Annotated in this window: 54 protein-coding genes; 14 read left to right on the top strand and 40 right to left on the bottom strand. The window is 40.3% G+C overall.

The window, feature by feature from the left end; translation table 11 throughout:
• Positions 1–219 precede the first annotated feature (219 nt).
• The 4 genes from NFS43_RS17870 to NFS43_RS17855 form a co-directional block, all read right to left on the bottom strand.
• The gene (locus tag NFS43_RS17870; protein WP_251554125.1) at positions 220–1671 is read right to left on the bottom strand and encodes a DUF4153 domain-containing protein; all 1452 of its coding nucleotides are present in this window, start codon (positions 1669–1671) and stop codon (positions 220–222) included.
• Positions 1672–1741: 70 nt separating this feature from the next.
• Positions 1742–2380: an HAAS signaling domain-containing protein gene (locus tag NFS43_RS17865; RefSeq protein WP_251554124.1), complete on the bottom strand. Its 639-nt coding sequence runs from the start codon at positions 2378–2380 to the stop codon at positions 1742–1744.
• A complete protein-coding gene (locus NFS43_RS17860; RefSeq protein ID WP_251554123.1) occupies positions 2361–2708 on the bottom strand; it encodes a PadR family transcriptional regulator in 348 nt (115 codons plus the stop codon). Before NFS43_RS17860 ends, NFS43_RS17865 begins: the two co-directional genes overlap by 20 nt.
• Positions 2709–2834: 126 nt before the next feature.
• Positions 2835–3011, bottom strand: coding sequence for a hypothetical protein (locus tag NFS43_RS17855; RefSeq protein ID WP_251554122.1), 177 nt, complete (start codon positions 3009–3011; stop codon positions 2835–2837).
• Positions 3012–3312: 301 nt separating this feature from the next.
• Between NFS43_RS17855 and NFS43_RS17850 the strand changes: the two genes are divergently transcribed.
• From NFS43_RS17850 to NFS43_RS17835, 4 genes are all read left to right on the top strand, one after another.
• Positions 3313–3543, top strand: coding sequence for a methionine aminopeptidase (locus NFS43_RS17850; RefSeq protein WP_251554121.1), 231 nt, complete (start codon positions 3313–3315; stop codon positions 3541–3543).
• Positions 3544–3719: 176 nt separating this feature from the next.
• The gene (locus tag NFS43_RS17845) at positions 3720–4061 is read left to right on the top strand and encodes a hypothetical protein (protein WP_251554120.1); all 342 of its coding nucleotides are present in this window, start codon (positions 3720–3722) and stop codon (positions 4059–4061) included.
• A gap of 365 nt (positions 4062–4426) precedes the next feature.
• Positions 4427–6856 carry a cytochrome P450 gene (locus NFS43_RS17840; RefSeq protein ID WP_251554119.1) on the top strand — a complete coding sequence of 810 codons (2430 nt, stop codon included), beginning with the start codon at positions 4427–4429 and terminating at the stop codon, positions 6854–6856.
• A gap of 115 nt (positions 6857–6971) precedes the next feature.
• Positions 6972–7427 carry a CBS domain-containing protein gene (locus NFS43_RS17835; protein ID WP_251554118.1) on the top strand — a complete coding sequence of 152 codons (456 nt, stop codon included), beginning with the start codon at positions 6972–6974 and terminating at the stop codon, positions 7425–7427.
• A 56-nt stretch (positions 7428–7483) separates the two neighbouring features.
• Here the strand turns inward: NFS43_RS17835 and NFS43_RS17830 are convergent, their stop codons facing one another.
• The 8 genes from NFS43_RS17830 to NFS43_RS17795 form a co-directional block, all read right to left on the bottom strand.
• The gene (locus NFS43_RS17830; protein WP_251554117.1) at positions 7484–8374 is read right to left on the bottom strand and encodes a YitT family protein; all 891 of its coding nucleotides are present in this window, start codon (positions 8372–8374) and stop codon (positions 7484–7486) included.
• Positions 8375–8562: 188 nt separating this feature from the next.
• The gene (locus NFS43_RS17825) at positions 8563–9405 is read right to left on the bottom strand and encodes an aldo/keto reductase (RefSeq protein WP_251554116.1); all 843 of its coding nucleotides are present in this window, start codon (positions 9403–9405) and stop codon (positions 8563–8565) included.
• A gap of 132 nt (positions 9406–9537) precedes the next feature.
• Complete coding sequence (locus tag NFS43_RS17820) at positions 9538–10275, bottom strand: sirohydrochlorin chelatase (RefSeq protein WP_251554115.1); 738 nt, start codon at positions 10273–10275, stop codon at positions 9538–9540.
• 30 nt (positions 10276–10305) lie between these two features.
• Positions 10306–10905 carry an adenylyl-sulfate kinase gene (gene cysC, locus NFS43_RS17815; protein ID WP_251554114.1) on the bottom strand — a complete coding sequence of 200 codons (600 nt, stop codon included), beginning with the start codon at positions 10903–10905 and terminating at the stop codon, positions 10306–10308.
• 11 nt (positions 10906–10916) lie between these two features.
• Positions 10917–12065 (bottom strand): sulfate adenylyltransferase, encoded by a 1149-nt coding sequence (gene sat / locus NFS43_RS17810; protein WP_251554113.1) that lies wholly within the window; start codon positions 12063–12065, stop codon positions 10917–10919.
• Between the two features lie 23 nt (positions 12066–12088).
• Positions 12089–13135: an inorganic phosphate transporter gene (locus NFS43_RS17805; RefSeq protein ID WP_251554112.1), complete on the bottom strand. Its 1047-nt coding sequence runs from the start codon at positions 13133–13135 to the stop codon at positions 12089–12091.
• Between the two features lie 42 nt (positions 13136–13177).
• Positions 13178–13894 (bottom strand): phosphoadenylyl-sulfate reductase, encoded by a 717-nt coding sequence (locus NFS43_RS17800; protein WP_251554111.1) that lies wholly within the window; start codon positions 13892–13894, stop codon positions 13178–13180.
• A gap of 82 nt (positions 13895–13976) precedes the next feature.
• Positions 13977–14132 (bottom strand): YezD family protein, encoded by a 156-nt coding sequence (locus tag NFS43_RS17795; protein ID WP_251554128.1) that lies wholly within the window; start codon positions 14130–14132, stop codon positions 13977–13979.
• Between the two features lie 440 nt (positions 14133–14572).
• Between NFS43_RS17795 and NFS43_RS17790 the strand changes: the two genes are divergently transcribed.
• Complete coding sequence (locus tag NFS43_RS17790) at positions 14573–15442, top strand: cation diffusion facilitator family transporter (RefSeq protein WP_251554110.1); 870 nt, start codon at positions 14573–14575, stop codon at positions 15440–15442.
• Between the two features lie 106 nt (positions 15443–15548).
• Complete coding sequence (locus NFS43_RS17785) at positions 15549–16406, top strand: MBL fold metallo-hydrolase (protein ID WP_251554109.1); 858 nt, start codon at positions 15549–15551, stop codon at positions 16404–16406.
• Between the two features lie 134 nt (positions 16407–16540).
• Here the strand turns inward: NFS43_RS17785 and htpG are convergent, their stop codons facing one another.
• Both htpG and NFS43_RS17775 read right to left on the bottom strand, forming a co-directional pair.
• Positions 16541–18421 (bottom strand): molecular chaperone HtpG, encoded by a 1881-nt coding sequence (gene htpG, locus NFS43_RS17780; protein WP_251554108.1) that lies wholly within the window; start codon positions 18419–18421, stop codon positions 16541–16543.
• Positions 18422–18616: 195 nt separating this feature from the next.
• Positions 18617–20086 (bottom strand): PAS domain S-box protein, encoded by a 1470-nt coding sequence (locus NFS43_RS17775; protein WP_251554107.1) that lies wholly within the window; start codon positions 20084–20086, stop codon positions 18617–18619.
• 343 nt (positions 20087–20429) lie between these two features.
• Between NFS43_RS17775 and NFS43_RS17770 the strand changes: the two genes are divergently transcribed.
• Positions 20430–21047, top strand: a complete 618-nt coding sequence (locus NFS43_RS17770; protein WP_251554106.1) for a YitT family protein — start codon at positions 20430–20432, stop codon at positions 21045–21047.
• Positions 21048–21053: 6 nt separating this feature from the next.
• Here the strand turns inward: NFS43_RS17770 and cysC (NFS43_RS17765) are convergent, their stop codons facing one another.
• The 5 genes from cysC (NFS43_RS17765) to NFS43_RS17745 all read right to left on the bottom strand — a co-directional run bounded on the left by cysC (NFS43_RS17765) (position 21054) and on the right by NFS43_RS17745 (position 24907).
• Positions 21054–21656 (bottom strand): adenylyl-sulfate kinase, encoded by a 603-nt coding sequence (gene cysC / locus NFS43_RS17765; protein ID WP_251554105.1) that lies wholly within the window; start codon positions 21654–21656, stop codon positions 21054–21056.
• 28 nt (positions 21657–21684) lie between these two features.
• Complete coding sequence (gene sat, locus NFS43_RS17760; protein WP_251554104.1) at positions 21685–22842, bottom strand: sulfate adenylyltransferase; 1158 nt, start codon at positions 22840–22842, stop codon at positions 21685–21687.
• 43 nt (positions 22843–22885) lie between these two features.
• The gene (locus tag NFS43_RS17755) at positions 22886–23545 is read right to left on the bottom strand and encodes a phosphoadenylyl-sulfate reductase (protein ID WP_251554127.1); all 660 of its coding nucleotides are present in this window, start codon (positions 23543–23545) and stop codon (positions 22886–22888) included.
• Between the two features lie 64 nt (positions 23546–23609).
• Complete coding sequence (locus NFS43_RS17750; RefSeq protein ID WP_251554103.1) at positions 23610–24155, bottom strand: histidine phosphatase family protein; 546 nt, start codon at positions 24153–24155, stop codon at positions 23610–23612.
• On the bottom strand, positions 24140–24907 hold the full coding sequence (locus NFS43_RS17745) for a phosphosulfolactate synthase (protein WP_251554102.1): 768 nt from the start codon (positions 24905–24907) through the stop codon (positions 24140–24142). Before NFS43_RS17745 ends, NFS43_RS17750 begins: the two co-directional genes overlap by 16 nt.
• 218 nt (positions 24908–25125) lie before the next feature.
• Here NFS43_RS17745 and NFS43_RS17740 point away from each other — a divergent pair, with 218 nt between their 5' ends.
• The 3 genes from NFS43_RS17740 (at position 25126) to NFS43_RS17730 (ending at position 27617) form a co-directional block, all read left to right on the top strand.
• Positions 25126–26319 (top strand): MFS transporter, encoded by a 1194-nt coding sequence (locus tag NFS43_RS17740; protein ID WP_420910342.1) that lies wholly within the window; start codon positions 25126–25128, stop codon positions 26317–26319.
• 90 nt (positions 26320–26409) lie between these two features.
• A complete protein-coding gene (locus NFS43_RS17735) occupies positions 26410–26694 on the top strand; it encodes a hypothetical protein (protein WP_251554100.1) in 285 nt (94 codons plus the stop codon).
• 158 nt (positions 26695–26852) lie between these two features.
• Positions 26853–27617 carry a sulfite exporter TauE/SafE family protein gene (locus NFS43_RS17730; RefSeq protein WP_251554099.1) on the top strand — a complete coding sequence of 255 codons (765 nt, stop codon included), beginning with the start codon at positions 26853–26855 and terminating at the stop codon, positions 27615–27617.
• Positions 27618–27689: 72 nt separating this feature from the next.
• Here the strand turns inward: NFS43_RS17730 and NFS43_RS17725 are convergent, their stop codons facing one another.
• From NFS43_RS17725 to NFS43_RS17710, 4 genes are read right to left on the bottom strand one after another with little or no spacing between them, the layout of a single operon-like run.
• The gene (locus NFS43_RS17725) at positions 27690–28793 is read right to left on the bottom strand and encodes a GerAB/ArcD/ProY family transporter (protein ID WP_251554098.1); all 1104 of its coding nucleotides are present in this window, start codon (positions 28791–28793) and stop codon (positions 27690–27692) included.
• A complete protein-coding gene (locus NFS43_RS17720; protein ID WP_251554097.1) occupies positions 28790–29014 on the bottom strand; it encodes a hypothetical protein in 225 nt (74 codons plus the stop codon). Before NFS43_RS17720 ends, NFS43_RS17725 begins: the two co-directional genes overlap by 4 nt.
• 4 nt (positions 29015–29018) lie before the next feature.
• Complete coding sequence (locus tag NFS43_RS17715; RefSeq protein WP_251554096.1) at positions 29019–30173, bottom strand: Ger(x)C family spore germination protein; 1155 nt, start codon at positions 30171–30173, stop codon at positions 29019–29021.
• The gene (locus NFS43_RS17710; protein ID WP_251554095.1) at positions 30170–31723 is read right to left on the bottom strand and encodes a spore germination protein; all 1554 of its coding nucleotides are present in this window, start codon (positions 31721–31723) and stop codon (positions 30170–30172) included. The genes NFS43_RS17715 and NFS43_RS17710 overlap by 4 nt, the downstream gene beginning before the upstream one ends.
• 202 nt (positions 31724–31925) lie before the next feature.
• Here NFS43_RS17710 and NFS43_RS17705 point away from each other — a divergent pair, with 202 nt between their 5' ends.
• Positions 31926–32201 carry a YqhV family protein gene (locus tag NFS43_RS17705; protein ID WP_251554094.1) on the top strand — a complete coding sequence of 92 codons (276 nt, stop codon included), beginning with the start codon at positions 31926–31928 and terminating at the stop codon, positions 32199–32201.
• A gap of 44 nt (positions 32202–32245) precedes the next feature.
• Here NFS43_RS17705 and ltaS read toward each other — a convergent pair whose 3' ends face one another.
• Complete coding sequence (gene ltaS, locus NFS43_RS17700; RefSeq protein WP_251554093.1) at positions 32246–34195, bottom strand: lipoteichoic acid synthase; 1950 nt, start codon at positions 34193–34195, stop codon at positions 32246–32248.
• A 124-nt stretch (positions 34196–34319) separates the two neighbouring features.
• Positions 34320–35528, bottom strand: coding sequence for an MFS transporter (locus NFS43_RS17695; RefSeq protein ID WP_251554092.1), 1209 nt, complete (start codon positions 35526–35528; stop codon positions 34320–34322).
• Positions 35529–35735: 207 nt separating this feature from the next.
• Between NFS43_RS17695 and NFS43_RS17690 the strand changes: the two genes are divergently transcribed.
• Entirely contained in the window at positions 35736–36692 is a 957-nt protein-coding gene (locus tag NFS43_RS17690) for a D-2-hydroxyacid dehydrogenase (RefSeq protein ID WP_251554091.1), read from the top strand.
• A gap of 47 nt (positions 36693–36739) precedes the next feature.
• On the opposite strand, the gene NFS43_RS17685 is transcribed toward NFS43_RS17690, so the two are convergent.
• Complete coding sequence (locus NFS43_RS17685) at positions 36740–37225, bottom strand: hypothetical protein (protein WP_251554090.1); 486 nt, start codon at positions 37223–37225, stop codon at positions 36740–36742.
• A 154-nt stretch (positions 37226–37379) separates the two neighbouring features.
• On the opposite strand from NFS43_RS17685, the gene NFS43_RS17680 reads away from it, so the two are divergent.
• Positions 37380–38138 (top strand): acyl-[acyl-carrier-protein] thioesterase, encoded by a 759-nt coding sequence (locus NFS43_RS17680; protein ID WP_251554089.1) that lies wholly within the window; start codon positions 37380–37382, stop codon positions 38136–38138.
• 290 nt (positions 38139–38428) lie between these two features.
• On the opposite strand, the gene NFS43_RS17675 is transcribed toward NFS43_RS17680, so the two are convergent.
• The 3 genes from NFS43_RS17675 to NFS43_RS17665 are packed head-to-tail and all read right to left on the bottom strand — an operon-like array spanning position 38429 to position 41482.
• Positions 38429–39457 (bottom strand): tripartite tricarboxylate transporter substrate binding protein, encoded by a 1029-nt coding sequence (locus tag NFS43_RS17675; protein WP_251554088.1) that lies wholly within the window; start codon positions 39455–39457, stop codon positions 38429–38431.
• 24 nt (positions 39458–39481) lie between these two features.
• On the bottom strand, positions 39482–40999 hold the full coding sequence (locus NFS43_RS17670; RefSeq protein WP_251554087.1) for a tripartite tricarboxylate transporter permease: 1518 nt from the start codon (positions 40997–40999) through the stop codon (positions 39482–39484).
• Between the two features lie 15 nt (positions 41000–41014).
• Complete coding sequence (locus NFS43_RS17665) at positions 41015–41482, bottom strand: tripartite tricarboxylate transporter TctB family protein (RefSeq protein WP_251554086.1); 468 nt, start codon at positions 41480–41482, stop codon at positions 41015–41017.
• A gap of 352 nt (positions 41483–41834) precedes the next feature.
• On the opposite strand from NFS43_RS17665, the gene NFS43_RS17660 reads away from it, so the two are divergent.
• On the top strand, positions 41835–42302 hold the full coding sequence (locus NFS43_RS17660) for a low molecular weight protein-tyrosine-phosphatase (RefSeq protein WP_251554085.1): 468 nt from the start codon (positions 41835–41837) through the stop codon (positions 42300–42302).
• A gap of 140 nt (positions 42303–42442) precedes the next feature.
• Here NFS43_RS17660 and NFS43_RS17655 read toward each other — a convergent pair whose 3' ends face one another.
• The 11 genes from NFS43_RS17655 to NFS43_RS17605 form a co-directional block, all read right to left on the bottom strand.
• Positions 42443–43438: a Gfo/Idh/MocA family protein gene (locus NFS43_RS17655; protein ID WP_251554084.1), complete on the bottom strand. Its 996-nt coding sequence runs from the start codon at positions 43436–43438 to the stop codon at positions 42443–42445.
• Positions 43439–43589: 151 nt separating this feature from the next.
• On the bottom strand, positions 43590–44825 hold the full coding sequence (locus tag NFS43_RS17650; RefSeq protein ID WP_251554083.1) for a hypothetical protein: 1236 nt from the start codon (positions 44823–44825) through the stop codon (positions 43590–43592).
• 13 nt (positions 44826–44838) lie between these two features.
• Positions 44839–45072: a hypothetical protein gene (locus NFS43_RS17645; protein WP_251554082.1), complete on the bottom strand. Its 234-nt coding sequence runs from the start codon at positions 45070–45072 to the stop codon at positions 44839–44841.
• Between the two features lie 12 nt (positions 45073–45084).
• Positions 45085–45831, bottom strand: coding sequence for a hypothetical protein (locus tag NFS43_RS17640; protein ID WP_251554081.1), 747 nt, complete (start codon positions 45829–45831; stop codon positions 45085–45087).
• Positions 45832–45851: 20 nt separating this feature from the next.
• On the bottom strand, positions 45852–46937 hold the full coding sequence (locus NFS43_RS17635) for an ABC transporter substrate-binding protein (protein ID WP_251554080.1): 1086 nt from the start codon (positions 46935–46937) through the stop codon (positions 45852–45854).
• Positions 46938–46941: 4 nt separating this feature from the next.
• Positions 46942–47754: an ABC transporter ATP-binding protein gene (locus NFS43_RS17630; protein WP_251554079.1), complete on the bottom strand. Its 813-nt coding sequence runs from the start codon at positions 47752–47754 to the stop codon at positions 46942–46944.
• Position 47755: 1 nt separating this feature from the next.
• The gene (locus tag NFS43_RS17625; RefSeq protein ID WP_251554078.1) at positions 47756–48769 is read right to left on the bottom strand and encodes a FecCD family ABC transporter permease; all 1014 of its coding nucleotides are present in this window, start codon (positions 48767–48769) and stop codon (positions 47756–47758) included.
• A 22-nt stretch (positions 48770–48791) separates the two neighbouring features.
• The gene (locus tag NFS43_RS17620) at positions 48792–49694 is read right to left on the bottom strand and encodes an Ig-like domain-containing protein (RefSeq protein ID WP_251554077.1); all 903 of its coding nucleotides are present in this window, start codon (positions 49692–49694) and stop codon (positions 48792–48794) included.
• A gap of 354 nt (positions 49695–50048) precedes the next feature.
• Complete coding sequence (locus NFS43_RS17615) at positions 50049–51836, bottom strand: alpha/beta hydrolase family protein (protein WP_251554075.1); 1788 nt, start codon at positions 51834–51836, stop codon at positions 50049–50051.
• Between the two features lie 28 nt (positions 51837–51864).
• Entirely contained in the window at positions 51865–53133 is a 1269-nt protein-coding gene (locus NFS43_RS17610) for a M20/M25/M40 family metallo-hydrolase (protein WP_338150621.1), read from the bottom strand.
• 142 nt (positions 53134–53275) lie between these two features.
• Positions 53276–53527: a hypothetical protein gene (locus NFS43_RS17605; RefSeq protein WP_251554073.1), complete on the bottom strand. Its 252-nt coding sequence runs from the start codon at positions 53525–53527 to the stop codon at positions 53276–53278.
• Positions 53528–53725: the final 198 nt, after the last annotated feature.

Here is a 53725-nt window from a genome sequence, read left to right as displayed (position 1 = left end):
GCTGGGGAGATCCCGCAGGCGCTTCAGCGCCGAGGAAGCTCCCCGGCACGCCCGCGGAAAGCGAAGCGCCTGGAGCGCAAATCAACCGACAATTCGCATAGACAACTATTAATAATATTATATCATATTAACGCGGTGAATTAATAAAGAATAAAGATAAAATAAAAGCTGTCGAAGGTTTTTCGACAGCCTGGGGATCATCCACCGATCCCGTTTTTTTTATTTTTTTAAGCTTAACCCTTTCAGTTCTTTATTCGCTTGTTCCCTTTTTAAGTTATAAGATTGCCAAGGATAGCTGTTTGTTGACGCTTCATTTTTTCGTTCTTGTAAAATGTCTTTTACTTCAGGAATCGCTGGATGTTTCTTATAGAGGTCGATGAGACCGAGAACACCTGTATATGACAAGCTATTCAAATAATGAACATCAATTTTTCCATGTGTTTCATAACGCTGGATGTTTTCCTTTACTACGAATCTATCCAAATCCATCACGGCAATGGCTGTATAGTATAATAACGAGGAGATGAAGTAAAAATGCAGCAATGAAAGTTTTACCACCCAGATTTTTACAAGTGTATAGGCGAAAATCAACACTAAAAAGATCATGAACGAATGCACCAGCACCCTGGTAAAGGTAAATCCATAGGCTTCCTCATACATGCTTAAACGCAAAAATGCGGAACAAAGAATGACGGAGCTGGCAATAATTAAAATCGTTAACAACACTTGTATGAACCGTTTTAAACCACGACCCAAGGCCAGTACTGTAACAGTGATAGATAAATTAATTAGGGTGACCAACAAAAGCTCAATAAATCCTTTTCTTGCGTATTCTGCATACGTATAGTCAGCTTGAAGTGAGCCTCCAAAGAAATATTTAAATTGGACAGCTATAAATAAAGCATAGACAGCATTAATCAAAACAAGAACCGTCATGGTAATAATGGCATCCAACTGATAGGAATTCTTATTCTCGCCATTCTTGAATACTTTTATCGGTTTCTGCAGGAGAACCTGCATGAATCCGTAGAAGCATAAAGTAGTAAAAACAACGACGAAAAACCGAATGGTCCCCTCTTCATCAATGACCTTGAACCAGTTAGGTACACTTCCAACCAACCGCTCGAATTGAGCATCTGCAGATATAAGCAAGGTTAGGACTACAAATAAGACGGGAATAGCAACCAAGATGCCGATAAGTATTTTTTTCCAAATGATCAATTGTTCTTCCTTTGCTCCCTGCTTTAGCCCATTGCCAACATTAGCCGCAAAATGAAAATTGTATTTAAATGCTTCTAAAATTCTTGTCAAAATAAATGTGATAAATGCAGGCTGATTCCAGTTTATTTGTTTCGGGCTTGTTACCAACACTAAATGAAAAATCACCAAACCAGGAATAACCAACACATTTAAAAGGTGAAACAGTACATTGCCAGTTAAAAAATAACTGGCTGCCAATAACCATATACAGCAAAGAACTAAATAGCCAAACCGCTGATGAGACAGAGGAATCCGCCGATAGCGCCAAAAAAACACCGAATAAAAAGCCATGATAAAAACAATATAGGAGATGCCTACTTCTCCACGAAAAAATGATTCTTCTGCTAATATTCCAAGCAGAAGGCATAAACTGAAAAAGATACCATCTGTCTTTCTCCATTTCTGATCCATCCTGAATCCCTCTCCTTATAAAGATATTCTATATGCATAGTTTACCTAGGTATATATGTAAAAAAAATGCTTATATCGACGCTTTCCTGCCCCACCGGTAACCAAGCCAGCTGACCGGGTATAGAACAACCGTAAAGAGGATACAAGCAATAATAAAAGTTCTCGTTAATAATGGAGCAAACCACCCATGTGGAATAATCTCGAAAACGGTCAGAACCATTAAGACCAAATTTGGGATAAGCGAAAGCAAAAAGGTAGTTCGAAGGAGCCTTCTCCCTCCATGCCCAAACCCTCTGCCAATTTCATACCCCAGCAATGCCCAAAAAAACAGATAGAGAAAAGCAATTAATGTCGGGATTGCCGTTACATAATTCCAAAGCTTTGTCAGCCACTCCCATTTATATAAATTGTGCACCAAGGTGAACAAACTGCCGCCACAAAAGAAGATAATATTTAGCAGAATGAAAAGCCATTTCATGTTGCTGGGAGTAACAGATAGTTCTTCTTTCCACATCTGGGCGATTTCATCCGGGCTGCCAAGTCTTGATAATATCCGTTCCATCAACTCCTCTTCATTGGTGCAATCTTGAGACTCCATAAATATCTCATCAATATGTATCTCATATTCTCTGAGAATACTGTCTTTTTCCTGATGGTTTCCTAATCCTTTAGCTAATTCTTTTAGAAACTTACTCTTCGGCCGTTCCATGACTTGATCTCCCAATCACTTTGTTCATAACCTGAACAAAATCCTGCCATTCACGTGTTTTCTCAAGTAATAATTTTCTGCCGGCATCGGTAATCCGATAATATTTTCTTGCGGGACCTTTTTCTTGCTCCTGCCAGTAGCATTCAATGTATTCCTGCTTTTCAAGCTTATGAAGGGCTGGGTACAGTGTCCCTTCTTTAACACTTAAGCCATTATCACTTCGCTGTTCAAGCTCTTTCACTAATTCATAGCCGTACATGTCCCGCTCATTCAGCAGCTGAAGCAAAATGAGTGAGGTACTTCCTTTTACCAGCTCACGGTTAAACATACTGTCACCTACCTAGTTTTATTAGGTACATAGAAATTCTACAATTATCCATAGGATTTGTAAAGGAAATTTCTAAAAACCCTCAAAAAAAGTGACGATGGGATATCGCCACTTTTTAATTGCGTTTTATTTCATTTTAAGGTTCTTTCTTTGGCGTTCAATATATTGGTCACGTTCACCGCCATCTGATAGCTCTTCCGAAAATTCATAATCGTCTTTTTGATTCTTTAAGAATTTCCCCGTTCTAAGTGTTTTAGGAAGTAAATTATTATTAGGTGCTGACTGTTCATTCCAATCTTTCATGCACATCACCTCTATTGGTAGTATGAATCAATTGCAAGCAAATATCCCTTTTACAAACATGAATCTATTGATGGGCATAGAAAAAATTTCACCAATAATAGGCACGGAAACGAGTAAACTTACATAAAATTATTATAACACGAAAGCATTTTCATCCTATTTTTGATAAAAACACAACTAAAAGGCACGGGTGCTTTTTTTAGAATGCAAGCATAAATATTCCAAATTGGTCCCATACTATAAGAAAAGCTCAAACCCCCGATACTGAGAATGAATTTTAACTGTTTTTTTAAATGATTATTTGAAAGATAATGAGGTGAAATATATGGGACTGCTCAACTCATTTAATCAATGGAGGGAATCTAAATACCAAACTCATCTCTCCAATATGAAGGACCAAGGCAAATGTCCTGATTGCTATGGCCGAGGCTATACGGTTTATCCTTATAATGAATTTGCCTATTTTAACTCATTTGAATGTCCCGGGTGCCAGGGAAGCGGCCATTATGCCGATTGGGAAGAGCTAAGATAACTTCGAAAAAATAAAATCCCTTTCAGGTCCTATTAAGGTCTTGGAAGGGATTTTATGTATAGCGTCCTTTCCAAAAAACTTTTTTCAATAATTTTAATATCTTCATTTCATGGAATAAGCTATAAAAACAAATTCATACTAACAATAGGTTTGTTTACTTTTTGGGGGTGTTTTCTATGTCAGTTCTGGTTTATCAAACGTTTGTCATTCGACAGGAGAAATTTAAGGAGGGGATTGATAACCTTAGAGAAATAAAAAAATTTAGAATGGAAAATTACCATCATTCTGTTGAGATTTTAACACCTGTATCAGGGGAAGACCATACTTATGCCCTTCTTGCTACATATGAAGGCTTAGCCGAAATGGAATTGCAAAACAAAAAGATGTTTGATGATGATCAATATTTAGAGTTGATTGGCCCTTTCTTCTTGGAGCATGTTGCAGAGGGCAGTATGTATACCCAAATATATCGGACATTAAGCGATAAGAAAAAGGTGTCAGATAAGGAAAATAAATAAGGCAGCTTTCAGCTAGTTCCATACATCAAAAGGCCGCGAATAAAGCGGCCTTAACATTTTTCATAACTTCTGTTAAGCCCCTCGTTTTATTAAAATAATGAACAACTATAAGCGATTGGATAGACTTTCAGTATGCCCCGAGACAAATTTCATCCTTTATGCAAACGTTTCCATTTGAATGCCCCACTTTTCTCAATGATTCTTGTACCGAAACGAGGAAATATGTCGGTTTATGTCATATTTTTTCGATCTTTACCTACTTATTTGAAAATGGATTCCATGGTATAATCGATTAAAATATTATTTTAATATTATAAATATTCTAAAACATTTTATAAAGGCAGGTGTACGTGAAAAGCATGATGATGACAGAGTTTGCTGAGATTCCTCAGCCTAAAACATATGGACCGCTGGGAAACCTCCCTCAACTAGACCTGAATAAACCCTCCCAATCAATTATGAAGCTGGGTCTTCAATACGGTCCTATCTTTAAACTGAAATTCCCAACTGGGACTGGCATTTTTGTAACCTCTGGGGATTTAGTGAAAGATGTCTGTGATGAATCCCGATTTGATAAACTGGTGAATGCGCCGCTAAAAAAGGTCCGTTCCTTCTCAGGGGATGGATTATTTACGAGCTGGACGAAGGAGGAAAATTGGCGGAAGGCGCACAATATCCTGCTCCCAGCCTTCAGCCAAAGCGCAATGAAGGGATATCATTTAATGATGGTAGATATCGCTTCACAGCTGATACAAAAATGGGCCCGCCTGAATTCAGATGAGAGCATCGATGTCCCTGAAGATATGACACGTTTGACCTTGGACACCATTGGTTTGTGCGGTTTCAATTACAGGTTTAACAGCTTTTATCGGGAAAGGCCGCACCGGTTTATTCAAAGCATGTCCCGTGCTTTGGACGAAGCGATGCATCAAAGCAACCGTCTTGAAATCCAAGATAAGCTGATGGTAAAGAATCGGCAGCAATTTAATCGGGATATTGAATACATGTTCTCCCTTGTGGACCGGATTATTCAAGAAAGAAAATCAAGCGAAGATCAAGATGATGCCGACGACCTCCTTTCCAGGATGCTCAACTGTGAAGATCCAGAATCAGGTGAGAAATTGACAGATGAAAATATTCGCTACCAAATTATCACCTTCTTGATTGCCGGCCATGAAACAACCAGCGGCTTATTGTCGTTTGCCTTATTTTTTCTGATGAAACATCCAGATAAGCTGGCAAGAGCTTATGAAGAAGTGGACCGGGTATTAACTGGATCTGCACCAACCTATCAACAGGTGAGAAATTTAAAGTACATTCGGATGATTCTTAATGAAGCTTTGAGATTATGGCCAACGGCTCCAATGTTTTCACTTTATGCCAAGGAAGATACTATGCTGGCAGGAAAATATTCGATTAAGAAAAGGGATGTTGTGAACATCCTAAACCTTAATTTGCATAGGGACAAAGAGGCTTGGGGAGAAGATGTTGAAGAGTTTAGGCCGGAACGATTCGAAGACCCGAAAAAGGTTCCCCACTTTGCTTTTAAACCATTTGGGAATGGGCAGAGGGCTTGCATTGGACAACAGTTTGCCATGCATGAAGCTGCCCTTTTGATTGGAATGATTTTAAAGAGCTTTTATTTGATTGATCACACGAATTATCAATTAAAGATTAAGGAAACATTGACCTTAAAGCCGGATGGGCTGACAATGAAGGTTCGCGCTCGTGAACAGCAAGACGCTTATAATTTTATCGGCACGGAAACTGTTCCGATGGTCCAGGCACAGTCAAAACCCCCGTTTAACTTGCGGGTGCCAGCTGTTCCTGCACATCGTACACCTCTGCTCGTTCTATATGGTTCTAACCTTGGAACGGCGGAAGGAATTGCCAGAAACCTGGTTGAAACAGGAAATTTGAAAGGGTTTCAAACTACAATCGCTCCTCTAGATGAGTATGTCGGAAAGCTCCCTAAAGAAGGAGTTATATACATTGTTACCGCATCCTATAATGGAAAGCCGCCAAAAAATGCACGAAAGTTTATTAAATGGCTGCAGGACAATGACGATCTAGATTTGAGCGGTATCCGATATACAGTTTTTGGTTGTGGTGATACCAACTGGGCAAGCACCTATCAACACATTCCTAATTTCATAGATGAAAAATTGGCAGAAAAAGGGGCTTTACGTGTTGCTCCTAAAGGTCAGGGAGATGCGAGCAGCGACTTTGACCGGCAAGTGGAAGATTGGGACCGGCAATTATGGCCAACTGTTGCCGATGCATTTGGCTTAAGTCTTGAATCTCATTCATCCCTGAATGAAGATTTGTTAACGGTACAATTTTTTGATGATAATCTAGAATCATTAAGCCAAAGCCAATATAAAGAGGAAAAGAAAGCAATCTTACCTCCTGCTAACCATCCCGTTTTGGCAGAACGAGTTATTCATCGATTTGGGTTAGAGAAAAATACCCGAATGGTTTTGAATGGAAACGAGCTGGAATATTGGCATTTACCGTTGCATTTTCCTATCCGCGCATGGGATTTATTTAGCTATTGTGTGGATCTACAGGAAACAGCCACACTTGAACAAATCAAAGAGCTGGCAGCCTTTACTGTTTGTCCGCCTCATAAACGAGAATTGGAAGCGCTGCTAGAGGAGAAGCAATACGAAAGCCAAGTGGCAGATAAAGGACTCACGATGCTTGATTTCTTAGAAAAATATCCTGCCTGTGAGCTTCCAATTAAAAGGTTTATCCAGCTCCTATCCCCGTTTAAAACATTAAGCCTGGAATAGGCTGCAAATAGAAAAGAAATGCCGTAATGCAAAGATAGTCATTTTGAAGAAACTGCAAAGAGAGGTATAATACAATCATTATGATAACTACCTGTATTTAAGAAGGAGAAGTCGGATGTTAGCAAAAGAAATTATGATTACGAATGTTCATAAAGTAAAGGAAGATGAAACTGTAAGGTCAGTAATTGAAAAATTCATTAAGTACAGGATCAGCGGGCTTCCAGTTGTTAATGACAGAAACGAAGTTGTCGCTTATATAAGTGATGGAGATATTTTAAGATATATCGGCAAGCACGAGGACCGTATCGTGGACAATGTTTACTATACTTTTGTTATCAAGGGTGACCAAGAGGAATTTGAGGAACGTGAAAAACGGCTATTAGATTTAAATGTCATGGAAATCGCCAAGAAAAAAGTGATAAAAGCTGATTGGAACGATGAGATTGAAGTGATTGCGGCATTATTAGGAAAACGGCAAATTAAAAAGGTCCCTGTAGAACGAAATGGTGTATTGGCAGGCATTATCAGCCGCGGAGATGTGATCCGCAACGCCTTTAAAGCGCTGCTATAATTGAAAGAGGATGGTTCATTTGGATTCGAATGAACTATCCTCTTTTTAAAGATATTTCAATGGATATTTTTCTTTTTAAAATTTCCTCCCCTGACTTCGGCAATATCGGCAATGGCAAGAAACGCAGAGGGGTCAATTTCTTCTACAATGGTTGTTAATTTGGACTCTTCCAGCCTGCTGATAATACTAAATACAACTTTCCTATTTTCCCCAGTGAAGGCGCCTTCCCCTTTTAAATAGGTAACGCCTCTGCCTAAACGGTCATTAACGGCGGTGCCTATTTCATCAGCATTGTCACTGATGATCCACACAGATTTTGTTTCTTCAAGCCCTTGAACTACCGTATCGATGGCTTTTGATGCAATCACATAGGCTAAAACAGAATACATTGCGCGGTCCCAAGTAAAGACAAAACCAGCTGTTCCTAAAATAAAAAAGTTCATAAACATAATTATCTGGCCAACGGAGAACGGAATTTTTTTGTTAATTACAATGGCAAGGATTTCAGTACCGTCTAATGCTCCGCCGTTGCGAATGACTAGTCCTACACCTATCCCTAAAATCATTCCTCCGAAAACAGTAGCTAATAGGATATCTTCAGTAAAAGCGGGTATGGGGTGAAAAAATGAGGTGAATATGGATAAAACGATAATTCCATATATAGTAGAAAAGGCAAATGTCTTTCCCATTTGTTTATATCCCATATAGACAAATGGAAGGTTAAGGATAAATAGAAATAGACCCAGTTTCCAACCGGTAATATGAGAGATCATAATCGAGATACCTGTGATCCCTCCATCAATGACATTATTTGGAACGAGAAAGATTTCCAATCCTGTCGCCATTAAAATGGCTCCAATCGTTATTGCAATAATCCGAAAAATTATTTTGGATAATGGCAGTTTGCGGTGCTGTTGGTGAATAAGCGCTTTTTCAAGTTCTGTCATTCAATCACTCCTCATGATTTTCATTTAGATGCTCCACTATTCCTATAATCCTAACAGATTATGAAAATATACTCCTATTTTACCATATTCCAAGCAGATTATGAACTATTGTTCATATTTTGTCCAATTAAATTCCCTAACCCCAAACCAGCGGCAGAGTCACTGTCCGCTGGTTTGGAATTCTATCATTACTCTTCAAAACCTGCCCTCATTGTGTCAGGATCTGAACCGACGCGCTCATTTTTATTTAAGGCATCAATCTTGTTCATATCATCCTCAGACAACTCGAAATCAAAAATATTTGCATTTTCAATGATTCGATGCTCTTTTATGGATTTTGGAATTGTTACAACCTTGGTTTGCAAATCCCACCTTAAAATGACTTGTGCAGGTGTTTTTCCATACTTGGCTGCAATCTCTTTTATGGTTGAATCGTCTAAAAGTTGGCCTTGCTTTAATGGCGACCATGCCTCTAGTTGAATCCCATGATTTTGGCAATAGGCCAATAGATCTTTCTGGGTTAAGTGCGGGTGGTATTCCACTTGATTGACCATCGGCTGAATTTCTGCATCTTTCAATAATTCATCTAAATGATGGATTTTAAAGTTGCTTACGCCTATTGCCCGGACCCGGCCATCCTTATAAAGCTTTTCAAGTGCCTTCCAAGTTTCCTTAAATTTCGTTTTGCCTGGCCAATGAATTAAGTATAAATCTAAATAATCCAGCCCTAATTTTTGCAAGCTTGTATCAAATGCTTTTAGGGCAGACTCATAGCCTTGATCGCTATTCCATACTTTGGAAGTGACAAATAATTCCTCTCTTGGAACCCCTGATTCCCGAATGCCTTGGCCAACTCCCTCTTCATTTTGATAAATAGCTGCAGTATCAATGCTTCGATAGCCGTTTTTAATGGCTGCCTTAACCGATTCAACGACCTCTGAACCTTCTTTTACTTTAAACACGCCAAGTCCAAACCATGGCATTTCTACTCCGTTATGTAATTTAGTTGTGTCGGTTAAACTTGTTGGCATTCCTTAAATCCCCCTTCAGTATGTATTCAAACAGGACTAAGATATTATGTCCTATTTCTTATTTTACCTATACATGAATAAAATGGCATTAAAAAAGCACTTCTATCGAAGCACTATTTCTTTCTTTCTACATCAATCACCCATTGTTCCCATAGCCCGCTCCATAACAATATCCTCAAAGATTTGGTGGCTGCTTAACGTACCAGTATGAATTATTTTGACCCCTTGTTTTTGCCGTTTACGTACCTCTAAATCGACTTCAGCCAATAAAAGTCCAGAAAATAATAAATACGGAATGACAATGATCCGCCCGCCGGCAGTTGTCTCTGACATAGATTCAAGTCCTTCCAGAAACCGGGGCTCTGCTGCAGCCAAATAACCAACAGATATATGTTTTATGCCAAGCCGCCGCTGTATCCCCTTGGCAATTTTGGAAAAAGCGTCGTGAATGCCCGGATCGCTGCTTCCTCTTCCCACTATCAAAATGGCATCTTGAGGCGTCAAGTCGATGACCATATCTCTTACAAGGTCAGCTATGCCATCCAATATTCTGGTTTCAACTCCAAATGGATTTCTGATGGCTACTGTTACATCTGGGTATTGTTCTTTCAATGTGGACAACACGGATGGTATATCCTGCTTAATATGCCCAGCCGCTAATAGAAAAAGCGGAACAACGGTGATGTCCGTTGCTCCACGCTGTACGCAGCGCCTAAAGCCTTCTTCTATGAGCGGTTCGGTAAGTTCAAGAAAACTAATTTCTTGGATTGAAACCGGAATTCTATCAATTACACGATGGATAAAAGCCTTTGCTTCTTCAGCCCCTTTTTTCGAACGGGTACCATGGCCAATATATAGGATTGCTTTCATCGCAGTGTACCCCCTTCAAATTTAGAAGCGTTATATGATATTTTTTCCCTTTAAATAATTTAATATTTGTTCAACCGCCCCGTCAACTGTAACCTTGGATGAATCAATGATTATTTCAGCTTTTTCCGGAGCTTCGTATGGAGAATCAATTCCAGTAAAATCTTTGATTTCTCCCCGGCGTGCTTTGGCATAAAGCTGCTTTGGGTCGCGCCGTTCACATTCGTCAATCGGGCAATTAATAAAAATCTCGATAAATTCTCCTTCTTCAAACAGTGCGCGCACCTGGTCACGGTCCGATCGGAAAGGGGAAATAAATGCGGTGGTCACGATATTGCCGCTATCTACAAACAGTTTCGCCACTTCCCCTATCCTGCGGATGTTCTCCGTGCGGTCATGCTCTGAAAAACCAAGATCCTTGTTGAGACCGTGGCGAATATTATCCCCATCAAGCACATATTCATGAATCCCTAACCTGAACAATTCATTAGATACTGCGTTAGCGATCGTCGATTTCCCCGAACCTGACAGTCCGGTAAACCAAAGTGTGCAGCTGCCGTGGCCATTTTGTGCACGTCTGTCCTGTTTCGTGATTGTTGTTTCATGCCATGTAATATTTGTTGACTTAGACATCATTTTTCTCCTTACACCGTGGTTTTTTCCCGCATGCCTTCGATCAGTACCTCTACAACCTCTTTGCGGCTGAATGCAGCTGGGGGCAAGACACCAGACCTGAGCATTTCTCTCACCTTCGTGCCGGATAGATTCACCCGATCTTCCTTGCCATGCGGACAGGTTTTGTCAGAAGCCATTCCTTCGCATTTTATGCAATAAAAGCTGTGTTCAAAAAATAGCGGTTTGATGCCCAATTCTTCTTCAGTAAATTCGCTAAAAATATGTTGGGCATCATAGGTCCCATAATAATTGCCAACGCCTGCATGGTCGCGGCCGACTATGAAGTGTGTGCAGCCAAAGTTTTTTCGGGCGATCGCATGGAAAATCGCTTCCCTCGGCCCTGCATAACGCATGGCCGCAGGATATACCCCCAGTTGTACACGCTCTTTTGGATAATAGTTATCTAACAGCACTCGATAGCTTTTTAAACGAACCTCAGCAGGGATATCATCTGATTTGGTTTCTCCTACCAGTGGATTGACAAACAGGCCATCTACCGTCTCCAAAGCGGCTTTTTGAATATATTCGTGCGCACGATGAATGGGATTTCTAGTTTGGAACCCAACTATCGTTTTCCAGCCCTTTTCCTCAAACAACGCTCTTGTTTCTTTTGGCTCAAACCATACATCACCAAAGATGCCCTTTTCAGATTTTTTGATTAGAACCACTTCCCCGGCAACGTAAACAGGTCCTCTTTCAAATAGCCGTTTCACGCCAGGATGAGCTAATTCAGTTGTTTTATAAACATTCAAAGCTTCCTTCTCTAAATCCGGTTCATACCACTCTGAAACCCTAATGGTTCCATATGCCTCACCCTCAAAAGTGAGCTTATATTCCCCGCCTACCGACAATTGTTCAGCTGTTTCATAAGATACCGGAAGTGTAACTGGAATGGACCAAACCGTATTGTCAGCTAATCTCATACTCTCGACAACCGATTCATAATCCTCCTTCCCTAAGAAACCAGTAAGCGGACTGAATAGCCCTATGCCAATAAGTTCTAAATCGCTCAATGCAATCGCATCAAGTTTAATTTCCTGCGTAATATTTGTTAGGTTATAGTCAGGATGAAAAGCATCAACTAACTTTCCTCCATGTGGTTTTGGTAAAAATGACATGTCAATCAACCTTTCTTTTTGAATTATTGTTCTTTTGCAACATTCGATTTTGTGACAGCAGCTCCCATTGAGGGTGTTTTCTTCATTAAAGATATCACCCCAAAAACGGAGATGAGCATACCAACCATAACAACGATGGGATAAATATTCTGTTCAATCACTAATTGGATGATCGTATAGGAAAGAACCATGGATAACACTGGCGAAACAGCCCAAACTGTCAGGAGCTGAACCACGATATCCTTTTTTAACACCTCACTCCCCTGCTTAGCAAACCCGATCCCGATAATCGAGGAGGTAGTGATCTGCGTAAGGGGAATCGGGATTCCAAAAATAGAAGCTGTTGTGACAATGCCTGCCCCCGTTCCTGAAATAATGCAGCCCTCTTCCAACTTAAGTGCAGTAATTTTTTTTCCGTTTGTTTCAATCACTCGGTGTCCAAAAAAACAAGCACCGGCAGCCACTGCAAGCCCGCCCCATAAAACCGCATCCCTTTTCCCCATTAAAGATGCCGCCACTAAAGGGCCTACAGCGTTGGCCACATTATTCATCCCGGCGGAAAAGGCTTCAAACAATCCCATAAAAACAACCAATATGGCCAATATGAGACCAGCCTGTGGTTTAGCTGTCCAGGTTTGAAAAACTTTCAACTTTAACAAATTGGCGGCAGCTACAGCAATAAGAAAGGCGGCCAAAGGAGAAAGCAGCCAGAAAAGAGCAATCCAAATCAAATGGCTGATATAGACGGATTGGTAAACAATCCCTGCACCAACCACTGCCCCTACAGCCACTTCACTGGTAGACAGCGGGATTCCAAAAAAATTGGCTAGGAATAGCGATAAAGCCGCTGAAGCTAACACGATTAAAGCAATCGCATTGGTAAAGGTACTGCTGGGAACAATACCGCTGCCAATCGTTTTTACAACCTCTCCTCCGCCAAGATAGGCACCCAAAAAAACAGCTATGGAGCATAGAAATAAGGCTAATTGCCTTTTAACAACCCCTGCACCATAAGAAATTCCCATTGAGGCAGCTGCACCGCTTGCACCAATATTGGCGGCAAAAAACATTCCAATTGTAACAGCAATGATGGTTACCGTAGGAATCCCTCCTTATGTCGTGTGCAGGCCGCACTCTGTCTTACTGCTTCCGGTCCACCGTCCGGCACGGGAATCTCCGCCCGCCTCAACCGCTTGTGTACATGGGAAGCAGCCAATACTTGGATAATTTCGATCATGCAATTCATTATATGGAAGATCATTTTCCTTGATATAATCCCAGACTTCGTCCCATGTCCAATGGATTAACGGGCAAACTTTGATATTCTTAAATTTCTCGTCCTTGTTAAGGAATTGGGTGTCCTTTCTTGTTGGGGACTGGTCCCTGCGCAGCCCGGAAATCCAAGCTTTCTTGGCTGTCAGCGTCTCCCTTAGCGGAAGGACTTTTCGAATGTGGCAGCATTGGTTGGGATCCCGCTTCCAAAGTGCTGTGCCATACTTTGCCGCCTGTTCGTCCAATGTCAGGGAGGGCTGTTTTCTTTCAATGTTTAAGGTTGGGAATCGTGCTTCAATCCGGTCAATGACTTCATACGTTTCAAGAAAATGCAAACCTGTATCCAAAAAGACGATATGGGCATCTTGTTTTACTTGATGAATTAAATCGATTAATACGATAGCCTCGGCTCCGAAGCTGGAGGAATAAACGATTTGATCCTGAGGATAATGCTGGTAAGCCCACTTCAAAACAGCCAGAGCCCCTTTCGTTTTATCATCTATAGAAAAGGAATCTGATAATTGGTTCCAATTTTCATAGGTTAGTAAACTAGTCATTTCATCAACTCCAAAATAATTTAATAAAAAAAAGGCAGCCTTCCACCAAAAATTGGTGATAGACCGCCTCTAGTTTGTCTAGTCAGCGTGGTTTATTTGATTGAAGACGAACCTTTTCACTTTTTTCAATTTGGACAACTTTGCCGTCCTGTACAACTAAGGTTATGGATCCAAATTGTATATTCGAAAGCATTCTCTCTACATGCTCAGCAATTTCCTTCCATTCTGATGGCTTCAGTGGATTCGCCCCCTTTTTTCACAAAAATACCTCCCCCATTCAGGAAAGGCGTATGCATTGTTTCACACCTTATCTCTAAAATGAGATTCATTTTGCTGGAATTGGCGCCTTGCTCTGCAGGATACCGGGCTTCTTACAACCAGTTCCTCAGGCTTCTAGAAAAGAATTTTTTTATTTGGTTGAGATTAATCCTATTATACCAATAGGAATTTGTCAATATAATAACTTAAAATATTGTAAAAATTTAATTACCTTAATTTAAAGAAAACTGTCTATTGGAATCACGGGATTTTTTGTAAATATATCCCTTTTTTGTTTCCTTACTGAAACTATTTTTACTTTGAAAATAAATGTAAGAACCAACTAAAAAGATTGCTATAGACCCACTCGTTTCAAGCTTGTTAAGATAAGTAAGGGTATTATTAGTGGAGGCTTTTGATATGGATCAAGATAAATATTTGAGCTTAAGAAAAGGTGAAAAAGGAGCGATCGTAAGTATTGCCGCTTACCTTTGCTTAGCCGCCTTAAAAATTTTCGTAGGATATGGAGCAAATTCTGAGGCATTAAAAGCGGATGGATTCAACAATATAACGGATATCGTTTCTTCTTTAGTTGTGTTAATCGGTTTAAGAGTCTCTCAAAGGCCTGCAGACAATGACCATCCTTATGGACATTGGAAGGCAGAATCGGTTGCATCGATGGTATCCTCTTTCATTATGATGGCCGTTGGGATTGGCGTCCTTATTGATGCAGTTTCAACGTTTGTCAATGGCAAGGGGGCATCACCTGATCCAATTGCGGCGATTACTGGCTTGGCGTGTGCATTTATGATGTATCTTGTCTACCGTTACAATCGGAATCTGGCAAAAAAAACGAACAGCCAGGCCGTTATGGCTGCCGCAAAGGATAATCTCTCGGACACTTGGGTCAGCGCAGGGACAGCCATTGGAATCATTGGAGCACAGTTCAAACTCCCTTGGCTTGATCCGGTTACGGCTGTTATTGTCGGTTTCCTCATTTGCCATACAGCTTGGGATATTTTTCGTGATTCTTCCCATAGGTTGACCGATGGATTTGATGTAAAAGAAATGGATGCTTTTAAAGTAACCGTACAAAGGATCAGCGGCGTAAAGGGAATCAAAGATATAAAGGCAAGAAATTATGGCAATAACGCCGTGGTGGACGTCGTCATTCTCGTCAATTCAAACTTAAACATACGGGATGCGCATGACGTCGCTGACAAAGTCGAGGCGGAATTAAGAAAGACGCATGATGTTTATGATGTAAATGTTCATGTGGAACCTAATTAAAAAGCTTGTATGGGTAGGATCCATTCCGCTATCGATTGGGATAATTAGAATTCTTTGTGAAAAACTATTCTTAGTTCGTCACTTTACCGTATAAGGAGTTTAATGCATGGAGAAGGAATTATCATATGGCAGTGATTATAAGTTCATTCCTGCTACATCTATTGGAAACGGTGTGGGAATTTCCGTATTGCCGGATATATTTTGTTATACGATCCAAATCGTCAATATTATTTTTGCAGGGAATCCAGACACAAAGGAATTTGTACTGGTAGATGCCGGAATGCCGAAATCAGCTGACGAAATTATCAGGGTCACTGAAGAACGGTTCGGGTCAGGAGCCTCCCCAAAAGCAATTATACTGACGCATGGCCATTTCGACCATGTCGGGGCTATTGTTGAGCTCGTTCAGAAATGGGAGGTTCCAGTTTATGCACACGAATTGGAACTGCCCTATTTAACGGGAAAAATGAGCTATCCGGAGCCTGATCCTACTGTTGAAGGGGGAATGGTTGCCAAAATGTCTCCTCTCTTCCCGAATGAACCCATCAACCTAGGAAAACATGCATCAGCGCTTCCCTTAGATGGAAGCGTTCCTAACATGCCGGGATTCCGCTGGATTCACACACCTGGGCATTCAATTGGGCATGTCTCTCTTTTCCGTGATTCTGACAGGCTGTTAATTGCGGGAGATGCTGTCATTACCGTTAGGCAGGATGCCTTGTACAAGGTCATTACACAGGAACAAGAAGTAAACGGTCCCCCCAGGTATCTAACAACAGACTGGCCGGAGGCATGGAATTCGGTCAAAAAACTGGAGGCATTAAAGCCGGCTGTTGCTATTACAGGCCATGGCATCCCGATGTCAGGAGAACCATTAACAAACGGTTTGTCGAAACTTGCAAATGAGTTTGATAAGCTTGCCATTCCGGATTACGGCAAATATGTTGATGGGCCGCTGCATTGATTCATCAAAAAAAGGGTGAGAAGCGATAATAACGATCATTCGCCTCTCACCCTTTTTATCAGACTTCCTCTTTTTGGTCACGTAGAACACTTTAACAGATGTTCTACGTAATTAGACATATAAACTCCACTGGTTTACATCATGATCTTGCAAATATCATTTGTGAATTCGACTGGATCTTCGATAGGGAGTCCCTCGATTAATAAGGCTTGGTTATATAGCAAGTGTGTATATAGAGCCAATTTGTCCTTATCATTCTCAAAAGCGGCTTTCAAAGAAGTGAAAACATCATGATGGACATTGATCTCCAACACTTTGTCCGCTTTAACATTTTGATTATTCGGCATCATATTTAGAACCTTTTCCATCTCAATCGATACATCGCCATCGGCAGTTAAACAAACCGGGTGCGATTTCAACCGTTTCGAAATTCGAACATCCTTTACCTTGCCGGACAATAAATTTTTCATAAACTCAAATAACTCTTTGTTTTCCTCTTCTTCCTCAGCTGTTACTTTTTCTTTTTCGTCGGCCTCAATGCCGATGTCACCGCTGGCAACATTTCTAAATTCTTTCTCTTTGTATGACATCAGCATTTTAATAGCAAATTCATCAATATCATCAGTGAAATATAAGATTTCATAGCCTTTATCAGCCACTAATTCAGTTTGCGGCAGTTTCTCAATTCTTTCGTTGGTATCGCCAGTCGCATAATAAATATATTTTTGACCTTCTGGCATTCTTGATACATACTCATCCAAAGTTATCAATTTTTTCTCCTTTGAAGAGTAAAACATTAACAGGTCTTTCAATTCCTCCTTATGAGAACCGTAGTCACTGTACACACCGAATTTTAGCTGGCGGCCAAAACCTTTATAAAACTCATCATATTTCTCTCGGTCATTTTTTAGTAAACTAATTAACTCACTTTTAATTTTCTTGCTAATATTTTTGGCAATCAGCTTCAATTGGCGGTCATGCTGCAGCATCTCACGGGAAATATTGAGAGATAAATCCTCTGAATCCACCATTCCTTTGACAAAACTGAAATAGTCAGGCAGCAAATCTGCGCATTTGTTCATGATTAACACGCCGCTGGAATACAGCTCTAACCCTTTTTCATATTCCGGTGAATAATAATCAAACGGTATCTTTTCTGGAATATATAATATCGCATTGTATCTGACAGCACCATCTACACTAATATGAATAGATTTTAGCGGCTTGTCAAAACCATAATGCTTTTCGGCATAAAAGTTGTTATAGTCCTCATCCGTAAGTTCTGATTTGTTCTTTCTCCATATAGGAACCATGCTGTTAATGGTTTCTTCCTCTTGATACTCCTCATATTCATCTTCACTTTCAGGTTTCTTCCTGCTTTTGGTTAGATCCATTTTAATTGGATAGCGGATGAAATCGGAATACTTTTTAATGATGGATTTTAGGCGATACTCCTCTAAATATTCATCATAATTCTCATCCTCTGTATTCTCTTTCAGCTTCAAAATAATTTCTGTTCCGACAGACTCTTTTTCGCATGGAGAAATGGTATACCCATCAGCACCTGAAGATTCCCATTTATAGGCTTGCTCACTGCCAAGCGCTTTACTAATAACCGTCACTACATCGGCTACCATGAAGGCGGAATAGAATCCAACACCAAATTGGCCAATAATGTCATATCCATCTTTTAATTCATTTTCAGATTTAAAGGCATGCGAACCGCTTTTTGCAATGGTGCCAAGGTGGTTCTCCAGTTCTTCTTTGGTCATCCCAATTCCTGTATCGATAATTTTCAATGTCCGGTTTGCTTTATCTGCCTCAATTTTTATGTAGTATTGGTCTTTGTCGAATGTTAGCGATTCATCGGATAATGCCTTATAATAGATTTTGTCGATCGCATCGCTGGCATTGGAAATCAGCTCCCTTAGGAAGATTTCCCGATGTGTATAAATGGAGTTAATCATCATATCTAACAGACGTTTGGATTCCGCTTTAAACTCTTTTGTTTCCATTTTGACCTCTCCTCTAAATTATTTACTTATTTGATTATAATCGTAAGCGAAACAACCTTCAAACAGTTAGCACTCAGCGCATTAGAGTGCTAACAAATATTTTAATATCATATATTTTTTATTGAGTCAATACTATCCTGCTTGTAATTGATTAATTGCAAAAAAAAACGAACAATATTGTTCGTTTGCTAGTAACTATAATGGCAGGGCAATTTCAAGCACCGTTCCATTCGGGCTGCTTGATATATGAAATGTCCCATTATGGTTCTTGATGATTTGCATGCTTATCATTAAACCTAGTCCAGTTCCATTTTCCTTTGTAGTAAAAAAAGGCTGGCCAATTTGATCTAAATGTTCCTTAGCAATCCCTGTGCCTTGATCCGCTACCTTAATTAGAACTATGCCATCTTCTGGCCTGTCCACTTCTATTTTAATATCTCCGCCATTGGGCATCGCTTCAATTGAATTTTTCAGCAAATTAATGAATACCTGCTTTAATTGGTTCTCATCACAGATTAATAACGGGATTTCTGTTGAACAAATAATGGTTATATTAATATTATTTAAAATGGCTTGTGTATCAATAAGCGCTTTGACGTCCTCTAAGATTTTTAAAAGATTGGTCTGTTTAAACTTTTGTCCCTGCGGTTTAGACAGCAATAATAATTCACTGAGGATTTGCTCAATCCGGTTCATTTCTGATTTAATGATTTCAATATAAGTTGGCTTGACATTTTTATCCGCTTCCATGAGCTGAAGGAAGCCTTTAATGGAAGTTAAAGGGTTTCGAATTTCATGGGCAATCCCTGCAGCAAGCTGACCTGCAACAGAAAGCTTTTCTGATTGCAGGAGTAAATTTTGCGTTCTCTTTTTTTCTGATATATCTCTAATAATGATATGCCTTGCTGGCTCATTCTGATAGATGGCTGGAATCGCCTTTGTTTCGACATCAATAATTTTGCCATCAACACGGACAAGCTTTGTATCAATAAAGTCGGCAATTTCCCCGGTTTCAACTTGTTTCACTCGTTCTTTTAAAATATCCGAAAATTCATTAACTATAAAATCATTGATGCAGCGCCCAATAAGATCCGATTTGTACCTGGCACCTGCTAATTGGATAGCCGTATCATTTGCGAAAAGGATTTGGTTAGATTTTGCGATCACAACTGCATCAGGCGAGTGTTCAACAATTTCCCGATAAATCGCTTCCCGCTGTTGAATTTCTTCCGTTAACCGCCTCCTGCGCTGTTTAATCTCAGTAATATCCTTGGCGATTCCATATACACCAATAATCTCTTCCTCAACGACAATTGGATAATTGGTAATATTCACATCTAAAATTACACCGCTTTGGTGGATAATCTGGCAATCAAAATTCTGTAACTTTCCTTCTATTGCCTTATAAAAAAAGGAAAGCGCCCTATCTAAATGTTCTAATGTAACAATTTTCATATAATTCAGCTTGGCAAACTGCCCGGGATCATACCCAAATATCCGCTCACATGCTGGATTTAACGGCAAAAAGAACCCATCTAAATCCATCACATAGATGGCATCTGAATCACAGCTGAATAGGGGGCTGTATTGATTCAAACTGCCCTTGATATGAGTTTCTAGTAATTCCCGTTTATGTCTTTTAATATCTGAAATAGAAGTATTCATCACTTTAAAATAGATCCTTTCTTCATATCTTAAAAAAAAACCAAATTAGAAATCTAATTTGGCGCATGTCTAGGATCACTGCGAAATCATTCAACAACATTCGTCATAATTCTTTTTTCCTACTTATTATAGTAAGGCTTCAAAGCTAGATTTTCAATATGTTTCTCCATCATAAAGCACTCGAAAAATGACAGAATATGTTGGGAAATTTTTTTAAACTCCCTTTTTTGTCCTGTGCCAACATAATCTTTTCCTTCTTTTCATAGAATGGACAAGGAGGCGGGTTATAGGAGGAATGTAAGTTGGCTAAAAAATCTTGTATAACTGAACAATTCTATTTCCGATGAAAAGAACCCTTTTGACTTATTTTTGCCTGCTGGTTGGCGCCACTCTGCAAGGAATGTCGATGTCTTTGTTCTTATTTCCTCATTCTATCCCCTCCGGAGGGGCGGCAGGCATTGCTATTCTATTAAACCACTGGTTTAACTTGTCGCTAGGATTTTCTTTATGGCTTGCCAATATTGTTTTCTTATTGTTTGCCCTAAAATACTTTGGTTACACTTGGACTTTTCGAACCATCATTTCGGTGGCAACTACCTCCACCATTGTGACAATTTTGACCAGCACCATACCGCATTTTCATATTCATACGTTATTTGATATTGGTGCAGGAAGTATATTCTTTGGAGTTGGGGTCGGATTATTAATCCGTGCAGGTGCGTCCAGCGGAGGAATGGTGATTCCCGCGCTCATGATCGCTACCTACAAAAATTGGAGTCCTGGGAAGGTCATGATGGGAATCAATTTGCTCATCTTTTTGCTTACATCTCTTGTCATCGATTATAAAATTGTTCTGTATGCTGTTGTTTGCCAGTTTTTCTCGACCAATATCATTGATTTTATTTATGAATTAAAGTTTCAAAACTTGTTTTTCTTATCAGCCAATTGGAGAAAAAGATAGGAAGACCTATGAAAGGATCTTCCTATCTTTTAAATAGTCCAATATAAAAGCAACTGACTGTTCAATCGCCACCTTACTGGTTTCAATAGTTATTTCTGGATTTAAGGGCGGTTCATAGGGGGAGGAAATGCCAGTAAAATCAGGGATTTCCCCTTTTCGGGCTTTTCGGTATAATCCTTTGGGGTCCCGGTCTTCACACACTTGGATGGGACAATGCAAATAAATTTCAATAAACTCATCCGGCTCGAACATGCCTCTTACCAATTCCCTATCTTCACGAAATGGTGAAATGAAGGCAGAGGAAACAATTTGCCCACTGTCTACAAATAATTTGGCCACTTCACCGATTCTTCGGATATTCTCCTTGCGGTCCAGAGCTCCAAAGCTTAAATCTTTGTTTAGTCCATGGCGGATATTGTCTCCATCTAACACATAACTGTTAACGCCTTTTTGAAATAAGGCAAAATCAACTGCATTGGCCAATGTAGACTTGCCTGACCCTGAGAGGCCAGTAAACCACAGGACACAGCTAGTATGGCCATTTAATTTATGGCGGTCAGCTTTTGTGACGGTTGTTTGATGCCAAGTGATGTTTTTGCTCTTTCCCATTTTGTACACCTTCTATTTAAATGGTGTTTTAGCCAATTGAAGAATTTTCATAAACTTCTTTCATTCCAGCAATAAGAATTTCTATTACCTCAGGACGACTGAATTCCTTTGGAGGCTGCACGCCATTCTTTAACATCTCTCTAACTTTTGTTCCTGATAAAATGACACGGTGTTCCATGCTATGCGGACACGTTTTTTCTGATGCCATGTTTTCACATTTTTTGCAGTAAAAACTGTTTTCGAAAAATAGCGGCTTAATGCCCAATTCCTCTTCCTCAAAGCAGCTAAATATTTTTTGTGAATCATAGGTTCCGTAATAGTTTCCTACGCCGGCATGGTCACGGCCTACAATAAAATGAGTGCATCCAAAGTTTTTGCGGACAATGGCGTGAAAAATGGCTTCGCGAGGGCCGGCATATCGCATGGCAGCAGGAAAGACGGCTAAAAAAACGCGGTCAGCTGGGTAATATTTTTCAAGGAGAACCTGATAACTCTTCATGCGAATTTCGCTAGGTATATCATCTGATTTTGTTTCTCCCACCAATGGATTTAAAAATAAACCATCCACCGTTTCCAATGCTGACTTTTGAATATATTCATGGGCTCGGTGGACGGGATTGCGCGTTTGAAAACCGACTACCGACTTCCAGCCTAATTCCCGAAACTTTTCTCTAGTCTGGAGCGGATCTAAATAAAAAGATTGAAAATCGCCTTTATTCGGCAGATGGACCATCGTAATTGGACCTGCTATATAAACATCCGGCCGCTGGAAAAGTTTATTTACCCCAGGGTGCTTTAAATCGGCCGTTTGATATACTTTTTCCGCTTCCAAGTGTTTATTGGGCAAAAATTTTTCAGTTACTTTCATGGTCCCGTATATCTCACCCTGATAACCAAGGTGAATGGTTTCCCCAATTCCCAGTTTATGTGCTTCCGCATGATCGACTGCCAAAGTGATGGGCAGCGACCATGGGAGCCCATTATCAAGCCTCATCTGTTCAACAACAGAATAATAATCCTTTTCTCCCATAAAGCCTTCCAGCGGGCTATAAGCCCCATTTGCAATCAGCTCTAAATCACTTAATTCCAGCTTATCTAATTCAACATAGTTTGCCGAAAACTCTAGAGACTGCCCTATGTTCATCCGGTTGATTAATTTGCCGCCATGCGGGGTACTTTTTGCCAACGTTTAACCTCCTCAAACTTTATTTTGCTATTTTTAAAAAAATTTAGAGCTGATGCAGGCCGCACTCCGTTTTTGATAGTCCTGCCCAGCGTCCTGCTCGGGAATCCCCTCTATCCCCAACAGGCTTTGTGCATGGTGCACAGCCAATGCTCGGGTATCCTTTATCATGCAAAGGATTATAAGGCAGCTGATTAAGGTCAATGTAGTCCAGGACATCCCACCATGTCCAATGGATCAATGGACATACTTTAATATTTTTAAATTTTTCATCTTTATTAATATACTGGGTATGGCTTCTTGTAGGGGATTGATCTCGTCTTAACCCGGAAATCCAAGCTTTTGTACCACTTAATGCTACCCTTAATGGTTCAACCTTCCTCATTTGGCAGCAAAGATTGGGATTATGCTTCCATAGCTCCCTGCCATACCGCTCAGCCTGCTCTTCAACAGATAATTCGGGCTTCACCATTTGGATATTCAGCGAAGGATATCTTTCTTTTACTTGTTCAATTAATTGATAGGTTTCGGCAAAGTGAAGCCCCGTATCAAGAAATATGATTCGGGCATCCTTTTTTACCTTATGAATTAAATCAATTAACACAATCCCCTCCGCTCCAAAACTGCAGGCATAGACCATGTTATCCTGATATTCCTGATATGCCCATTTTAAAATATCCAAATAGTCTGGGTGATGGCTTAAAATACCGCTAACCTTTTTCTCCTCCCAGGATTCATAGGTAAGTACATCAGACAATCTTCTTCCCCTCCTATTTCATTATTTCATTTGGAAACCTTAGCGTAACACAGGCGTTGTTCCCTAAGTTCCGCTGATTCATATGATCAATATGGCCAAACTCTGCATAGGAGAGTAATGCTCGTATCCATGAGCCATGTCCGAACGCTAAAACATTAGAATATTTTTTGTACTTTTCCAAAAACATAGCTATTCGCTTCTCTAAATTTTCTATCTTTTCTCCTAAAATGATTGTTTTTGGTTTCATTACCCATTGATCTCCATAATGTTCAACTAATTCCTGTTTCAGTACTCCCTCAAACGGACCGAAATCCAATTCATCCAATAGCCCCTCTGTTTCCGGTTGAAAACCATAAAGCCCTGCCGTCTGATGTGTCCTTTTTAACGTACTGGCTAAAACAAGGTCAAAAGGGGCAAGCTTTTTCAGTACTTGCTGATTTTGGATGATTCCTTGCCGATACTCCTCTGTTAACGGAGAGATTCCTATATCCCGTTTCCCTTGGAGCCAAGATTTTTTATTCCATTCCGTAGGAAGATGCCTGATTAAAGTAAGTTGCATTCAATATCCTCCAGATAAAATGTTTCACTCCGCAATCCAACCCTCTGCGTCTCTAATACTAATACGTCATGGATTTTCACATTTCCCAAATTGACATTTGGCCCGATTTCTTTAATAAAATGCATTTGATGTTTGGAAGTTGGAGCTTCAAAAATAATTTTGTTAGGGTCGACCTGTTTGATTAACTCACGAATTAAATCAAATTTAATCGTGCCGCTCTGTTCATAAATTCCCGCTGTTCCCGAATCTCTTCCTTCCGTAATCACATATTCGCAACCTGCTGCAAGCAGCTGTTCCATTTCGTCCTTCCATTCAGAAATGTCCATTTCCTTATTGCAATCCTTGGATCCTACCTCGGCAATAACATGAAAATGGCTTTTTAACCTGGATACTAAATGGAGGCGTTCATGAATGGGAATATCCAAGGTCCCATTTGATACCTCAATCCATTCGATTCCTAATGATTGCAGGTATTGGACGTATTCTGGAATTTTATTTTGATAATAGCACTTTTCAAATAATGTGCCGCCGCAGTATGGACGAATATCATGTTCTTTGTATAAGTGAATCTTTTCCCTTAGATTTGGCGTCAAATAGGCTGAGCCAATTCCAATTTTAGCAATGTCTACCAGGTGTCCATAATCGGCTAATATATGTTTTAATTCCCCTATTGGAGTACCAAAATCCACTACTGATGTTAGTCCATATGTTCGTTTTCCTGTTGTCCTTTCTGGTAATGTTAAAAAATCCATAGGCAAAGCGCCTCCTCTTTTTTTCTAAAATAGATTATTCAAAAACTGGGTGAATGTGTAAATAATAGGCATTTTTCTTATAAATTAGGCAAATGCCTTGTATAAACTTTTGTGGCAAATCAAACAATAAAACAGGCTTATTCTCACAGTTAGGGGTGTGCGTGTTGGGAAAACAAAAGCATAATGGCTTAACTATTTTAGCCATCAGTTCCATCCCAATGATTCTGGTTTTGGGAAACTCGATGTTAATTCCGATACTCCCAAAGATGAAATCTGAATTAGACATTTCACAGTTTAAGGTTAGTTTAGTCATATCCGTTTTTTCTATTGCTGCAGCTATTTCTATCCCTGTTTTAGGTTATTTTTCCGACCGGTTTTCCCGAAAAGCCGTGATTATACCTGCGCTGATTCTATATGGGATCGGTGGTTTTTTAGCCGGATCAGCATCTGCCTGGTTTTCAAGTGCTTATACTTGGATTATGGCAGGAAGAATTATGCAGGGAATCGGGGCAGCAGGTACAGCGCCAATTGCCATGGCGTTAACCGGTGATTTGTTTAAAGGGGCCGAACAGAGTAAAGTGCTTGGCTTAGTTGAAGCTTCAAATGGTTTTGGTAAAGTCATCAGCCCGATTTTAGGCTCGCTTTTTGCACTGTTGTTTTGGTATGCTGCCTTTTTCGCTTTCCCCATTTTTTGTCTACTATCTATTTTGTTAACGATCTTTTTTATTAAAGAGAAAAAAGCAAAAAAGGAACCCCCTCCAGTCGGAAAATATGTAAAAGGGCTGGCTTCAGTATTTAAAACGGAAGGACGCTGGCTCTTTGCTGCCTATTTGACGGGAGCGGCCTGCCTGTTTACTTTATTCGGAATCTTATTTTACATTTCCGATATTCTTGAAAAAGAACATGGGATTGATGGGCTGCTTAAAGGCAGCATCCTTGCGATTCCATTGCTGTTTATGACAACCACTTCTTATATTACTGGAAGCAAAATAGGTAAAAGAATGAAGCTGATGAAGTCCTTAATTATTTTAGGCCTTATGTTGATGACGGCTTCGTTTGCTTGTCTTATTTTCTTTAAAAGCCTTGTTCCGTTCTTTTCCGTTCTGGTGGTCAGCAGTATCGGCACTGGGCTTGTCCTCCCTTGCATTAACAGCTTTATTACTGGTTCTGTACCAACAGACCGCAGGGGATTTGTTACATCTTTATATGGCTCCGTCCGTTTCTTAGGGGTGGCCATTGGTCCTCCTATCTTTGGCACTTTAATGGAATGGTCAAGGACCGGCATGTTTTTAATCACAGCAGGGTTAACCCTGTTTTGTGCATTACTTTGTCTCGTTCTGATCCACGTTGCAAAAAAGGAAAAGCCTTCTAAAGAAACCGATACTCTATTTGAAAAACTGCAATTTACTTAGAAAGCTGTTAAGAAAAGCGGAAGCGCCTGCCGGGCGTTTCCTTCCTTTTAATCATGGCAGAATTTATATTTCAAAAAGGAGTGAATTTCGTTGCAGATTTATTTTTCTCCAGAAGTCATAACCCCACAGTTTCAAGTGTTAAATGTCGTAAATAGTGCAAACAAAGCTGTAGGCAATGTGGCCTTTTTATTTGATGATAAAAAATTGTATGTCTATGGGATTTTAGAAGAGGAAGGTGTCGGAGAAGATTTTAAAGATTTAGTTACTCCCTATATAAAAGGTTTAGCAAAAGCCAAACCAGATGTCGACGTTTTCTCCTGCTTATATATCGGATGCCAAAAAATTAAACTGACAGAGAATGAAGAAGACAAATAGGAAAGCGTTTGTTGGAGCAAATAAAGGATTAGGGAGGATGACCGGGACTAAAAAACCCCTGGAATCCTCCTTATTTTTTATAATGTCATGTAACAAGGCATTCGACCACTTCATATTTTAATGTATATTTTAGTTTAGAGATATGGAGTGTACACCCTATGAGTATGAGCATCATCATAATGGGGCTTTTTATTGGATTCATGGTCGGATTAACCGGGGTAGGTGGTGCAGCTCTACTAACACCAATATTAATTTTATTAGGAATCAATCCTTCAATTGCTGTAGGAACGGATCTATTCTATAATTCCATTACAAAATTGTTTGGTTCAATCCAGCATTGGAAACAGAAAACAATCAATTTAAAGCTGGTTAAGTATTTGGCAATTGGCAGTATTCCAAGTGCGCTCTTGGCGGTAGGCATTCTTCATCTGTTTAATGCTTTTTTTCATAATCAGGAGCAAATTATTAAACATTCACTGGGCTATGTATTAATCTTGGTTGCAATTGCTACACTGATTAAAACTTTTATGAAAAAGAGAATGGAATGGAATCAGCTGCAGCTAAAACCAATCGAGGATAAACGGGCATTATCGATTACGATCGGTGTCGTCCTTGGTTTTATTGTCGGGCTGACTTCCATTGGTTCAGGTTCCATGTTTGCCCTAGCCATGCTTTATCTGTATCGAATGAGTCCATCAGAATTGGTTGGGACTGATATTGCCCACGCTTTTTTATTAGTGACTGCAGCTGGGCTTTTACATGCCGGAATCGGCAATGTGGATTATTTGCTGGCAATTAACCTGCTGTTAGGTTCGATCCCTGGTGTCATTTTAGGCAGCACCCTCTCCTCCAAATTCCCTGCAAAGCCTTTAAGAACAATATTGGCTATCATGATCTTAGTCAGTGGAATAAAACTAATCTGATATCGCGATAAGACAAATCCTTTAATTGATTGAAGGGGATGGCTAAGCAGCCCTCCCCTTCATTCTGCCCTTTTATAGGATGGGCTTACCCCTGAATTCATGATTTTTTCTTGTTCTGCGCCTGCAGACGATAAACAGGACAATGATGATCCCTTCTAAAAGCAGCCCAAGGGAACTCCATGTATATAATGAAAAATGAATATGCTCCATACTATTTTTAAACAAGAGAATCGAAAGGTAGCCCAAAATAAAGGACAAGGGAAACAGAAATTTGTTTGTGTTGGATTTATAATAAAAACTCAAGCAATGATTCAATGCATATAACAAAAAGGCAGTTTTGGTAATCAATGTCGGCATCCAGACAGCCGCAATCACTAAGTCTAGCCGATCCAAGAAGTCCGTGATATTAATTTGTTGAATAAGAATATATGATGGAAAAGTGGCTTCCTCAATAATCTTCTGTCCCAATACCGCAATCTCCAACACGATTATGATAAAAAAGTAAAAAGTACTGAGAACCGCTCCTAAAATAACGGCCCTCCTCGCCTCTTTCATTGGATTGATGCTTCCAACGGCGATAAGAAAAAAAAGCATCTCACCCAGCCAGGCAAAGGTGAAAAATACAGATTTCATGACAGAAGCTCCTGTTGATAATGAAGGAAGCGGCTGAAAATTGGTTACATCAATCTCATTAAGCAATAACAGCGGCAGAATGATAATGACGATTCCCAGAATAACAGAATGAATCGCATTGACTCTGGCGACCACCTCCAGGCCTGCCATACTGATATACACGATTGCTAATATGGTCAAAACCATAATCATCGAATTAGGGGTACTTGGCAATAAAACTGAACCGATAAAATCAATCATCGCCCTTACATCACGCACAAAGGTAAAAAGGATAAACAGCATAAAGAAAAAAATGAACCCCTTTTCCCATAAATTGCTCCGTTTTTTAATTGCGAAAAGGGCCTTCAGCGATTCAAGGTAACGTGGCTTTCCTAATAACAGATAGACGATTACGGTTAAGATCGGAAGATTAATCAGGGGAACCAGCCAGGAATTTTGTCCCCCAATATGAACTGTTATTTGCGGCAGACTAATAACAGCTGAACTGATAACAAAATTTACCGCTAAAAACATGATTTGCAAATTGGATATGATCTGCTTCATATATTCACAACCATCCTCGATAGTCTTCCGAACGTATTATTTAATAAAATGGTGATTCCATTCAAATGAACATGATATCCTTGCAATATGGTGCAGGCTAAGGCTGCGATCACCAGTAAATACATCCATTTCCGTTCTTTTTTTTCAGCAATTTTCGCCTTTAACATCACTACCACATAAATAATCAATGACAGCCAGACGACAATGATTCCTATATCCATTTTGTTATTTCCTTTCAATCGTTCCTGAATTCGTGGTCCTCTGTATATCAGCATCCACATGGATATTCACTTTTAGCTCCGGGAGTATGGTATCCCACTTGTCCTTCCAATTGTTCTTCCATTCATGATAGTGATTCCGGTAGACATACCAGCCAAATCCGAATATATCCGCTCCCTCGGAATGGGCATGATCCAGAACGGTTTTAACATTTTTTTTGACCATAGCCTCCATGTTTTTTATCATTAAATTATAGGTTTTGGGGTCTTCAATCCTTAAATCAGGCTCATTATCCAACAAATTCCCGCTCGCTCTAATAGAAAGATCAAAGGTAGGTTTGCCATCTTTCAGCCGGTACCTCGTTTTAACGCTGCTATCAATTATTTGAACTGTTATTTCCTTATTTTTCAATCCATTGAAGGTAAAGCTTTTTTTATTCATCCTATCATTAAGCCACATTACACCCTGTGATTCACTCTTATTCGTGGTAAACAGCATTTTGTCATTCTTAAAAATGGCATAACTGCCCATCAATATCTCTTTTCCGTCTTTTTCCTTCTCTGTTGTCCCAGTGGCTTCAATATAGGGAAGGATAATTTCTTTGCCTGGACGGTCGAAATCCTGAAATGCGTCCTTAATTTTCATGTTTATTGTTGTTTTCGACATTTCCCGAATGGCCTCCCCTGCAAATTGTTCCATTCTGGGCTGTGCTTTCAACATTTCATATGCTTCACCTTTAGATATGACCAAGAAGGTGGATAATCTGGACTGTGGATGAATAAAAGTAGAATTCAACGCTTCTTTGATTCCTTGTCTCGCTAAGTCCTCCCCTATGATGTACACCCGTCTATGGCCAAAAAAGATATTCCTTGATAGCCTTGCTTGTATATCCTCTATGCTTTGCCTTATATTATCACCTGTTCCGACTAAGACAGCAACTGGCCCCTCTCCGCTTGTTCCTCCGCCCCCGCCGCTTGAACCTGCACCCCCAAGTGAACTTGGCAGAGGAATTTGTACAGCCACTCGATATCTGTCCTGCCCCACCTTATCCACGCCAGAGGCAATAACAAAAGCAAGATCATTGATTTCTGTCCGATCCCAACAGCCAGTTAGAAAAAGGATTTGAGACATCAGGATGAGGATCAATCCATGTTTTTTCATGAGGAGCTCCCCTCTTCACTTAACTTTGCGGCGGATGTTTCTTTCGACTGCCTAATAATATCTTCCTTAACCAGCTGTTCCGGCCTTCGGTCCATTGCCCACCATGGAACCCTTAAAAATACATCCTTTAATGACTTTACGGATAATGGAGCAAGTGGCCAAAAGTATGGAATGCCAAATGATCTTAGTTTGCAAAGATGGGTAAGAACGGTCAAAACACCTAAAACGACCCCGTATAAACCAAACATGGCGCCAAGGAATATTAACGGAAAGCGCAGCAAACGAAAGGCGATCGACATATTAAATCTGGGAATGGTGAAAGAGGTAATCCCAGTAAGGGAAATGACAATAACGGTTGGAGCAGAGACAATTCCTGCTTCTACGGCTGCCTGTCCAATGACGAGCGCTCCTAATATTCCCACCGCCTGCCCAATCACCTGAGGCAGTCTTATCCCGGCTTCCCTTAGTGCCTCAAAGGATAATTCCATAATCAACACCTCAACAAACATCGGAAAAGGGATCGATTCCCGGCTCGCTGCGATCGACAAAAGCAGCGATGTTGGAATCATCTCTTGATGATAGGTGGTTACGGCCACGTACAAACCAGGTAATGTAAGAGCGATAAACACAAACACTAATCGCAGGATTCTTAAAAATATATAAATCTGAAACCTGCCATAATAATCTTCACTGGCTTGAAAGAATTGCCAAAATGTGGCCGGCATAATCAACACAAATGGTGTCCCATCGACAATAATGGCCACCCTGCCTTCCAATAAATTGGCCGCTACCGTATCAGGACGCTCTGTATTTTGTATTTGCGGGAACAAACTCCAGGCGCTGTCTTCAATAAATTCTTCAATATAACCGCTTTCCAAGATTCCATCGATTTTTATTTTATCAAGTCTTGAAATCACTTCTTCCACTAATTCTGGTGCGGCAATGCCCTCAACATATAGAATCGCGATTCCGGTTTGTGTTTCTTCACCAATATCCTTAGATAAAATTTTCAATCGATTAGAACGGACTCTAGACCGGATTAATGCCGTATTCACCCGCAGCCTTTCTGTAAACCCTTCCCGTGGCCCGCGGACGGCAGATTCTGTCTGTGGCTCGGATACTGTTCTTCGGTCTCCTCCTTTCGCATCAAAAACAATCCCTTTGTTGAGTCCCTCCACAAGCAGCACTGTATTGGCTTTTAAAACATTGCTTACCACATCGTCCAATTTCGTAATTTCATTGACTGAGCTTAACGAAAGGACCCGTTCCATCAACAGGTCTACTGAAAGTCTTTCTTTTTCCACTTCCTCTAGTAACTGCCGAATTCCATGCAGCTCTACTGACTGAGAATCAATAAATCCATCCACAAACAGGACGTATGCATGGGCTTTACCGGCAATAATGGGGCGGAATACAATATCTGAACAATCCTTAAAAAGTTCCTTCAATATTCTTATGTTTTCAGTCAAATCAGTACTGATTTCTTTATGTGTTTCGTCAATTGCCATAGCATTTGAATTCAAACGTTTAAATTTTTTAAAAGTCTTCATCACGTATAGCTCCAAAGATTATTTTTTGACTGATGGCTTGAATCCCGTATGCCTGTTCAGCGTAAATCAGTTTTTAATATAACCCACTTTTAGAAAATTATCCCTTGGAATTCAAAGCCAAAATCGAGTTTTGAATTCTTGTCCTTCTATAACTAAAATTCAAACATATAATGGGGATGAAATCTTTTTTAAGGAGGTTCCTATGTTTATTTTTATTGAAAAAGCGGTATTAGGAATGGCCTTGTTAAGGGTGCTATCGGGAAGCATCGAAATCTTTGCGGCATTGTTAATGCTTAAATTAAATTCTGTTGAAAAGGCGCTTATGGTAAACAGTTCCCTTGCCCTTGTAGGGCCAATTGTTTTGGTCCTAACCACTACAATAGGAGTTCTAGGAATGGTAGGAAACATATCGTTGATAAAAATCGGCTGGATTTTTCTTGGTGTCAGCTGCATTCTCATTGGAGTATTAAAAGCATAAAAAAAGCTGCCTTAGGATATTCCTAAAGCAGCATCTTAAATGTGTCATTCAGTCGTTTCATCTTTTTCATTATAGTCATATTTTGTCCGGTCTACCTGGGTAAAACCTTTCGGAGTATAGAATCTAAGCAAGTCGCCATTCACTACCTTATCCGAAATCGCTAATTTCTGTTCGACAATTGCTTTATATTTATTCGCCTGTGCCAGTTGATTTTCAGCCAATTCCATCCCAGTTCGGGAATCATAGAATTTGCCGTTGACAGATGTCACATCAGGACTTACATAATCGCCATTTCGGAACGGAACAATTTGGTCATGCTGTTCGGATAACAGATCTGTACCTAATTGGACATATTCTTTCGTGTCCACTCCCAGCAAATGAAGCAATGTTGGAAGCAGGTCGACTTGGCCTCCATATTGATGCTGGATTCCGCCTTCGATACCTGGAACATGAATCAATAAAGGAACCCGTTGCAGCCCTGTACTTTCAAATTCATTAATCTCTTTTCCCATCACTTTTGACATAGCTTTATTATGGTTCTCAGAAATGCCATAATGGTCCCCGTACATGATAATAACAGAGTTATCATAAAGACCCGATTCTTTTAGATAAGCAAAAAATTGCTCCAATGCTTCATCTGCATACCGGGCTGTTTGGAAATAGGTATCGACTGAAGGATCTCCTGTTGTATGCGGAGCAATGGTTGCTTCCTCTTCCTTCAATGGGAAAGGATAGTGATTGGATACTGTAATAAATTTTGCATAAAACGGCTGCGGCAAGGATTCCAAAAGCGGAATCGATTGCGAAAAGAATGGTTGGTCCATAAGGCCATATTCAGCTAAATCTTCAGGATTCATCGTATAATTCTTGGAATCAAAGAACTTGTCAAATCCAAAGGACTTATATATTTCATTGCGATTCCAAAAGCTTCCTGAATTGCCATGGAATACTGCTGACGTATAGCCCTGCTGCCCCAGAATAGCCGGTGCTGCCTGGTACGTATTTAGGCCTTTCGTTGTAAAGGCAGAACCTTGCGGCAATCCAAACAATGAATTTTCCAGCATAAATTCGGCATCTGCCGTTTTTCCTTGGCCCGTTTGGTGGAAGAAGTTATCAAAATACAACGTTTTTTTATCTCTTGTAAGTGAATTTAAAAATGGCGTCACTTCTTCCCCGTGAAGCTTATAATTAATGAGGAAATTTTGCATCGACTCCAAATGAAAATAAATCACATTCATTCCTTTTGCTTTGCCAAAATAGGCCGGGTTTGGAGCCGCATAATTGGACTTTGTATAATTTATCACTTCTGTCATATCATCACTGTCTGCCATTACTCTTTGGGCAGAAGCCTTTGTACTCTTCACTGCATCGTAAATGGTGTAATTATACATACCTAAATATTTCACAATATAGTTGCGGTCGAACCCGCGAGTCAATAATTGAGGACGGTCCGCTTCTGCTAAAGATAAATTAATAAAGGAGATAGTTAAGGCTAAAGAAATAATTGCGGGCAGCTTTCGACGGCGATTCCCATCGTTCTGTTCCATCTTTATAACGTGAAAAGCCAACAAGCCAATTAGCAATATAATATCAAGAAAGAATACAAAGTCGTAAGGCTTTAACAAGGATACAACACTGCCGCTGACGTCACCGAAATTTTGTGTCTGGGTGATCGTAGGCAATGTAATAAAATCATTGAAAAACCGGTAAAATAAAATATTGGCATATAATAAGAACGATAATAAGAAATCGATTATCATCAGCGAAATATACTTTTTCCTGCCTTTAAAAAAGAATGAAAGGCTTAAAAACAGGATGGATGAACCTAATGGGTTTATAAATAATAGAAATTTCTGCAAGGAGTTTTCTATACCTAAGTCAAATTGGGTTAATTGGGCTGTAAAGGTTTTAATCCAAAGCAAAATGACAGCCAAAAGGAAAAAAACATTAAATTTTTGAAAAAGATGCTGACCTTTGTTTCGTATATTATTCATCAATTTGCACCTCGCCTTCCAAAGCACTATTATGACATAAATCTAATGGTTTTTGTCAAGCATATTGAAGCCAAATCGTCTGTTATTTAACTAAAATAGGAAATATTTCCTTGCTCCAACGATTTCATTTTCCAGGAATTAAATCCCGTTTTGCTGTACCTCTAATTTCTTTTCCTTTCCAATATGCCGTACCCGTTGCTGCCAATAACAACAATCCAGTTACCATAAAAACAAATTGGGCAGGAAGAATTCCACCAATATATCCGCCGATGACCGGACCGATCATGCCGCCGATTTGATTCGCGGTTTGGTTCAGGCTGAACGCACGTCCGCGGAAATTTTCCGGTGTAGACTTCACGACTAGTCCATTTAAAGCCGGGAAGACAGCACAGAAAAACACGCCATAAATGAAGCGAATGATCGAAAAGCCCCAAATCTGGCTAAACAAAATTTGGGCTAACGTCCCAATACCTCCACCAAGCAATCCGATGACAAGAACACGATGGAAGCCTGCCTTATCTGCCCAACGTCCCCAGAACGGTGCAAAAAGAGCACTGGCAATTCCCGGCAGTGAAAATACAATTCCCGCTAACAGAGAAGCATTTTCAGCTGTCCCCCCCAATTTAACAATATATAAGGGGAGAACCGGTTCAATCGTCATAACCGAACCGGAAGTCACAATGGTTAATAAAAGGACAAATACAAATGGACGGTAGGTCCAAGCTTGTTTTATATCATTTTTTACAGATCCCTTTTGTTTATTTGGTTTAAAGTTCTCTTCCTTTACCCATAAAACCACAAGAATGGTGGAAATAAACACAATCAATCCCGCACTGCCAAAAGCCAGCCTGTTTCCAGCCAAATGCGCTATTGCCCCGCCTAGCAGGGGACCAACTATATTGCCTGACGCAGAGGCTGTCGAAATTAAAGATAATGCATATCCCACGTTCTTGTTGGGTGTATTGGTTCCGATTAAAGCAATTGCACCTGGAATAAATCCTGTCAAAAGCCCTTGGGAAATTCTTAACGCTAATAGCTCATAAGGATTGGTCACAAAGGCAGTAAGTGAATAAATGACAAACAAACAGAATCCTGCCCGAATAATCATAGGTTTACGGCCGTACCGATCGGCCAAACTTCCCCAAAACGGAGAAGAAAGCGCACCTGAAAAAAAGGCTGCACTGTATAATAATCCTGACCATAATTCAACATGCTGCGTGACTCCGATTTGCGGAAGAAAGATTGGCAAAAAAGGGATCACCATTGAAAAACTTGCTGATGTAAAAAATACTCCGATCCATAACACATATAAATTACGCTTCCATATTGGCATTCTGTTCCATCTCCAAGCATATCCAATAAAAAATTGTTATTTTATACAGGCTATCATACCATAAAGCCTAAATATTTTGATACCCGAAATATTACAACTTCCAAAAACATTATTTCCCTAAAAATGTTTATTTCTTGCTTTTTTTTATCTATCGTTTAAAATAGTTTGAAATTAGTGAAAATGGGTTTTATATAAAGGAGAGGTACGATGCACACATCCCATCAGCCAAACATTCTAGTGTTCCATCCAAAACAGGCAAAAGCCTATGCAGACTATATTCGCAGCCATGGTTTTTTAAGGGTAACGGCAGCAGCTACATTTGAAGAGGCAGAGAAAAATCTGCCAGGCACAGAGATGATCTTGGGGTGGAAATTTCCCACCTCCCTTTTAAGTGATCAAGTTGGTTCAGATGTCCGATGGTTTCAATCAATTGGGGCAGGAGTAGATGATCTAGTGACTGATCCTTTGATCCCGAAAGACATCCTGCTGACCAGAATCATTGACCAATTCGGGCCTGCCATTTCTGAATATGTTTTTACCTATCTATTGTATATCGTAAAAAATGTCCCGCGTATGAGACAAGCTCAGTTAGATTGCCGCTGGGACCCCTTTGTTGCGGATTCACTCGCAGGGAAGACCATTGGGGTAGCCGGCTTAGGATCAATTGGAGCAGAAATCGTGAAAAAAGCGCGGGCTTTTGATATGAAGGTATATGGGTTAAGTCAAAGCGGAAAACACAAATCGCTGGTCGACAATCATTTCGAAGCAAATGATTGGGTGGGGTTTGTAAAAGAGCTGGATTTTTTAGTACTGACACTTCCATTAACAAAGGAAACCTATCACATCATTAGCACAAATGTCCTTCATGTTATGAAACCATCAGCCTGTCTGGTCAATGTTGGACGGGGTGCATTGGTTAATGAAAAGGATTTGTTTTTTGCCCTGCAATCGAACCGTCTCCAAGCAGCCGTTTTGGATGTGTTTGAAACAGAGCCGCTGCCTGCAGACCATTCCTTTTATCTGATGGAAAATGTCTATGTCACTTCTCACTTGTCTGGCCCAAGTACGGTTGAGGGCGTAGGTCAATTTTTTATTGACAATCTTGATCGCTACCTCAAAAATCAGCCCTTAAATGGAATAGTAGATCGAGTACGTGGATATTAAATGCGAAAAGCTGACTTTTAGGTCAGCTTTTTTATATAAAACAAGGTTTATTTATCTTTCTTTCGTCTAAAGCCTTCTTCTACTAAAAATATTTCTGCCTCTTCATAGGTAGCGAAGGTTTCTTCCAGATTGAGCCCGTAATAGATATTCCAGAAATCATCTTCGTTCACTAAAAGCAGCTGTAGATTTTCTTCGTTTATCCAGCGTTCCTCTGGATTTTCTCCGATGATTGCCTCCTCTTCCGCAGACAATTTTACAGCAGACAAACTCGCTATTGACGCTTTTATAATTTGTTTAAGTTCGTCAGCCGAGAAGTTCCGGATATTCACCATTCCTTTATCATCGGTCCGGTAATCAGGCAGCAAGCCTGCATAAATAAAGCCATTTCCGTTTGGATGCAGATGGTATACAACATTTTTCTTATCAGAAATGCTTTCTTTAAACTGGAAATTCACCCGTCCTAGAGAGACATTTACTCGTTCTAGTTCTGGGAATGTTTCGATAATCGCAAGTTTTTCTTCAAAAGTCAGCATGTTAGCCTCCAGTTTTTATTTCATATTATAGTATTATAATCGAAAAAAAGGCAAAGGGATATGCCGTTTCACCTAATAATCCACTTTCTTAGAGAACCGAATTATTCTGTGATAAAATTTAATGTAAAAGATATCGAGCAAAGGAGCCTATTACATGGAAACTGTAACCTCCCTCTATAAAAAGAAGTATCATATTGATTTAAGAGACGTTGATTTTACAAAACAGTTAAGGTTAAGCACTCTCTTTGTCTATTTTCAAGAAATAGCCAGTCTGGCTTCCGAAAATTTAGGGTTTGGGATTAATTACTTAGAAAAAGAGTTTGGTGTCGCTTGGATTTTAACCAGAATTCGAGTGGAAATAACTAGAACTCCATATTGGGATGAGGAAATCACTATCGAAACTTGGCCGCTTGAGCCAGGAAAAGTGGAATTTGACCGGGACTTTCTCGTAAGGGATCAAAATGGCAAAATAATCATTAGAGCAGTTTCAAAGTGGGTCATCATGGACATTCATTCGAGAAAATTAAGAAGAAGTGACAAGATTGGTATCTATTACCCGGATAACATCACCGAAAGGGCAATTGGCGGCAGGTTAGAAAAACTGAAGGACTATGGCAGTTTGGAAACAGCCTATACCAAAGTAATCGGCTACAGTGATATCGACTTTAACGGCCATCTAAACAATTCCAAATATGTCGATTTTATTATGGATTGTTTCGATGTGGAGGACCATAAAAACTACTCCATTAAAACTATCGATATCAATTTCCAACACGAAGCATTGCCTGGCGATATCATCACACTTCAAAAGGATGTCTCGGCTGCAGACCAGAATTTAATCTATATCGAGGGTGTAAATCAAGCCGAAAATAAAGTCGTGTTTAAAGCACAAACCGTGATCGCTGCAAAATAATGCAAAGGCTGGCCTAATCAGGCCAGCCTTATCTTTTTATTGTCTGTGTTTCGGCAATATTGGCTGCATTGAGTTATTTGGAAATAAACTTCCATATTTTGTAGAATGGTTCCTTGTTTTTGTAGAATCCTTCCCTATTTTTGTAGAATTCTTACTATTGTCCTGAATTTCCACTACACATCCGGAAATTATTTCCAAATTTTGTAGAATAAAAATAATTTTTGTAGAATCCCTCTCTATTTTTGTTGAATAAACAAAAGTTTTGCAGAAAAAACCGAAACAACCCGGCTTTATTTCCGGATTCCCGCTTCTTCAGCTAATTTTGTATATCTTTCTTTTTCCTCCTTGACCGCTTTTGCAAATTCAGACGAATTTAAATAAGCTGGTTCAAGCTTGATTTTTTCCAGTTCCTCAATAAAAGCTTCATCATTTTGCATTTGCCCCACCGCTTCATCCCATTTCTTAACGATTTCATCCGGCGTTCCAGGTGCGAAGGACAAACCAGTCCACCATTGGACAGTTAATTGGTCAAAGCCCAATTCCTTTACAGTTGGGACATCAGGAAATAAGGGATTCCGTTCATCCGATGAAACAGCAAGCAATTTAATTTTCCCTGCTTCTGCCAGAGCAGCCAGTTCACCCACTGTGTGGACCGCCAAAACGACATGGCCGCCGGCTACTTTTGCGGTCGAGTCAGCTGCCCCCTCCGAAGACACCATTGAGGTCTTTTTAAAATCTGCCCCAATCGCCTTCAGCCATTCTGCCACTCCGAATGCAGAAAATCCTGAGGGTCCTACACTAGCCCATGTTAATTTTTCAGGATTTTTCTTTACCCATTCAGAAAACTCTTTTAAATCCTTCCATTCCGCATCTGCTTTTACCCCAAAGGCCAGCGCTCCTCCGGCAATTCGGGAAGCGAATTTATTATCGTCAATAGTCAAGGTAGGATTTGAATTTCCTGCTTCATACATAGTAGTCGAGGAATTATTATTCACCAATACCGTATATCCGTCGGGCCTCGCCTCCTTCAACGCGTACTGGGCGCCAATAATCCCTCCTCCCCCTGGTTTATTCGTGACAACAATGGGCTCACCCCATTTTTCACTTAAATAGTCTGCAACAGCACGAGCTGCTAAATCAACACCACCGCCTGCAGCAAAAGGCACCACCAGTTCAATTTGTCTAGTCGGATAAGCTAATTCTTGTTTTTCGTTCCCACCTGAAGTTGATGGTCTCGAAGTTGTGCTTGAGGAGCAGGCAGCAAGTACAACCGCAAGAATAAAGGAGTAAATTGCGGCTCGAAGCGATTTCTTTCTCAAAATAAACCCTCCCCACAAAATGTGTTATGAAAATTCCATCTTTTCGCCCGTTTCTTGCATGAGTCTTTTTTTGGTTCTTTTCATCAAAAAGATCGATATAACTAAAAAAACAACGGCCAATAATAAAATGGCAAGAGAAATGGGACGCTCCACAAAGATGAATAGGTTGCCAGACGACATTCCCATCGATTGGATAAAGGAGCTTTCAATTTTAGGTCCGAGTACGGTGCACAAAACAAAAGGGATAATCGGCCAATGAAACTTATGAAACAAGTAGCCAAGTATCCCAAAAATGATAGCAACTGTCACATCAAACATGCTATTGCGCACAGAATAAGCTCCTAAAACACTTACTAACAGAATGATAGGCGCCAATATGCCAAACGGAACCTCTGTCAATTTTGCCCACAATCCCACCAAAGGCAAATTTAAGACTAAAAGGAAGATATTTCCTAAAAACATTGATGCAATGACCATCCAAACCATTTGGCTGTTTTGTTCAAATAGGAGCGGCCCAGGAGTTAATCCATAAATCATCAGCGCGGCTAAAAGAACCGCCAGTGGCGGAGAAGCTGGTATTCCCAGCGATAACAACGGAATAAATCCGCCTGAACTGGTTGCATTGTTGGCTGATTCAGGACCAGCCACCCCTTCAATGGCTCCTTTACCAAATTTTTCAGGCTGCTTAGATAACTTTTTCTCCAAATCGTAGGATAAGAAGGAGGTGATCGTTGCGGAGATTCCTGGAAGGATTCCTAAGAAAAAGCCTAATAAGCTTCCTCTTAAAATTGCATTCTTACTCTGCTGCAAATCTTTTTTCGTCGGGTACACCCGTTTTATTTTCACACGTTTTCGTGCTGTCCGGTCTTCCTCGAGACCTTTTAAGACCTCCGTAATCGCAAATAAACCGATGATGATGCTAACCATGTCAAACCCGCCGGTCAGAAAACTAAAGCCAAAATTGAACCTTGGCATGCCCGTCGTCATGCCGATTCCAACGAGAGAAACAAAAAAACCGAATAATCCCATCAAGATTGATTTCCGCAATGAGTATCCAGTCAAATTAAACAAGACTAATAGGGCAATTAACATCAATGTAAAATACTCTGGGGGACCAAACTTTAACGCTTGATCCGCTAAAAACGGGGCAAAAAGGACGAGCCCAAGCAATCCAATAATTCCTGCAGAAAAGGAACCAATGGCAGCAATGCCAAGAGCTGACCCCGCTCTCCCCATCTTAGCCAGCGGGTATCCATCCAATGTCGTGGGTACGGATGAAGATTCACCGGGTATATTCATTAAAATGGCCGTAGTTGAGCCGCCATACATCGATCCATAATAGATTCCGGCCATCATCATCAGTCCTTGAGCTGGTTCAAGAATGGTTGTCACCGGCAAGAGAACGGCAATGGCAGATGTCGGGCCAAGTCCCGGAAGCACTCCGACCAAAGTGCCAAGCAAGGAACCAAGCAATACAATGAATAGATTAGAAGGTGTTATAACTTCACTAAGCCCGCCCCATAAATACATGATCGTTTCCATAAATGGACCAGCCTCCTATAAAAAAGAAAAAATGCCTACTGGAAACGGAGTTTTTAAGATCACAATAAAAAGACCATACAAGACAGCAGTTATCAGTCCTCCAATCAAGACGGCATTCATCCAGCGATTCTGGGCGATCAGCTTTATTAGGATAATAGATACAACCAGCGTACTTGCTACGTAACCAAAATATTCAATTAAAATGCAATAGATAAATAGGAGGATGACGGAGGCAGACAATTTAAATCGCTTTTTTCCAGTCGGCAAAACCGAATGGGATTCCTCTTGTCCTTTTTTTTCCACAAACAGGCTTATTCCGACAGCGACTAAAAGGATTCCTATGAATCCTGGCAAGGCATGATCTCCTGTTACAATGTTCACGCTATACGGGTATAATTTGTACGCTTCGTAAATGGAGATTAGTCCAATCAATATGGCAATGGATCCGCCTATTTTTTTCTCATACTTAGCGTGAGCAGCCATAATGGATCCCCCCATCCTGGAGATAAATTGACAAGACATAGGACAATCAAAAAATGGCCTGCAACGTTCATTTCCTTACTAAACATTGCATGGCCTTCAGTGGTCTGATCGGACCTTCATTATTAGAGTTATTATTAAGGAGAGATATGCTTTGATTAATAGTGTCCGTTTTTTGAAGATAGCGAGGAAGAAACGTTTATTAATATTTATTGTGACTTACCCTATTTCATAACCAAATTAATGATAATATTGCCTCATTTAGGAGGAATATTCTTTTCCTTTATCTTCATTTATATTATGCTAGGGGTATTCGTTATCCAACTAGTAAACGTGGAAAAAAGGAGTTAGTTAGATGATTCATGTTTTATTCGTCTGCCTCGGGAATATTTGCCGATCCCCGATGGCTGAAGCTTTATTTCGTGACTTAGTAAAAAAGGAAAATTTAATCGATAAAATCACTGTCGATTCTGCTGCAACCAGTTCCTGGCATATCGGTGCCCCGCCGCATAAAGGGACCCTTACGATCCTGAAACAATACAATGTTTCTTCCGCAGGATTAGTCGGGCGGCAGCTGACCAAACAAGACTTTGATCAATTCGATTATATAATTGGAATGGACATAAGCAATGTGAGAGACATTGCGAAGATTACCGGCCAGCCAAATCACCCTAAAATCATCCGCTTGCTCGATTTAACAGATGACAAAAAGGATGTGCCGGACCCTTATTACACAGGAGACTTCCAAGAGACGTATGAACTCGTTTTAAATGGCTGCCGGGCACTGTTCGAAAAAATTCGCAAGGAACATAATTTGGCTTAAAAGACAATGGACTGTCCAAAAAACAAAAAGGTCAAACTCCACCCCGCAGTATATAGATGGTATTTTGAAAAAACCCTTCTGTATCATTGGTCTAGGTGTGGAGTCAGCCCCCTTCATGGACAGCCCCTTTGTTTTAACTGTTAATCCTTTGGATAATACTTTTTCACCATTTGATCCATAACCCAATTGGTTCTTGCGCCCGTAATACCTGTACTTGGGCAAGCCATGCCACTTCCAGTCAACTCCGATACAATGGTTTCAACAAGTGGCTGATGTACATGCTGCGGAGGGACAAAACTCCATTTTTCCATACCATTTGTTGTCGTTAAAATGACGGGATCATTTCCAAAGGTAGAATAGGTGATTTTCCCCCTGCTGCCCACTATTTCATTGATATCCACATTTTCATAGGCAGAGAAACACCAATTGCCTGTTCCGTGAATACCTGATTCAAAAAGAAAAGTGCCTGTGACGATATCTTCCGCTGTATAAAAACCTGCTTGATTCGAAGCAAACCCTTCGACAGCTTGGATGGGTCCAAGCAAAAAATCCAGCATGTCAAGGGTATGGCTTGCCAAATCAAAGAACAATCCCCCTCCTGCCAAATCGGGCTGTACCCGCCAAGGAAGACTTTTTGAATCCTTCACATCTTCTGAAGCTTTACGGTACTGTGTTGCAGTAACAAATCGAACGTCCCCAATTGCCTTCTTTTCTAGCAGTTCTTTAACTTTTAAAAATTTTGGCTGTGCCCTGCGATAATATGCCACGTATAGAGGCACGCCCGCTTGCGCACAAATATCCACCATTTCCTGGCATTCTTCCAAGTTTCTTGCCATTGGTTTTTCAACATACACAGGCTTTCCAGCCATAGCGGCCTTAATGGTATATTCTTTATGCGACCCAGGTGGTGTCGCAATATATACAACATCTACCTCACGATCATGAATTAGATCATCGGCATTGTTATACCATTTTGGCACTTGATGCCGTTTTGCATAGTCCTTAGCCAGTTCACCTGTTCTCCGCATAACAGCAGCCAGCTCAGAGTTTTCAACCTTTTGAAATGCCGGCCCGCTTTTTACTTCTGTCACATCACCGCAGCCAATAATGCCCCAACGGATTTTATCAAATTTCATAGCAGTATCTCCTCGCAGATCAAGAATAAGAGAGTTAAAAAACTTTATCGATATCCTTATATTGTAACAATCTGCTAGGAAATTTTATAGTGATAGTTTTTTAAGAAAAGAATAGTTTTTCCATTTACTCCACGCAGCTTTCCCCATAAACTTATTTGCTATTTCCTCGCAATCTTGGTACAGCAAACAGGCTGATTCCCAAAATGGCAACAAGCGCCCCTGCAAGGAGCCAGTTAAACATATTTCCTGCTGTGTCAGGCAATTCATGCTGTACAGCTGCATTAGTGTTTTTTGCCGTGATTTCCTTGCCGTTGCCATCATTAGTAACGGGTGCCATATCATAGGTGACATGCCATTCTGTGACAGCAGTATTACCAGCAGGGTCTGTTGATGTGACTGAAATGGTGTTTTCCCCTTTTACAAGTGCAATTTCCTGACTGAAGGCGCCATTTGAATCCAGTTCAGCTGCTAATCCATTGATCTTAACAGCTGCATCCTTTTCACTTGTTCCTTTAATCGTTATTTTATCCATGTTTGACACAAAGTTATCAGCTGGTGAATCAATCGTAATCACGGGTGCAGTATGATCATAAGTTACCTGCAGTTCCGCAAAAGTTGTGTTATCCAATTCGTCTGTTGAAGTAATTTTGATTTTATTTAAACCAGGTAAAAGAGTTACCTCTTGAGTGAACAATCCGTTTTCGTCAACAGTTACACTCTTTTCATTTATTTTTACGATACTGCCAGCTTCCGTACTTCCGGTTACCGCTATCGTTTCCTTATTTGTCAAAGTACTATTGTTTGGTGCAGTAACTCTTAAGATGGGTGGGGCAGTTTCCGTTTTAATGGTAAACGTAATCGTTTCTTTATGTCCCAATGTAGAGGTATTATTGGCTGATAATGAACTCTTTATTGTAAGGGTATATTCTTTGCCTAGTGTTAACGGTTCAACAGGGCTGATAAAAATGTTCCGTTTTTCATTCGGATTGGCATTGGCACCTTCGTCGGGAATCCGAGCCACATGAATGTCAATTATATTCGAGTCTGAATCTGTAAGGGCAAATGCTTGGCTATTCGTAACCCATACCGTATCATTTACAACATTTTTATTAAATGTAACTTTAATAACAGGATTGGGATCCACCGTATTGCTTCCCTTAATTTCTTTTCCCGTCGTGGAGACATTGCCGGTAATCGTGGTCAGATAGGCATCGACTAACAAAACTGGGTCAGGATTGCCGCTTCCATCTCCAGAACCGCCCCCATTTCCGTTTCCAGCTCCACCTCCATTTCCGCCGCCTGCAGCGAATGCAGACCCAAAAACACTAAAAATCAGCCCAACGGAAAGTAATCCAATAAACAAATTCTTAAGCCAAAAATTTTTCATCATGATTTCCCCTTTAAATAAATTTTGGAAATTTCTTATAGCACGTGAAACCTTCCGGGTGCCAACGACGAAAGCGGCAGTTGCAACAAGTCATTTGGCCCTCATAAACGATTTCATCCTCAACATCCATTTGAAAATCCGGGCAGTTTTCAGCCATTAACACGGTTTCATCATATACGTCTTTACTCTCTATATCTCCCCAAAAAACTAAAACTCCATTATGTAACTTCAAATTATGAATTGTCATAAGCACCTCTGTTTAATATTTTTTAAGTGTTCCTCCCATGCTTGGCTGCCACATGGTCTCCCCATCAAAATTTGCAGGCTCAACCAGAAGAACCGGCTTTTGATTCAGGAAAACACTTTTAAGTTTATCTCCTACTCTAACTTTTTGGTCATGATCCAGAATGAGACCAGACTCGGTTCGAATCATTTCTATGCTTGTCTCATCAAGTATTTCTTGAACAGTAACGGTCAGTTTGTCAGATTTCAATTTATGGTGTCCTTTAAATCTTCCATCATTGCCCGTTAACCTTAAACCAACTCCAGCTAAAGCTCCAATGACCCCTTGTCCAGTACCTCCATGCTCTGAAAGATGAATAGATAAGCTTTCTGCAAGCTGATAGGCTTGTTCTTTTGTTAGGACTTCACGTTTTGCTTTTAACCCGAACTCAACGATTTCGTGTTGCTGCAGCTGTGTTAGGCGTTCGGGCATCACCACACATAAGCCTGGGTCCGAACCTTCTGCACTTTCTGCCTCTAACTGGAGAATAGCACCTTGGATGACAGACTCTAGGCATTCTTCTTTGATTTCGGCAGTAAAGCACATAGAACTATTGTGAGATGTATATGGCACATCAGGATGTACGAGCAATTGGTGGCGGGTAATACTTTGACAGTTTCCCCAGCCGCTTGTTTCTATTACTCCAGCAATCTCGCTGGCGATAGACCCCGTCCCTTTACTTTCAATATTATCTGTGTCATCGATACATAGGAAAATTTTCATGATTATCCTCATTTCTATACTTATTTGGCTAACCGCATATCTTTGCCCGTCAAGATTTTTTCAACTTCAGACTTTCTCGGTTTATAGTCAAAAAAATCTTTATAGAATTTTTCTGTCATTCCTTCCATATCTGTGTCTTCAAACTTATCAGGATACAAGGTTTTGGCTGTCCATAAAATGGCAAGCGGGGTTTCCAAGCCTCCCGGATGCCCCCAGCGGGAAACACCATTAGGCAGTTGATAGACTTTTTTCTCTTTAACAGCTTTTAGGGTTTGCCACTGACTATTATTTAGAATATAGTCGGCGACCCCATCTTCATTGACAAGAATCACATCCGAATCCCAAAGCAATATCTGTTCTAAGTTCGCAAAATACTTATTTTCGATTAGTTTTAAATCCTCACCAGCAGAAACATCAATGGCTCCTGCCAGCCTAATCCATTCAGCTGGCAAAGAGTCAACCGGGTCTGTCCTAGTGGCTTCCATGACAGAATGATAGACTTTAATCCTGTCTTTTTCAGGAATATCTTTCACTTTTTCTGAAACCTGCTGAATAATTTCATTATAAAAACGGTTAAACTTATCTGCCTTGTCTTCCCGTCCAATAGCTCTTCCGATCATGTCGATCGATTGCTGCTGTTCCTTAACCGAATGAAAGCTAACAACCAAATAAGGAATCTTTAACTCCTCAAGTTTTCTTACTTCCCCATCATCTTTGACGGTTTCCTCTTGAATAAAAACCAGATCAGGATTTGCCTTGGCAAGCTCCTCTATATTAATTTTGCCGCTAATATTCGGGACGGAAGCGTCCTCTATTGCAGGATTGATTTCAAGTAAGAGGGTATCCCGCTTTAAACCATTATTAACAGCAACTATTTTATTTCCATCCCCTAACATGGTAACGACATGCCCGGTATAGGCATATAGACAAGCAATGCGATTGACCTTTTTAGGTAGGGAAACTGAGCGTCCCAAATAATCGACGACAATATTTTTTCCGCTGTCCAAATTGTCAGACTTTTGGGCTTCAGCATTTGAACATGCTGCTAAAATAAGGTACACAAAAAATAAAATCAAGCACAGCTGAACTTTTTTCTTCGTATTCAAAACGTCACCTCCTTGCTAGCTCAATTGGAATAAGTCCCTTCACCTCTCTTTGATCATCGGTCTTAGAGGACATTAATTTTGAATGAATTTGAAATGTCTTTAACATATTCGCTTCAGTTAAAACCTCGACGGGATTTCCAACTGCTTCAAAAACTTGATTATTCATTAAGGCCACCTTCGTGCTAATCCCGCAATTTTCAAAATAAAAGGCATGGTTTGGGAAGTGGGTCGCCATGATAATAGAGATATTTTTCTCTCTAATTAAATTCACAATGGTTTCTAAAATCATTAACTCATGACGAAAGTCTAAATGGGCTGTCGGTTCGTCCATTAAGATGATGGGTGTTTCCTGTGTTAAAGCTCTTGCAAGCATCACCAGCTGTGTTTGCCCGCCGCTTAGCTGCGTATAAGGTTTCTCTTTTAAATGAATTAATCCCAGAGTGTCTAAAGCCCTTTCTGCTATCAGCCTATCCTCATGGGAAGGAGGAGAAAATGTCCCGGTGTACGCTGCTCTCCCCATAATGACAACGTCTATCACCTTATACGGAAAATTTTTCGTATGGCTTTGAGGGACATACCCAATGCTCTTTGCCAGCTCTACTGGTTTTATTTTATTGATAGATTGATTGTTTAATAAAATTTGCCCTTCAGCCGGCTTTAGTGACCCTAGAATACATTCGATTAACGTTGATTTACCACAGCCATTTGGGCCAAACAAGCAGAAAATCCCGCCAGTTTCAATTTCGAAGCTTATGTGGTTAAAGATAGTTGTTTTTTCATAACCGAAGCTTAAGTTCTCTATTTTTAAAACTGCCATCCTATGACCATCCCCCTGCTTTGCGTTTTAATAGGTAAACAAAGAACGGAGATCCAATAATTGCTGTTAAAATGCCTAAAGGTATTTCAGAGCCTGTTAAATTCCTTGATATAAGATCGATCAAGACTAAATAACAAGCCCCTATCGATAAACTTGTTGGAATTAATAACCGATTATCATTCCCTACAAGCATTCTGCAAATATGGGGGATAATTAGCCCAACCCATCCAATGATGCCGCTGACACAAACTGCGCCAGCGGTAGCCAAGGTGGCGCAAGCAATTAACATTCCTTTTAAAAAAACTAAATTCACACCTAACGACCTTGCTTCTTTATCACCCATTGATAAAATATTTATTTGCCATCGGATGGCAAGCAGCCCCGTCATCCCCAGCACCATCGGCAAGCCAGCAATCATAATATCCTTGTAACTTGCACTTGCTAAACTTCCCATTAGCCAGAATGTAATTTTAGGCAGCTGATCATACGGGTCAGCCCAATATTTAACTAAGGATATAAGAGCTGAGAATACTGATGATACGATCGTACCGCCTAAAACGAGCATGACTGCTGGTGTTGTTTTATAGCTTCTCCCAATAAAATAGCTTAGAATCACAGCTGTAATGCCAAAGCTGAATGAAAAAATATAAATCATGACACTATTATTGAAAAGCAGTATTGCTAGAGCAGCACCAAACCCTGCACCAGGACTGACTCCTAAAATGCTTGAACTTACCAGCGGATTACGAAAAACCCCTTGGAATGCGGCACCGCTTACTGCAAGACTTGCTCCTACCAAAGCCCCTAATATGGCACGAGGCAATCTTATGTCAAGGACTATTGAGGCCGCCATCTCCGTGGTACCGTGTTCCGATATGCCAAGCTTATACAATAGGACACCAAAAACGTCAGCTGCATTTAAAGGATACCTGCCCAGCAGCATGGAAAAGAAGATACAAAGGATGGGCCCAGTGATCAAACTAAATATAACAATTGACTTCTTAATTTCTGCCACCTTCTTACTATTGAAAGGTATCCTATACCGCTCTTTTCTTCTTTTTGTAAATATAAATAATTACAGCAGCTAATATTACGATGAAAGAAATCCCCACTGCCGGTAAAAAGATATTCTTCTCACTAGACTGATTTTCAATATTATTTTTAGTATTTATGGTCTCCGCTGCCTCATAAGGGGTTGGTTTCTCAGACTCCAAATTTGTTTGGGAAGGAACAGTTTCTTGAATGTCGGTATTGGTTTGCTGTTCGCTGCCCGTATTACTTTCACTTGTTTCTGTTTGTGTTTGTGTTTCTGTTTTTGTCTCTGCTGCATTCGCCACAGGTGCGGATGTGTTTACCTGCACTTGATTGGTGTTATTGGCGGCAGGCTGCTGAGTCTCAACCTTTGGAACAGGAGCGGATGACTTTGCTGTGGTTTGTGCGCTTGCAGAACTATCAACAGAAGGTTTTGTTCCTTCAGTAGTAAAGGTAATTCTGATTTCCTTGCCTGTAGCTACACCACTTTTTGACTTTAGGTTTTCACTGATTATTAAATGATAAGTCTCAGCTTGAGATAGATTTGCTTTCGGAGTAATAATGGCATCATTTCGTCCTGCAAAATCAATTTGATCGTCTGCAAAGATGACATTGATAGGAACAATGCCACCTGCTGAATTCTGTATTGAAAAACACTTTTTATTATTTTCATTGACAGTCATATTGACAATATTCTTACTAAAGGTTAACTTGATTTCAGGCTTCACTGGAACACCGACGGCCCCATCATTAATTGAAGATGACACCAACATTAAGCCTTCTGCTTTACCGCCACCGGTTCCGTCACCCTCCGCAAACGCTTTCTGACTCATCATAAAACTTGAAAGCACCAGAAAAAACGCTAGTATACCTACTTTTAGCACATGAAAATGTTTCCGGTTTCCCATCCGATTCCACCCTCTCTATTGGTTCTTTTTTACAAAATAACGTAATAACCCTTTATGTAATGATATAGTCGTTCCCATCATTTATTAAAAAACATTTAATGAGATTCAAACGAAGACTCACATTAAAACTATTACTAGTATGAATTAAGTAGTATATTTGTGGCTATGCTTTTTATCACTAATTATCTAGTATAGTTTGTTTTTGTTATGTTTTATTAAGTTTTGTTAAGTTTTTTAATTATAGCACACGGTTGCTTCATCCAAGAAAATGTTTATGGAATTTTCTGATTTATCATTCAAAAAATGTATTTGAAGATAGAAAAAGACCCGCATAAAAACTTGCGGGTCTAAACTTTATTCAGCTTTCCCTATATGCTCATCAAGGAAATCAGCAACACCTGTATAGGCTGTAATATTATTTTGAAGCTTTACAAAGAAATGTCCCTCGTCTTCAAAGCGAATATAGTGAACCGGATGATTTCTGTCCTTTAATTCCTTTACTATCTGCTCCGTTTCTTCAATTGGCACACGCGGGTCATTCGCTCCATGAAGCATCATAACTGGACATTCAATGTCATTGGTCCGGTGAATCGGGTCAATTTCATCGAAAAACTCCCCATCCGTTTCAATGCTTCCGTATTCCGCTTCCCTCAGTTTCCGGCGCCAAACACTAGTGTTTTCGAGGAATGTCTTAAAACTTGATATTCCGACTATATCAATGGCAGCCGCCCAAAGAGAAGGATAGTGTGTGATCGCTGCAAGAACCATAAACCCTCCGTAACTGCGTCCCATAACGGCGATTTTTTCAGGATCTGCATTCCCATTTTCCTTCAGCCATTCCACCAAGACCGTTAAATCCTTGACAGAATCCATTCGTTTTCTTACATCATCCAAATGGATATAAGTCTTTCCATATCCTGAACTTCCCCTTACGTTCGGTGTACACACAGCATAACCACGGTTGATGAAATATTGAAGAAATGGGTTATAAACCGCTCGGATTTGCGATTCCGGCCCGCCATGAACAAAAACGACAACTGGTAATTTCCCTGAAGCCTGTTTTGGTTTGTAATAAAACGCAGGAACCTCCAGTCCATCAAACGATTGGTACGTGATTAACTCCGGTTCGACCAACTGTTCTTCCACAATCGGCAGTCTTGAAACAAACGTAAGCCGTTTTGTTTGTTTCGTTTGAATATCAAGTTCCCATATATCAGATGGTTGGGCAGGACCGTTAAAGACAAAGGCCAATTTCAGATTGTCAGGAGAGAAAGTTAATTCCGAAATAACTCCCATTGGCATCTGCCAGGTTTCAAAAGCCTTTTCTTCTATGTGATATAGGACCCCTTTAGATACTCCGCCAGCATTGACCGTATAAGCTAACCGATGCTTATCTTTGCTGATGGTAAGACCTTCCAAATCCCAATCCTGCTGGTCAAGCCAGCTGATTTCTTTGGTTGCAATATCAAGTACAGCTAGTCCCGTAAATTCACGGCCTTTATTTGTCAACACGTATAGTTGGCTGCCGTCTTGATTAAACTCTGGATGCTCAAATTTTGCCTCCCCATCATGCGGCGTCAGCCAGGTAACCTTTCCAGAAGCAATATCAAGCAATCCTAGGTCGTTATCCAGATTGGAATTAACCTGTTCAATTAACAAGGCTTCCCCGTCAGGTGACCATCTCAAAGGACGAAACATGCCATCCCCTTGAAAAACCTGCTTGAATTCATGCGTTTCGAGACTCTGTATATAAATGTCAAAATAAGCGGCATGCCTTCTATTGCTCGCCCAAGCGATCCAATTCCCATCAGGAGAACTTCCGCCATAGTGATGAATATGGTCTAATGAATCCGTTAGTTTCTGTGACTCACCATCATCCTTCAACAAAAAAAGCTGCTCCTTTTCATTTACACCTGCGTCCATACCGATTATTCTTTTTGAACTTCCTGCTATGTAACGTACAAACATAATTCTTTCTTCAGTAAAGGATGTCTGTGATGGCCATCCTCCCGTTAAATTGAGCTCCCATACTTGAGGCAATCCAGTAAAATCAGTTATAAAGCTAATGTTGCTGCCATCGGGATGGTAGACAGGGCAACTTGCCGTCCTAACATGCAAAAATGGTTGAATCCCTATATTCATTCCAGCTCTCCCCTTCCTCGGTAAAAAATTATGGTCTTTTTGATAACAATGGCTGGCTTAATTTGTCCACTCCGACCAAGCCAAGAATGGTTAAAAAGATTTTTTGTACACCATAGTAAGCATCTGTCGGGTCAAAGTATTCCTCAAGGGTATGGCAGCCGCCAAAATCTCCGCCCCCGCCAAGCGTAGCTGCTGGAATTCCAAGGCTGATTGGGACATTGGAATCGGTACTGCCTGCCTCTTCTAAAATCGGTTTGAATCCTAGTGCAGCAGCTGAAGCAAGAGCTGATTGAACGATAATACTCTCCTTAGGCTGAGTGCCAGCTGGCCTGTCTCCCACAAGCTTAATATCCACTTGAATCTCATTAGTTTCCCAGCGCTTATTTTCTTCTTTGGCAGCATTTTTTACGATTTCCAACACCTTTTCTTCTAATTCCGATAATGCTGCTGGAGAAACTGACCGCATATCAATTAGCATTTCTGCACTGGCTGAAATCGTATTGATAGATGTGCCCCCCTTGATGGTTCCTACATTAAAGGTTGTTTTTGGATCACTTGGCGTTTGGATATCGCTGATTTTGGCGATGGCTCTTCCCAAAGCGTGAATAGCACTTGGCTTTCCAAAATCGCTGAAACTATGCCCGCCTGCTCCTGTATAGGTGACATGATATCTCCGGCTTCCTGTGGCAAGATAGATAATCCTTTCTGGAGCCCCTGGTTCTATGGAAATAAAGCCGTCGATATCCTTATGATTTTCAAAAAGCGCCTTCACACCATTTAGATCTCCCAAGCCTTCTTCTCCAACAGTCGCACCAAAGATGATGTCACCAATTGTATGTATGCCTGCTTTTTCAATCGCTCTTAACAGCGTTAATACAGAAGCTAGTCCTCTTCCATCATCCGCAATACCGGGTGCGAAAATTATTCCATTCTGATTATTGGCTTTCACATTTGTTCCTGCAGGAAAGACGGTATCAAGATGTCCGCTCACAACTAAACGCGGTCCCTTTCCCGTCCCTGGCCGGATTCCAAACACGTTGCCTTGATGGTCGATTTCGACATTTTGAAGTCCGTATTCTTTCAGCCTTCTTTGATAATCCAAGCCACGCTTCTGCTCCTGAAACGTTGGTGAAGGTATTTCTGTTATCGCTATTTGCTCAATAGCCGTGTTTTCGTTATCTTTTTCAAGAAATTTAAGACCTGCCTTAACTTTTCCATCCACCATTAATTGCTCATAAACCAATCTAGTGGATTCTGAAACTAGTTCTGAATCTGTATTTCGGCTAATAGTGTCCAATTTTGTTTCCTCCTTGTTGTTTAGCTTCTTTAATATTTTAATATATTCTGATATTTTTTTAAATTTTTTCTACTCAACCTTCATTTTTACATTTTTCTTTTTTATTAAAAAGGTACTACTCAAGCTACGGAGCAGTACTTACTTAAGGTTCCAATACTAAAAGATATTGAAGATGACTAGGTGATATCGGGGTAACCGCGACAACCTGATAGCCGATACTTAACAATTGGGATAAGTTTTCAGCACAGTTTGGGCGCGGCGGTTCATACGGTGCATGATAACTTTTATAAAGGTTTATAAATTGATTATTATTCGTACAATGCAGCAAGATCACATGCCTGCCGGTCCATGCTTGACCGATTACTGGACCGTGCTGTATCTCCCTGTAACTCATATCAACACCCTCACTATTTAAATACTATAGGTTATGAAAATTACCGATTCTTTGGTTCTTGAAATAGATAATTTTAGCTTTTCCCAGTTCAATCAAAGAAGGCAGTTTCTAAAAAACTGCCCAGGCTGTCGAAAAACCTTCGACAGCTTTTATTTTATCTTTATTCTTTATTAATTCACCGCGTTAATATGATATAAT

The organism is Neobacillus muris, assembly GCF_943193175.1.
GTDB classification, from domain to species: domain Bacteria; phylum Bacillota; class Bacilli; order Bacillales; family Cytobacillaceae; genus Neobacillus; species Neobacillus muris.
Note: the sequence above shows the minus strand (reverse complement) of the source record. Positions and strands in the feature narration are given on the sequence as shown.

What these genes read in the sequence shown, in the direction of transcription:
- NFS43_RS17870 (WP_251554125.1), bottom strand. Translation starts at nt 1,671, where the DNA reads ATGGATCAGAAATGGAGAAAGACAGATGGTATCTTTTTCAGTTTATGC.
- NFS43_RS17865 (WP_251554124.1), bottom strand. Translation starts at nt 2,380, where the DNA reads ATGGAACGGCCGAAGAGTAAGTTTCTAAAAGAATTAGCTAAAGGATTA.
- NFS43_RS17860 (WP_251554123.1), bottom strand. Translation starts at nt 2,708, where the DNA reads ATGTTTAACCGTGAGCTGGTAAAAGGAAGTACCTCACTCATTTTGCTT.
- NFS43_RS17855 (WP_251554122.1), bottom strand. Translation starts at nt 3,011, where the DNA reads ATGAAAGATTGGAATGAACAGTCAGCACCTAATAATAATTTACTTCCT.
- NFS43_RS17845 (WP_251554120.1), top strand. Translation starts at nt 3,720, where the DNA reads ATGTCAGTTCTGGTTTATCAAACGTTTGTCATTCGACAGGAGAAATTT.
- NFS43_RS17840 (WP_251554119.1), top strand. Translation starts at nt 4,427, where the DNA reads ATGACAGAGTTTGCTGAGATTCCTCAGCCTAAAACATATGGACCGCTG.
- NFS43_RS17835 (WP_251554118.1), top strand. Translation starts at nt 6,972, where the DNA reads ATGTTAGCAAAAGAAATTATGATTACGAATGTTCATAAAGTAAAGGAA.
- NFS43_RS17830 (WP_251554117.1), bottom strand. Translation starts at nt 8,374, where the DNA reads ATGACAGAACTTGAAAAAGCGCTTATTCACCAACAGCACCGCAAACTG.
- NFS43_RS17825 (WP_251554116.1), bottom strand. Translation starts at nt 9,405, where the DNA reads ATGCCAACAAGTTTAACCGACACAACTAAATTACATAACGGAGTAGAA.
- NFS43_RS17820 (WP_251554115.1), bottom strand. Translation starts at nt 10,275, where the DNA reads ATGAAAGCAATCCTATATATTGGCCATGGTACCCGTTCGAAAAAAGGG.
- cysC (WP_251554114.1), bottom strand. Translation starts at nt 10,905, where the DNA reads ATGTCTAAGTCAACAAATATTACATGGCATGAAACAACAATCACGAAA.
- sat (WP_251554113.1), bottom strand. Translation starts at nt 12,065, where the DNA reads ATGTCATTTTTACCAAAACCACATGGAGGAAAGTTAGTTGATGCTTTT.
- NFS43_RS17805 (WP_251554112.1), bottom strand. Translation starts at nt 13,135, where the DNA reads ATGTTTTTTGCCGCCAATATTGGTGCAAGCGGTGCAGCTGCCTCAATG.
- NFS43_RS17800 (WP_251554111.1), bottom strand. Translation starts at nt 13,894, where the DNA reads ATGACTAGTTTACTAACCTATGAAAATTGGAACCAATTATCAGATTCC.
- NFS43_RS17790 (WP_251554110.1), top strand. Translation starts at nt 14,573, where the DNA reads ATGGATCAAGATAAATATTTGAGCTTAAGAAAAGGTGAAAAAGGAGCG.
- NFS43_RS17785 (WP_251554109.1), top strand. Translation starts at nt 15,549, where the DNA reads ATGGAGAAGGAATTATCATATGGCAGTGATTATAAGTTCATTCCTGCT.
- htpG (WP_251554108.1), bottom strand. Translation starts at nt 18,421, where the DNA reads ATGGAAACAAAAGAGTTTAAAGCGGAATCCAAACGTCTGTTAGATATG.
- NFS43_RS17775 (WP_251554107.1), bottom strand. Translation starts at nt 20,086, where the DNA reads ATGAATACTTCTATTTCAGATATTAAAAGACATAAACGGGAATTACTA.
- NFS43_RS17770 (WP_251554106.1), top strand. Translation starts at nt 20,430, where the DNA reads ATGAAAAGAACCCTTTTGACTTATTTTTGCCTGCTGGTTGGCGCCACT.
- cysC (WP_251554105.1), bottom strand. Translation starts at nt 21,656, where the DNA reads ATGGGAAAGAGCAAAAACATCACTTGGCATCAAACAACCGTCACAAAA.
- NFS43_RS17750 (WP_251554103.1), bottom strand. Translation starts at nt 24,155, where the DNA reads ATGCAACTTACTTTAATCAGGCATCTTCCTACGGAATGGAATAAAAAA.
- NFS43_RS17745 (WP_251554102.1), bottom strand. Translation starts at nt 24,907, where the DNA reads ATGGATTTTTTAACATTACCAGAAAGGACAACAGGAAAACGAACATAT.
- NFS43_RS17740 (WP_420910342.1), top strand. Translation starts at nt 25,126, where the DNA reads ATGATTCTGGTTTTGGGAAACTCGATGTTAATTCCGATACTCCCAAAG.
- NFS43_RS17730 (WP_251554099.1), top strand. Translation starts at nt 26,853, where the DNA reads ATGAGTATGAGCATCATCATAATGGGGCTTTTTATTGGATTCATGGTC.
- NFS43_RS17725 (WP_251554098.1), bottom strand. Translation starts at nt 28,793, where the DNA reads ATGAAGCAGATCATATCCAATTTGCAAATCATGTTTTTAGCGGTAAAT.
- NFS43_RS17720 (WP_251554097.1), bottom strand. Translation starts at nt 29,014, where the DNA reads ATGGATATAGGAATCATTGTCGTCTGGCTGTCATTGATTATTTATGTG.
- NFS43_RS17715 (WP_251554096.1), bottom strand. Translation starts at nt 30,173, where the DNA reads ATGAAAAAACATGGATTGATCCTCATCCTGATGTCTCAAATCCTTTTT.
- NFS43_RS17710 (WP_251554095.1), bottom strand. Translation starts at nt 31,723, where the DNA reads ATGAAGACTTTTAAAAAATTTAAACGTTTGAATTCAAATGCTATGGCA.
- NFS43_RS17705 (WP_251554094.1), top strand. Translation starts at nt 31,926, where the DNA reads ATGTTTATTTTTATTGAAAAAGCGGTATTAGGAATGGCCTTGTTAAGG.
- ltaS (WP_251554093.1), bottom strand. Translation starts at nt 34,195, where the DNA reads ATGAATAATATACGAAACAAAGGTCAGCATCTTTTTCAAAAATTTAAT.
- NFS43_RS17695 (WP_251554092.1), bottom strand. Translation starts at nt 35,528, where the DNA reads ATGCCAATATGGAAGCGTAATTTATATGTGTTATGGATCGGAGTATTT.
- NFS43_RS17690 (WP_251554091.1), top strand. Translation starts at nt 35,736, where the DNA reads ATGCACACATCCCATCAGCCAAACATTCTAGTGTTCCATCCAAAACAG.
- NFS43_RS17685 (WP_251554090.1), bottom strand. Translation starts at nt 37,225, where the DNA reads ATGCTGACTTTTGAAGAAAAACTTGCGATTATCGAAACATTCCCAGAA.
- NFS43_RS17680 (WP_251554089.1), top strand. Translation starts at nt 37,380, where the DNA reads ATGGAAACTGTAACCTCCCTCTATAAAAAGAAGTATCATATTGATTTA.
- NFS43_RS17670 (WP_251554087.1), bottom strand. Translation starts at nt 40,999, where the DNA reads ATGGAAACGATCATGTATTTATGGGGCGGGCTTAGTGAAGTTATAACA.
- NFS43_RS17665 (WP_251554086.1), bottom strand. Translation starts at nt 41,482, where the DNA reads ATGGCTGCTCACGCTAAGTATGAGAAAAAAATAGGCGGATCCATTGCC.
- NFS43_RS17660 (WP_251554085.1), top strand. Translation starts at nt 41,835, where the DNA reads ATGATTCATGTTTTATTCGTCTGCCTCGGGAATATTTGCCGATCCCCG.
- NFS43_RS17655 (WP_251554084.1), bottom strand. Translation starts at nt 43,438, where the DNA reads ATGAAATTTGATAAAATCCGTTGGGGCATTATTGGCTGCGGTGATGTG.
- NFS43_RS17650 (WP_251554083.1), bottom strand. Translation starts at nt 44,825, where the DNA reads ATGAAAAATTTTTGGCTTAAGAATTTGTTTATTGGATTACTTTCCGTT.
- NFS43_RS17645 (WP_251554082.1), bottom strand. Translation starts at nt 45,072, where the DNA reads ATGACAATTCATAATTTGAAGTTACATAATGGAGTTTTAGTTTTTTGG.
- NFS43_RS17640 (WP_251554081.1), bottom strand. Translation starts at nt 45,831, where the DNA reads ATGAAAATTTTCCTATGTATCGATGACACAGATAATATTGAAAGTAAA.
- NFS43_RS17630 (WP_251554079.1), bottom strand. Translation starts at nt 47,754, where the DNA reads ATGGCAGTTTTAAAAATAGAGAACTTAAGCTTCGGTTATGAAAAAACA.
- NFS43_RS17620 (WP_251554077.1), bottom strand. Translation starts at nt 49,694, where the DNA reads ATGGGAAACCGGAAACATTTTCATGTGCTAAAAGTAGGTATACTAGCG.
- NFS43_RS17615 (WP_251554075.1), bottom strand. Translation starts at nt 51,836, where the DNA reads ATGAATATAGGGATTCAACCATTTTTGCATGTTAGGACGGCAAGTTGC.
- NFS43_RS17605 (WP_251554073.1), bottom strand. Translation starts at nt 53,527, where the DNA reads ATGAGTTACAGGGAGATACAGCACGGTCCAGTAATCGGTCAAGCATGG.